Source organism: Paracoccus sp. R12_2 (assembly GCF_017744015.1).
Lineage (GTDB): Bacteria > Pseudomonadota > Alphaproteobacteria > Rhodobacterales > Rhodobacteraceae > Paracoccus.
The window spans coordinates 1-57671 of sequence record NZ_JAGHRA010000018.1; the positions used below are offsets into that span (position 1 = coordinate 1).

Sequence of the window (57671 nt, forward strand, 5' to 3'; positions counted from 1 at the left end):
AACTGAACGGCCAGCCGCGTTCGATCCGGGTGCCGAACCGCAAGGTGGCGGGCAGCGCGGCGGCGCGGCCCAAGGCCGATCCGGCAAACGCAAGCCATGTCGGTGCGCCGATGCCGGGCGTCGTGGCATCGGTCGCGGTCAACGCGGGGCAGGCGGTCAAGCAGGGCGACATGCTGCTGACCATCGAGGCGATGAAGATGGAAACCGGCATCCATGCCGACCGCGACGGCACCATCAAGGCCCTGCACGTCGCCGCGGGTCAGCAGATCGACGCCAAGGATCTGATGGTCGAGTTCGAATAGTGTCAGGATGAGCGCACACGATGACGACGCAGACGGCACAATCCAGACGGAGCCATAGTCGATTTTCGCTCGTCCAACTTGAGTTTCTCGGCGCATGCTTGGGCTTGGCACCAGAAAACGCTACGGTGCCATCATTGCCCGAACAGTTCCCAGCTCTTTGCGATGGGGTCACGGAAACGGGAGAGTGCATATCTTTCTTGTTCGAATTGGGCGAAAGTCCAAAAAGACGCTTGGGCATCTGGCAATAAATGTTGCAAGATAGCGCGAAAAGGAACTTGCACATGATGCCCCACCCGTCCCCTCAAAACTACGAAGAGCTGATCAGGGTAATCCATGATCGCCACGACAACATGAGCAAGACTTATCAGCGAATTTCCGTCTTCTTGACTCAGAACCCGAACGATGTCGCTGTGCAGTCGGTGAACGCGATCGCCGAGCGGTGCGGTATCCACGCCTCAAGCTTTGTGCGGTTCGCCCAGTCCTTGGGATACAAGGGATTCAAGGAGTTGCAGACGCTATTCCAAAAGCGACTGGCAACGGCAGCTCCTGGATTCGAAGCAAGAGTGAAGGCTTTAGAGGAAGAACTACAATCCTCCCCGCAGCGGTCGGAGATGGGCTTTCTGCGTGATCTTGTCGTTCGGGATATCGCTTCGCTTCAATTGCTACTGGATGAGATTGATGACCAAGGCTTGGCATCGGCGGCGGACATCTTGTTCAAGGCCGATGTGATCTATTTGATCGGACAACTCAGAGCTGAGCCGGTCGTCGATCTTTTGCGCTATGTGTTAACGATGCTGGGAAAGCGGTGTGTTCTTCTGGATGCCAGCGGGGGACTTGCAACGCATATGGCGCGCACAATTGGAAAACGAGACGCCCTCGTTTCAGTCTCGTTCCGCTTCTACGCCAATGAAGTTGTGAATATTGTAGAAGAGGCTGGCCAGCGGGACACAACGATCATTGCGATAACTGATAGCACCCTGTCGCCGTTGGCGAAATGGGCGACGGTTTTGTTTCCGGTGCCGGAGCACGACTACACATTTTCCAGATCCTTGGCCGCGCCGATGTGTCTCGCGCAGGCATTGGTGGTGGCCGTCGCGGCGCGCGTGCAGCAGAATGTGGAAGATCCTAGAATTCCAACTGTGACGGGAAGCTAGATCCCTGCAATTCCGTCCCAGATCAACTTTAGCCCCACCAGCGCCACCGATGCATAGGTAAATGGATAGAAAACACTGGCTCTCATATGCCTAACTATCCAGCTTCCGAGATATGTTGCAAATATTGCAAGTGGCAGCATTGTCCCTGCACGAGCGAGGTTGTTGATATCCAGGCCGCCCATTGCGGCGTATGGGATGAGTTTGATGACATTCGTGGCGGCAAAGAACATGACGCACGTGCCAGTAAAGAGTCTGGGATCCAACCTGAGCGGGATCATATAGATCTGTAAGGGAGGGGCCCCCGCGTGTGCCACGAAACTGGCGTAGCCTGCCAGCCCTCCCCAAACGCGTGCAGAGGTTCCAGACCCAGTCGAAATTGGATCTGAGACCGTCCCAGCCACAGCGCGCAGCACGAACGCAAGCGAAACGATACCGACGATAACGCGGACGACTGAATCAGAGACAATCTCGGCTGTCGCCCAGCCAACCGCGATGCCGACCAGCGCTCCAGGAAAGAGAAGTCTAAAGATACTCCAGTTAACCCACCCGCGCCAGCTGCTGACGCTGACAATATCCATGATGATCAGCACCGGTAGCAGGATGGATGCCGCCTTGAAAGGAGGCATGACCAACGCCATCAGAGGCACGCCAAGCAAGCTCATTCCGCCGAGTCCGCCCTTGGAAAGACCCACGAGCGCAACTGCCAAAGAGGTAATTGCGAGTTCAAGCGGCGTTGAGAAAATGTTCCAGACCATCCAATCGACCATTAACCAGAAGATCCGAGGCCGCAGCCCCGGATCAAAGGGATCGCACGATTTATGCTTTTTTGCTTCGCGCTTTCTGGCGATAGACATCTGCGACAACCGCCGCGACGATTATCATGCCCTTCACGATCTCTTGGTAGTAGGCGTCGACCCGCAAGAACGTGAAACCGGACATCATTAGACCGAGAATTAGCGTGCCCACGACAGTGCCGAAAATCTTCCCGCGGCCTCCAGCCAAGGATGTGCCCCCGATCACAGCCGCAGCGATGGCATCAAGCTCATACATCATGCCCATGCCCGCTTGAGCGGTTTCTGCGCGGGCTGCGGTCACGATACCCGCAAGGCCTGCCAGCAATCCTGCGATCGCGTAAACCTTGACCAGATGGCGCTGGACGTTGATCCCGGAGACGCGAGCCGCTTGCGGATTAGCTCCGATCGCATAGGTGAACTTTCCATACCTAGTATACTTTAGCGCGATATGGAAAATCACCGCTACGCCAAGAAAGATGAATACCGGCAGAGCTCCGTTACCGATCGTGGCAAATCCTTCAGTAGGAAAGCTCACAGGTTGACCCTTCGTATACCACTTCGCCACACCTCTAGCAGTAACCATCATCCCGAGAGTTGCGATGAATGGGGGGATGCCTGTGCGGGCAATCAGCAAACCGTTTACGATACCCGCAAATAAGCCCATGCAAAGACCAACTGCTAAAGGAATGATGACAGGCAATCCGGTCAGTGACGGATAAACGGCCCTTTCGTAACCCGATGCTTGGGCGAAGCTCATCGCCACCATTGCGGTCATTGCGACAACTGATCCGGAACTCAGGTCGATGCCACCAGTGATTATGACTTGCGTCACACCAATAGCGATGATCCCGACCACTGAAACCTGGAGAATCATAATTGTCAGGCGTTGGGGATTCATCAAGAAGCTCTGACCTTGAAATATCCAGCCAAGCACCTCGAATACCAAAGCAACACCAATCAATACCATCAGGATGCTGAGATCGCTTGGTAAGCGGCGAATTTCCTTCCTCGCCGTCGGTTCAATCTGCACGTCTTCCATCTTAGCTCCTCCCTGCGCCCAGTAGACGCATGCGGACGTCAGCGCGCCGCCAGTTCCATAATTTTGACCTGATCAGCTTCTTGACGGTCGATAATTCCGGTCATGTGGCCCTCATGCATGACGAGGATCCGGTCTGACATTCCCAAGATTTCCGGCAACTCCGAAGAGATCATGATCACAGCCACGCCCTGCGCGGCCAGGCGAGAAATCAATCGGTGAATCTCGGCCTTTGCACCGACGTCAATTCCCCGGGTGGGTTCATCAAGGATGAGGATCCGGGGTTTAGTCAGTAGCCAGCGTGCGATAAGGACCTTCTGCTGATTGCCGCCCGAAAGGTTCTCTATCCGCTCTTCCATATTCGGGGTCTTTACCCGTAGAGCTTCGCGCATCTCGTCGCATAGCCGGCTAACGGTGCCTTGATCAACAAATCCAATCCTGACATTATTGTCCTGCAGCATGGCGATTTGCATGTTTTCGAGAATGCTTAGTGGCAGGAAACAACCAGTCTCTTTGCGATCCTCCGTTAGAAAAGCCATACCGTGCTTCATCGCGTCGGCGGGGGAACCAATAATGACCTCTTCCCCGTCGATGCGGATTTTGCCGGATGTCGCGGGCGTAACCCCGAAAAGAGCCTCGGCCACATTCGAGCGGCCCGAGCCGACGAGTCCCGCAAGGCCCAGGATCTCGCCCTTGCGAAGGTCGAAGCTTATATCATGAAATACGCCATCCAATGTAAGGTGATCGACGCCCATTACGATATCGGTGATCTGCGCTTCTTCCTTGGGAAACATTTCCGTGATCTCGCGGCCGACCATCATCCTGATTATGTCGTCTCGGTTCACATCCTCGCTTGCGTGGGTGCCGACATAGTGCCCATCGCGAAACACAGAAAACTCGTCCGCAATTTCGAATAGTTCGTTCATCTTGTGGGTGATGTAGACGATCCCAATCCCACGGGCCTTCAGGTCTCGTATGATGCGGAAAAGATGATCCACTTCAGTTTCGGTCAAAGCGGATGTCGGCTCGTCCATGATCAGGACATCGGATTCATAACTGACCGCCTTGGCGATCTCGACCATCTGCCGCTGTGCGACAGTCAGGAAGCGAACCTCCGATAGGGGGTCGATGCGAATATTCAGCCGGTCAAATAGTTCCTGAGTCTGTCGCGCCATCTGTAGATGGTCCACGAGACCAAAGCGGTTCAGCGGCTCTCGCCGGATCCAGATGTTCTCGGCCACTGTCATGAAAGGCATGAGCGCCAGCTCTTGATGGATCATCGCGATTCCACGCTCCAGCGCATCAAGCGGTCCATGTAGCGTCACTTCCTCTCCTCGAAGGCGAATCGTGCCGCGGTCCGGAGAATAAATGCCAGCTATAATCTTCATCAACGTGGATTTTCCGGCACCGTTTTCGCCCATCAACGCATGGACGGTCCCCTTCCGTAGACTGAACCGCACGTCATCCAGCGCGACTACCCCGGGAAACTCCTTGCGAATTCCGTCGATCTCAAGAAGCCTGTCGCCGACCTGCGATTTTACTCGCTCGATCGCCTCTTTGGTGTGTTCCGATATCATTAAGGTCTCCTGATGCGAGTATGGGCGACGCAGCAGCAACTGCGTCACCCACTGGAATCAGTTCTTTGCCTTGTATTCTGCGAGATTTTCGGGGGTGACCAACTCGAACGGCACGGTCACGCGCTGTTCGAATTCCTCGCCGCGCGCGATCTTCAGCACGGTGTCAAGCGCACCCTCACCTTGTCCCTTTGCCGATTGATAGACGGTGACATCAAGATCTCCCGCTTCCATGGCAGCCAGTGCATCTTGAGTTGCATCAACCCCAGAGACGATGACGTTGTCCATCGAGACACCGGCAGATTTGAGTGCTTGGATCGCGCCAAGCGCCATCTCGTCATTGTTTGCAATGACGGCATCTGGCTGCAGCCCAGAGGTCATCCAGTTTGTCATCAGGTCCAGAGCAGGTGTTCGCATCCAGTTCGCAGTCTGTTGATCGAGGATCTCGATCCCTTGGCAATCGTCGCTTGCCAAGACCTCTTCGGTGGCTTTCGTGCGGCCGCGCTGCCCTGTAGTGCCGAGCTGGCCCATCAGGATAACAGCCGTGCCCTCGCCTCCCATCAGCTTGCAGACCTCTGATGCTTCAAGCCGCCCAGCTTGCTCCTCGTCCGATCCTACCCAAGCCTGGTCTGCAGGAAACTCGTCCATATTGGCGGGAAGCATATTCACGAAAACGAGCGGCACGCCGTATTGCTCGGCCATCTTCGACATTGCCTGACCTGAATCGGCGTCTACCAGCATGGTGATAATGCCATCGACGCCCGATGCCGCGAAATTCTCGATCTGAGATTGCTGTCTAGCGATATCGCCCTGCGCATCTTCCATCTGCACCTCAACGCCCAAATCCTTGGCGTGGCTATCGATGTTCTGGCGAAGCACCGTCAGAAAGTTGTCATCAAACAGCGACATTGCTACGCCTATCGTTTCAGCATGCGCTGCGCTGGTCATTAGCGCGCAAACTGCCGAAGCGCTCAAAAGTTTTTTCATCGGTGTTCCTCCAGTTGGCTCATGAAACTTCTCTTACGACGGCAGGCAAAGCTATTCTGTGCGGAAAGCACTGGTGCTTTCCGTAGATCTGTCCGAGCCTTGTTTATCCCCGCTGCCGATCAGGCATACTGTTGGTCTGCTCGTTGCAGAGCCTGCCATCACCTCCCAGACGCAGACGAATCTGCCCCTTCAGTTGCAGCATACGCGCACGCCCCCATCCGTGCAATAAAAATTGCAGAAATCGCATCAAGCAAAATATGCTTCCAACGGATCCAACCTCCAACATTCCTGACGCGAGCCTATCCACAGCCTTTCAGCTACATACTGTGCTGAGGGAAGAGGCCCGCCACCTCGGGTTGCAGTTGGTCAAGCCAACTGACTCTAGCCAGACCTTTTGAAAACAGCTCCTAAAAACAGAGCCTTGGATTCAAAGATCTCTGAATACTCAGATGAGCGTATCTGGTGGCACACATGCTAGATGGGGATCTCGAGCTTTCCACCACCAACCGTTAGAAGATCGGCAATCTGTAAAGCATAGCTGGTAGCAAAGAGACCGTCTCGTGCAGAGGCAATCTCGGAGCATCGGCGGTTGTGCAGGACGGCGCGCACCCACGCTTGATCTTGAGCACGGTAGCTTTCAGCAAAGCGACGTATCCAGTCGCTTGAATACGCAGCGGATGCGGCTCCTTCGCGTCGCAACCGCAAAACCGCTGGCTCGGCCATCGCGATTGTCCCGTCGCGGCCGACGATCTCAGTGTGAACGTGGTAGCCGTAGCTGGCGTTCATGAAGACTTCGATTGAGATAACGATCCCAAGATTGGTCTGGAGCTCGGCAAGGATCATGTCACCAGCCTCGCCTACTGAACTTAACCTGACGTAGGTAAACTCTACACCCAATAACCACCTACATATATCGATCTCGTGGACCATGGCATTGGAGATAATCATGGACCCATCGAACCAACTTGGTGCTACGCGGTTGCGGTGTGCACAACGCACCAGCATAGGCGTTCCAATCGCACCGTGGCACAAGGCTTCTTTCATCTCACGATAACAGGGATCGAAGCGGCGCATGAACCCGACAGAAACCAGGTCTTGTCCTGAATCTGCTTCATAGATCTCGCGACATTGCATCACAGTGGCCGCGAGGGGTTTCTCGCACAAGACAGGCTTTCCCAAGCGCAGTGCCGTCATGACCAACTCATGGTGAGTGGCGTCCGGCGAAGCAAGAATCAAAGCATCCACCGCATCGCAATGGATCAGTGCCATCCCCTTCTGAAAGATCTTACCACCATACGACGCGGCTTGCGCCCTTCCTTCGTCAGGATCCGAGACGGCAACGAGCCGCGCACCCGCAATTTCTTCGGAGAGAAGGCGTGCATGAAGTCCGCCCATCACTCCTGCGCCGATGACGCCAACACCCAAGGTCATGAATATTTCCTAGCTGCACGATATTAATGGGGATCAATTGCCGGAGAAATCGTCGGCGTTTTCTGCTGTCACCAGCTCGAACGGAATGTAGACCGCCCGATTTGCCGGTTCTTCCCCCCTCGCCATCGCCGCAGCAATTTCAAGCCCTTTGCGTCCTTGACCCGCTGCATCCTGAAAGACCGTAAGGTCGATGTCCCCGGCCTCCAGTCCCATCAACGCATCAGGCGTCGCATCGATACCTGCGACCACGACGTCGTGGGGATCGACCCCGGCCGCGTTTAGCGCTTGCGCCGCACCGATCGCCATTTCATCATTATTGGCAAAGATCACATCCAGTTCGAGCCCCGCAGTCAACCAGTTGGAAACCAAATCAGCGGCTTTGCTGCGCGACCAATCTGCAACCTGAGTATCTTCGACCTGAACGAAGTTGCATGCAGGAGTCTTGACGTATTCTTGGACGGTTTCAGTCCGGACGCGACCTGCTTGAATAAAAAGGTCGCCGGCCAAAATAACCCCCTTCGCTACGCCATCGCCTACTTTCTCCTTGACCAATCGGCATGCCTCAGCTGCCTGGATCGTGCCTGCATCAACCTCACGTGAACCCACAAAGGCCTCAAGGGCGCCGAGGTTGTCTACATTCGGCGGCTCACGGTTGATATTGACAATCGGAATACCTGCCTCAGATGCCATCTTATTCATCTGCGTGATGGCATCCGAATCAACTGCTACCACTATGATCGCATCCACACCCAAAGAGATGAAATTCTGGATCTGGCTCAGCTGTCGAGGCACATCGTTTTGGGCATCTTCAAACTGTAGAGTCACTTCCTCGGCTTTGCCCGCTTCTTCTATACCTTCTCGCAGGATGGTCAGAAAGTTATTGTCAAACTGGGCCATTGCGACGCCAATGTCCTGAGCGTGCACGCTGAATGCCGACATCGCAAACGCTGCAGTGATCATCATTCGTTTCATCTTGTTCCTCCTCGTTGAAATATTCTCTACTTGTCGAATGTGCAGGATACCCACTCCCCGCCCTTGGCGTTCGACCGGATAGCGGCCTGCACAAACGCTACGCCTGTCGCTCCCTCCTGTAGTCCGGGATAGCCAAGCAGACCCTTCGGGAGTTCACGTCCATCGCGGCGTGCCTCAACGGCTATCGCAAACTCTTCGTAGAGATTTCCCCAAGCGTCCGAGAGCGCTTCGGGATGGCCGCGAGGCATGTGAACGAAACGAGCGGCATCCGACAAAATGCCAGCACCATGGCCGCGCGAGAAGCGGACATGAGGAGAGTGGAAGGGGCGATGATGCAGGTATTCAGGATTCTCCTGATCCCATTCCAGCGTTCCTTTTGTTCCCGAAATGCGGATGCGCAAAGCACAGCTCGCCCCAGCAGCCGCTTGTGAAATGAGAAGGGTGCCGGGCACACCATTCTCAAAGCGACAGTTCATGAAGGCGGTGTCTTCCAAGGGTTGATCGGCTCCCAGACGGTGGAATTCAGCGCGTAGTTCAGTCATGCGTAGACCCGACACAAATTCGGCCAGATGGTGGGCATGAGTTCCAATATCCGCAGTGGTCGCGGCCCCTCCCACCTTCGCTGGATCCTGTCGCCAAGGAGTTCCAGACCACGCGGCATCAGCCGGCAGTAACGCCATCTCCTGAAAATATTCGACGTGGATCTGCGTGATGTTGCCGATCGCTCCGTCACGCACCATCTGCCGTGCCTGCCGCACCATTGAATGCGCAGCGAAAGAGTAGGTCACACCGAAGATAAGCCCGGTTTGTCGCTGCTTTTCGATCAGTGCCTGCGCTTCGTCCAGCGTGTTGACCAGCGGCTTGTCCGAGATCACGTCGATGCCAGCATCCATGAACTCCATAGCGACAGAAAAATGCAGATGGTTTGGCACGGTAATCGCCACCGCGTCGATGCCGTCAGGTCTCGCAGCCTCCGTTGGCGCCATTTCCCGCCAATCGGTATAACTGCGGTCAGGATCCAACCCCCAGTCACGGCCTGAGGCCTTCGCCACTTCGGCACGCGAAGACAGGGCGCCCGCGACGATCTGCCAGCGATCTGACAGGCGTGCGCCGCGTGCATGCACTTGCCCTATGAAAGCACCCGAGCCACCGCCGACGACACCGAGGCGCAGTTTCCGGCGTGGGACAGGAAAGGCTCCCGCTGGGTTCTGAGTGTCGGACATCTTGTTCCTCCTCGACGTGTTCCGGTCTTGCCGAAGCAAAAGAAACCGCGGTTCGTCTCGGATTGCAACAACTATTGCAATTATTTCTATATCGGTGTTTCTGTTGCGATGGAGGAATTCACCATGCCGCAGAATCAGATGCCGGATGCGCTTCGGCTGGAAGGGATTGCACACGCCTTTGGCCCGAACAGGGTGCTAAATGGCATTGACCTGACACTCGCGGTGGGTGAGGTGCTGGCGCTGGTCGGGGAGAACGGCGCCGGAAAATCGACTTTGATGAAGATCATCGCGGGCTATCTGGCCCCCGGCGAGGGTCGGACGCGCTGGCAGGGCCAGCCGGTGTCCGCCGATCCGCAGGAAGCCGAGACCGCCGGGATCGTGCTGGTGCATCAGGAGTTCGCCCTGATCCCGGACCTTAGCGTTGCCGAGAACATCTTGCTGGGGCACGAGCCGACTCGGTGCGGTCTAATCGACTTTGCCGCCATGAATAAAGCGGCCGGTAACGCTCTCCAGCTTCTTAACTCCGATATTGACCCGCGTGCAGGCATGGCCGGCCTTCCGGTATCGAGTTGGCAAATCGTCGAACTTGCCAAGGCCTTTGCCTCGGGCCCTCGGCTGCTTCTGATGGACGAGCCGACCGCAGTTCTGGGAGCGCGAGAGACCGAGGCGCTTTTCGCGCGCATCCGCGCCTTTGCGGCCGAAGGCGGCTCTGTCATCTTCACCTCGCATCGGCTGGACGAGGTGCGGGCGATCTCGGACCGGGTCGCAGTTCTGCGCGACGGCACGATCACGTTGGACCGGCCCGCCGCCGGGCTGTCGGAACATGACATTGCCTCGGCGATGATCGGGCGAGAGATGGAAGACCTGTTTCCGCCGCTCGCGCCCTATCCCACCGCTGCGCCGATCCTTGCGGTCGAGGGGCTGTCGGTCCCACGCGATTTCGGACCGCCGGTTCAGGATGCATCCTTTGCCGTAGCACCTGGCGAGATCCTGGGCATCGCCGGGCTCGTCGGCTCGGGCCGGACCGAGATGGTCGAGGCGCTTGTCGGATTGCGCTCGGCCAATGCGCGGCGTTTCATCCTGCGCGGGGCCGAGTCTCCCCTGCCCGATGCTGTCGAAGCTTGGCGGCTTGGCATCGCCTATCTGACCGAAGACCGAAAGTCGCGCGGCCTGCTTCTTGCCGAAAACGTCGAACTGAATACCAGCCTGACCATCAGCGCGCTAGCTGGCGGCACGCTCATTGACCGGGATGAGGATTCCCGCCGCTATGCCGATGCGCAAGCGCGTTACTCTATCCGCGCCGCCTCGCCGAAGATCGCGGTTGGTCGGCTTTCCGGCGGCAACCAACAAAAGGTGCTGATCGCCAAGACGCTGGCGCCCGATCCTGACGTGGTGATTCTGGACGAGCCAACGCGCGGCGTCGATATCGGCGCCAAGATGCAGATCTATCAGGTGATCGCGGGACTCGCCCAGAATGGCAAGGCGGTGATTGTGATCTCGTCCGAGCTGCCGGAACTAATTGGCTTGGTACACCGGATCCTGGTGATGGATCGCGGCCGCGTCGCGGGCATCGTCACGCCCCCAGAAAGCACCCGACCGACCGAGCATGAAATCCTCAACCTCGCGCTTGGGCTTCAGAATCATGACGCTTCGACATGATACGCAATTCCTTGAGCCGGATGGGACCCTTGCTGGCACTGATTCTGTTATTTCTGGCCGGCAGCTTGTTGAGCCCAACCTTTCTGACATCTGAGAACCTGCTGAACGTGGTTACGCGATCATCGGTCATCGGCATCATCTCTGTCGGCGCGACCTTCGTCATCACCGCGCGAGGGCTGGATCTGTCGGTGGGCGCGATGGCAGCGCTGGTGGCGGGACTGTCGATACTGTGCATGAATGCGATGCTACCTACGCTCGGAGCCATGGGCGCGTTGTTTGCCGGTCTGGCGCTCGCCCTTGTCTTCGGCGGCGCGGCCGGGATGGCCAATGGCGCGCTAGTGGTCTGGGGCCGCATCGACGCCTTCATCGTCACGCTAGGGACGATGGGGATCATGCGCTCGCTGATCACTTGGATGTCAGACGGTGGCTCAATCTCGCTGGATTTTGCGCTGCGCGGCGTGGGTCGGCCGCTTTACTACGGCACCGTTCTGGGTGTTCCAGTGCCGGTGCTGATTTTCGCCGCGCTGGCGATACTGGGCGAGATCGCCATGACCCGGCTGCGATTCGGCCGCCATGTCATCGCTATCGGTTCGAACGCAGAGGTCGCGCGCCATTCCGCGATCCGCGTAGCCCGGGTGCGTATCGCGACCTACGCCTTTCAGGGGTTATGCGTCGGCCTGGCAACGCTGATCTATATCCCGCGACTCGGCGCCGTGACGCCGTCGACCGGTATGCTGTGGGAACTTGAGGCCATCGCTGCTGTAATCATCGGTGGCACCGCGCTGGCAGGCGGCTATGGGCGCGTCTGGGGCACGGTCGCCGGCGTGCTGATCCTAGGCCTCGTCGCCAATATCCTTAACCTGACCAGCTTCGTCAGCCCCCATCTGAACGGTGCATTCCAGGGTGCGATCATAGTGATCGCCGTCTTTCTGCAACGCCGTAGCACACCTTTTTGAACCAAGAGGAGGAAATACCATGGAACTGACACGCCGCCTGATCCTGGCTGCTGGTGCCGCAGGGCTTGCCCTGTCCACCACCTTGCCCGCGACCGCGCAGGAAAAGACCGCAAAGATCGGCATCGCCATACCCGCCGCCACTCATGGCTGGACCGGCGGGCTGAACTTCCATACCGAGCGCACCATCAAGGCGATGGAAGCGGCATTCCCGCAGCTCGAATTCGTGCTGACCACGGCTGGCGACGTGCAGACCCAGGTGAACAACGTCGAGGATCTAATCGCTCAGCAGATCGACGCGTTGGTGATTCTGCCGATGGAAAGCGACCCGCTGACCGAGCCGGTCAAGGCCGCCAAGGATCGGGGCATCTTTATCACCGCAGTGGATCGCGGCCTGTCCGAAGACGGCGTCGAGGACCTCTATGTCGGCGGCAACAACCCGCAATACGGCGTGGTCGCGGCCGAATACTTCAAGGGCAAATTCCCCGCCGGCGGCAAGGTCGTGGTGATGCGGGGCATTCCGACGGCCATCGACAACATCCGCATCGACGCGTTCCAGGAAACGCTCGAGGGCTCGGGAATCGAGATCCTCGACATGCAATATGCCAACTGGAATCCCGATAAGGCCTTCGAGCTGATGCAGGACTATCTGACCCGCTTTCCGGAAATCGACGGCGTCTGGGCCGGCGACGACGACGCTGCTCTGGGCGCCCGGGCGGCCATCGAACAAGCTGGGCGGCAAGAGGGCATGGTGCTACTGGGCGGTTCGGGCATGAACCGGGTGATCAAGATGATCATGGACGGCGACACGCTGATCGACGCTGATATCTTCTATCCGCCGACCCTGATCGCCCCCGCCATCGAGGTCACAGCGATGCGCTATGCGACACAATCCCCAATCCGTGGGCGCTATGTCTTGGACAGCCCGCTGATTACCAAGGAAAATGCCGAGGAATTCTATTTCCCGGACAGCCCCTATTGATCCAAATGGGCGGGCGCATTGCGCCCGCCCATATCATGCTAGCGAAGATCGACAGGCAGCAGTTCCATAGGCAGGTCCTGATAGCAAACCGGACGCAAGAAGCGGCGGATTGCCATGGTGCCGACTGAGGTCGCCCCGAAGTTTGTCGAGGCCGGATAGGGTCCGCCATGGACCATGGCATCGCAGACCTCGACTCCGGTGGGATAGCCGTTGACCAGAATGCGGCCCGCCTTGCGCTCCAGCACCGGCATCAGGCGCCTAGCGGTCCCGGTATCGCCCGCGTCGATGTGCAGGGTGGCTGTCAATTGACCAGCGAAACCATGCGCCAGTTCCACCATCGCATTGATCGAGGATGCTCGAACGACCAGGCCGAGCGGACCGAACACTTCATCTGACAATTCGTGATCCGACAGGAAAGCGTCCGCCGAGACTTCGTAGAGGTTCGGCCCCACGTCGCGGCCCGTGCGGTCGGTGGTGTGGATGGGGCGCACCGAATTGCTTCCATCTAACCGCGCCTTGCCGGCTCGATAGGCATCCGCAATGCCCGCAGTCAGCATCACCTGCGGCGCGACAGCGGCTAGCGCCTCGGCCGTCGCGGTGACAAGGTCATCACCCGCGGCGCCCTCGGGAACGATGGCGATGCCAGGATTGGTGCAAAGCTGGCCCGCGCTGCCGGTCATGGACGCGGCCCACCCTTGGCCAATCTGCGTGCCACGCGCCTTCAGGGCCTCGGGCAGGATGAACATCGGGTTCACCGAGCCAAGCTCGCCGAAGAAGGGGATCGGCTCAGATCGCGCGGCGCAGAGGTCGAACAGCGCCCTGCCCCCGCCGAGGCTGCCGGTAAAACCTACCGCCTTGATCAGCGGATGCTGGACCAGCGCCGAGCCCACCTCGCGCGTTCCGCCCTGCACGAGCGAGAAGACACCGGGATGGATGCCACATGAGCGGATGGCGGCCAGCGCGGCTTCGGCCACGATCTCGCTGGTGCCGGGATGGGCGGAATGTCCCTTGACTACGACCGGACAGCCGGCCGCCAGAGCGGAGGCCGTGTCGCCGCCCGCAACCGAGAAGGCCAGCGGAAAGTTCGAGGCGCCGAAGACCGCAACCGGCCCCATCGGACGCTGCGCCAGGCGAAGGTCCGGGCGGGGCAGCGGCTGGCGATCTGGCAGCACCGCATCATGCCGTCGGTCCAGGTAGTCGCCAGCGAGGATCGTCTGCGCGAACAGCCGCAACTGCCCGGTTGTCCGCCCGCGCTCACCATTCAACCGCACCTCGGGCAGGCCGGTTTCGCGGCAGCCCATCTCGGTGATGTCGGCGGCACGCGCCTCGATCTCGTCCGCGATGGCGTTCAGGAAAGCGGCGCGATCCGCGCGTGTGCTGTAGCCATAGGACCAGAAGGAATCCTCGGCCGCGCGCGCAGCGCGATCCACCAGATCCACCGTCCCCATCGAAAAGCGATCCGCCGGACCGTAAGCGGGCTCGTTATCGAACGTCCGGGTCGAGCCGACCCATCTACCCGCTATCAGATGCTTGCCATGTGGCGCGAACGTCATTGCGTGCCTTTCTCAGTTGAGTGGATCAGCCGAAATAGCGAACCCGGACGGCGTCGATGGCCACGGCGATGAAGATCATCACGCCGCCGATCATACCAACATAGAAGGAGGGGACGTTGATGATGGCCAGCCCGACCTGAATCACGGTCAGCAGCAGCACGCCGCCCAGCACGCCGCGCACATTGCCGCGCCCGCCGAAGACGCTGACGCCGCCGATGATGGGGGCCGCGATAGCATAGAGCAAGTAGCTGGAGCCTTGGTTCGAGGTGATCGCCATTTGCCACGAGCCCAGCAAGAACCCGGCCAGCGCCGCCAGAAAGCCTGAGATGGTATAGGTGATGACCTTGATGCGTGCGACGCGGATCCCGGCCGAGTTCGAGGCGACGGGATTGCCGCCCACGGCATAGATCGAACGCCCGAGCACCGTGCGGTGCAGCACCACCCCCATCACCGCCAACGCCAACAGGAACACCACCGGCATGATCGGCCAGCCACCCAGCGTCGCCTGCCCGATCCAGACATAGCCGTCGGTAAGATTGGTCAGCGTCTTGCCCTGCGTCAGCGCCAGCAGTGCGCCTTGCAGGATGATCATCATCGACAGGGTCTCGATCAGCGAGACCATCTTCAACCGCGTGATGCAAAGGCCGTTGAAGAAGCCGATGAAGGTGCCCACGGCCAGCCCGACCAGCATGGCGATGAACCACGGCAAACCGAGGTCGGAATATGCCAACGCACCCACCGCCGCTGAAAAGCCGGCATTGGCGGGGATCGACAGATCGATCTCGGCTACCAGCAGCGGCAGGGCGACCGCCAGCCCCAGCATGCCCAGCACAGTGGCCTGCACCATCACGTTCTGCAGGTTGAAGACGGTCAGGAAGTAGTCATTGAAGGCGCCGAAGATTACCACCAGCGAGATTAGCCAGATCCACACCACGTTATGCAGCACCCAGCCCAGCACTGCGTGACCGTTCGCCTTGCCTGCGTCCTGCGATGCATTAGCGGTTGCGTTGCTCATCGCCGGTTCTCCTTTTCCGGATCGCGTCATGTCTGCACCGAGGCGCGTAGACGCTCGACGGAGATATCCTCTCCCGTCAGGGTTTCCTTGATGCTGCCGCGGTCGAAGATGCAGACCCGGTCGGCGGCGCGCACCAGCTCGTCAGTGTCTGTCGAAACGATAATGACCGAAACCCCGGTATCGCTGAGTTCATCGATGATGCGCAGGACGTCCTGTTTCACGCCCACGTCGATGCCGCGCGTGGGTTCGTCCACGATCAGCAGGCGCGGGTTCGTCGCCAACACGCGCCCCAGACAGACCTTCTGCTGGTTGCCACCGCTGAGGGTGTTTACCGCATAGTTCGCGTTCGGCGCCTTGATGCCCATGGCACCGAAGTAATGCGCCACGACGGAGGCTTCTGCCTTGCGGTCGATGAACCCTGCCCGTGCCCGCGACGGCAGCGAGGACAGCGCGATATTGTCTCCGATGGACATCTGCCCCACGGCACCATCCTTGCGGCGATCATCCGAAAGATAGGCGATCCCAACATCGAAGGCCACGCGCGGGTTGCCCGGTAACGGGCCTTCGCGACCGCCGAGCAAGATGGTGCCGCTTGCCGGGTGCAGGCCAATGATCGCACGCGCCAGTTCCTTCGCACCCGCACCTGGCAGGCCGGTAAAGCCCAGGATCTCGCCGGGCGCGATGTCCAACGCGTCGATGCACAGGTTCGTCCCGACTACGGCCCGAAGCCTTACGGCAGGCGCCTCGCCGTCATGGTCGCGGCGGCTGCGCTGGAACAGCTTCAGCCCCCGGCCCAGAACCAGTTCCGTCAGTTGCTCGGAACTGAGGGCTGAGACATCATCGGACTCGCCCGCCAGGTTGCCGTCGCGCAGCACCGACACCGCGTCGCAGATCTCTAGGATCTCGTCGTTGTAATGCGAAATGAAGATGAAGGTGACGCCCTCGGCCTTGAGCCTGCGCATGAAGTCGAACAGCACGCGCCGGTCGGCTACGGTCAGCGCGGCGGTGGGCTCATCCAGGATGATGACCCGGCCGCCCGAGAACATCGCACGCAGGATGTTCAGCTTGCGCCGCGCCACGGCGTCCAGACGCCCGGCCAGCACGCCGGGGTCGATCCCCGATCCTGCCAGCATCCGTGCCGCATCCGCACGCAACTTCCTCCAATCGACAAGGCCACCCTGCGTAGGCCAGATTCCCAGCATCAGGTTCTCGGCCGCAGTCATGCTGTCGATGATCATCGGCTCTTGCGTGACCAGAAAGACGCCCGCCTCTTCCATCGCCCTGACATCGACATGGACGAGCAGCTGGCCATCCATCAGGATCCGGCCCGAGTTGGGCGTGTTCTGCCCCGAGATGATGCCCACCAGCGTAGATTTCCCGGCACCGTTCTCGCCCAGAAGACCGTGAATCGTGCCGCGGCAGATTTCCAGCGAAACCCCGCGCAACGCTTGGACGGGGCCATAGTTCTTGGTGATGTTTTCGATCCGCAGGATCGCGTCGTCGGCCGTATCCATGCCGCGCGTGTCATGAATCGTCATCGGATTCCTCCCCCGACCTTCGCAGGCAGATGTCGGAGCGCGGACCGCTCCGACAATGATCGCGACCGCCGATCAGGAATAGGGGATTCCCCAATCCTTCTCGGCCACGGCCCCCCAGTGGCGCGGATCGGTGGCGTTGTCTTTGTTGATGACAAATGGCGGGATGATAAGTGTTGGGCCGGTCTTGCCCTCGACAATCTCGCCCTTTTCCCAAAAGTATTTCTGGTTCTCGTATGTGCCGATTGGCACTGCCTCGCCCTTGAGGGCATGCTTGACAATCATCTCGACCGCGATCTCGCCATAGGCGATGGGATCCTGCGAGACGCATGCGTCCATATAGCCCTCCTGAATCCATTGCAGGGCAACAGGCTCGCCGTCGATATTGACGAAGATGACATGGCCGTCCTCGTCCACCTTCTTCCAGCGGCCCTTTTGCTGCAACGCCGTGGCGATGCCGCGTGCGGGCGAATCCGAAGGCGCATGCACAGCGTCCAGATCGGGGAACTCCGATAGGGTGGACAGCGTCACCGACAGCATCTGCTCAAGCTGGCCTTCAGTCGGGCGCTCAAGATAGTTGATCTCGGGATATTGCGCGAAGACGGAATCCATTCCCTCCTTGCGCAACCGCCAGGCTACCGAAGCCAGCGCGCCATAGCAGTTCAACACCGTGCCCTTGGGGCTGCCGTGCTTCTTGACAAGGCGGTCCACAATCTCTTGCGCGGCCATCACGCCGCCCTGGAAGTTGTCGAAGCTGACGGTGATAGCGACATCGCCGCCATCGGCGGGCGTGTCGATGATACCGACCGGGATGTTCTGGCGATTATATCGCCGGATCGCCGAAACAATAGCCTGGCTGTCGATCGGATCCGAGATGATGGCCGAGGGCTGGGACAAGAGCAGGCTTTGCCATTGCTCAAGCTGGCGTGTATTGTCGAAATTGGCGTTGGTGGCTTGGAACTGACCCCCGGCGGCCGCGACGGCGCGCTTGACCGCCTCCTCCTGGATCACGAAGAAATAGTAGCCGAGGCTCTTGTTCGAATAGGGAATCGAAAGGGCGTTCTGCGCAAAAGCGCCCGGCCCCATCATTGCCCCAAGCCCCATCGCTGCACTCCCCGCAAGCACATTGCGCCGACTTATTCCGATCTCTTTAGTCATGACATCCTCCCAGGTGGTTCGTGAATATAGTATTACTAGATAATTGACGATTCTGTCAAGCGACGTCACATTGGAATCCACTTCTTCCGGCCGTGATTCCTGGCGTTAACTAACAAAAAATATAGGAAAATAGTAAGTTCCGGTGACGCCCCGCGCGAACTCCGCCCGCGCAGGCGCTTTTTACGGGCATGAAGTTTTACTAGATCAGCGCATCGTCACATAGGACGAGCCGTCGAAGCAGCCGACGACCATCCCAACGGCCTCACGGGTGAAAAGACCGTTCTCAACCACGCCGGGAATACGGTTCAGTTCGATCTCCAAAGGAGCCGGATCGGCGATAACCGGGCCGCAATGACAATCGAGGATGAAATTGCCGCTATCCGTGACCACCGGCTGGCCGTCGCGCATCCGCCGCTCGATCCGGGCGTTTTCGATGCCGTGCCGGGTCAGGGTGCGCGCCACCATGCGCTCGGTCTGTTTCCAGGCAAACTGCACGACCTCGACCGGAAGGGGAAACCTGCCCAGGCTATCCACGATCTTGGTCTCGTCGCACACGCAGATCATCCGCTTCGAGGCGTGGGCAATGATCTTTTCCCACAGCAGGCAGGCGCCGCCGCCCTTTATCATCTTGAAGCTGCGGTCTATCTCGTCCGGGCCGTCCACGGTCAGGTCCAACTCTCCGATGTCGTTCGGGTCGGTGATCTCGATCCCGACCTCGCGCGCCACGTCGATGGTCGAGCGCGAGGTCGTTGTGCAGGCCAGCTTCAACCCTTCAGCCACATGTTTGCCCAGTTCCCGCACGAAGAAATGTGACGTGGTGCCCGAGCCGAGGCCCAGCTTCATCCCGTCATGGATGAAATCCTGGATCACGCGGCGCCCCGCGACTTTCTTGGCTTCGTCCTGCTGACTCATTTTCGCCTCCTCCCGCGCGGACCATGCCGCGCCGCTTCAGGGGTTTCAGATCTTGTCGGTCTGCCAGCTATCCAGCGCGGGAAGCTGGTCAGGGAACTCACTGCCGCTGGCGATCGCGATGCCGGTCACCAGCATGTTAGTGACCAGATGATGATTTAGCCGCGATGCCAGGGGCGTCATCAGTTCGGTCCGGTCATAAGGCAGCACCGCGATGACTGCGTCCGAGACCCGCGCAAGCGGACTGTCGCCAGCCGCAACCGAGACCACGCGGGCGCCGCCGGCCCGGGCGGCGGTGGCGACCTCGACCATCTGCTTGGTATGACCGGACTGCGAAAAAATCAGCGCGACGTCGCCGGGGCGAGCGCTTTCCGCATGCATCCATTGCCGCTGCTTGCCCAACAGCGCCTGGCAGCGCATTCTCAGGCGCTGGAACTTATGCTCGGCATCCAGCGCATTCACCTCGGAAATTCCGGTGGCGTAGATGCCCGTCCAGCTTGCCGCCTGCAAAAGCCGCGCCCCCTCTGCTACCTGCTCGGGGTCCAGATCCTCAGCCAGCCGCTGGACCGCATTCAGAGAATTGCGGCACGTCTTGCGGACGATATTGGCAATGCTGTCCTGCGGGGTGATCTGCTCATAGGCGAAGGGCGCCGAGGGAACGAGGCTTTGCGCCAGATTGAGCTTGAAGTCCTGATAGCCCTCGAAGCCGAAGCGGCGGCAGAAGCGCATGATCGTAGGATCGCTGACCGAACACAGTTCGGACAGCCGTGCCATGCTCATATGAATCACTTCCGACGGGGCAGTGCCCACGTAATCGGCCACCCGCCGCTCGGCCGGGCGCATTTCTTCGCGTTCGTGCAGGATGCGTTGCAACAGGCTAACGGTCACTGTTTTTTTCTCCTTGCCACTATCGTGCGGCGGTAGCTTTGCGCTCGTGCTGCAACAAATCCGCCAAACGGGCCAACCTGTGGTCCGGCTCTACCTCGACCCCGCCGCCGCCGCCCCATGTCACGGCATAGAACGGCACTTCCGCCGCCTTGGCCGTAGCTTGGTCGACAAGTGTATCGCCGACATAGGCCCAGGTGCCGGGCTGAAGCTCCATCGCCTCGGCCACGGCCATCAGGTGGCGGGCATCAGGCTTACAGGCCGGGACCGCATCCGCTCCCACCGCTGCATCAAACAGATGGGCCAGGCCGAGTTGCTCCAAAACCTTACCCGTCACCGCATGGTTCTTGTTCGTGCAGATGCCAAGCCGCAGCCCGGCAGCGCGCAAAGCCGCAAGATCCTCGGGGACGTGATCGAAGAATCGGGTCCGTCCAGCGGGATCGTCCAGATAGGTCTGCAGATAACCCTGAAACGCACGCTCGACCGCCGCGTCGTCGTATGGGATGTCCTGATCGTCTAAAATGTCGGTAATCAGGCGGTGAGGGCCGTTGCCGATGAATCGCTCGACATAGTGGGGGTCTAGCTGGGGCCAGCCGTTGCCCCGGAAGCCCACGTTCAACGCCGCGGCGATATCGGGGGCGCTGTCGATCAGCGTTCCGTCCAAGTCGAAAACGAAAGCGGAATAGGTGGGCATACAAGCGAGCTCCTGCGATTATTGATCGAAGATGGCATCGCCGAGCGCGGCGAAGCTGTCGCTCAGCGCCGGGTAGAGCGAGCAATATATCTCATGCGCACGTGCATGGACGCGAGCAGCGGCGCGATCGGGCGTCTCGCGCGTCAGGTCGCGGCAGCATCGCGCAGCGGTCGCCGCGTCCGGCCAGACCCCCACGGCCAGCCCCGCCACCAGCGCCGCGCCAAAGGCCGCGCCCTCGGCCGCACCTTCGGTGGTCACCACGTCGCAATCGAACATGTCCGCCTGGATCTGACGCCACAGCGCCGAGCGTGCGCCCCCACCCGAAGCCTTGACGATGCGCCCGTCGATCCCCATCGGCCGCATAAGGGCGTGCATATCGGCGAAAGCATGCACCACCCCTTCCATCAGGGCACGGGTCAGGTCCGCGCGGCGATGTCGGGCGGTCAGCCCGATGAAGGCCCCGCGCGCCGAAGGATCGGGATGAGGGCAGCGTTCCCCGTTTAGATAGGGCAGGAACAGAAGGCCCCGCGCGCCGGCAGGGCTTTCGGCCGCCTCAGCCACAAGTTGCTCGAATGGCGGCGCATCGGCGCAATGCGTATCGCGATACCAGCTCATCGCGCCACCCGCGTTCAGCGACACGCCCATGCAATGCCACTTGTCGGCGGCGACATTGCAAAACACCTGCAGCTTGCCGTCGGGATTGTCCTGCGGCGCATCCAGCGCCGCGGCCAGTATCCCTGCCGTGCCCATGGTGGTCTGCAGCTCGCCCGGCGCGATCACGCCCGAGCCGATGGTCTGGATCACGCTGTCGCCGCCGCCGCCCGCGACCGGAACTCCTTCCTGCAAACCGAAAAGCGCGGCGCCCTTGGCGGAGATTTGGCCGGTGATTTCTTGCGATTCAAAGACTGGGGGCAACCGGGCCGGGTCGATGCCCGCCATCTCGATCAGCCCCGTCGCCCATTGCCGGCGGCGCACGTCGAAAAGCCCGGTTCCCGATGCGTCAGAGACCTCGCTGGCCACCTCGCCGGTCAGGCGCAGGCGCAGATAATCCTTGGGGTTCAGCATCAGGGACGTGCGCGCGAACAACGCGGGCTCGTGGTTGCGCATCCACAGGATCTTGCCCCCGGTATAGCCGACCAGCATCCGGTTGTTGGTGGCGGCGAGCAAGCCTTCCAGCCCGCCGGCGGCCTCGGTCAGCGCCGCGCATTCGGTGCCATTGCGCTGGTCGTTCCACAGGATTGCCGGACGCAGCACGCGATGGCCCACATCCAGCGGCGTCAGCCCGTGCATCTGGCCCGACAAACCAATGCACAGGATCTCGACCCCTGGCACTTTGGCCAGCGCCCCGGCCACGGCCTTGCGCGCGCCTTCGATCCACAATTCGGGATCCTGCTCGGTCCAGCCCGGGCGCGGCTGGGACAACGGATAGGTCGCGGTATCGGCCGCGAGCACTGCGCCGTCGGTGCCGATCAGAAGCGCTTTGCACCCCGAGGTGCCGATGTCGATGCCCAGAAGCGTCTGCATGGCTCAGGCCCCGACACCGTGATGCAGCCGAACATGCTTGAAGTTGAAATATTCAAGCAGCCCTTCGCGCCCGTGCTCATAGCCGACGCCGCTTTGCTTTCGGCCGCCATAGGGAGCGTTCATGATCCCGGCGTCGACATTGTTGATCGCCACATTGCCGTAGTCCAGCCCCGCAGACAGGACATGGATCTCGGCCAGATCACGGGCATAAACGTAAGAGGCCAGCCCATAGGGCGTGTCGTTCGCCAATTCGACGGCCTCGGCCAGGTCGTCATAGACCGCGACGCCGACCAGTGGACCGAAGGTTTCCTCGCTCATCACCAACATCTCATGCGTGCAATCGGCGACCACGGTTGGACGGAAGAAGTGTCCCTTGGCATATTCCGAGCCCTCGGGCGCCTTGCCACCCGCAACCAGCCGCGCGCCTTGTGCCACCGCGTCCGCCAGATGGGTTCGCGTCTTGGTCAGTGGCTCAGCCGAAGCCATGGCACCCAGATCTGCCGCCGGATGCGTCAATCCATTATCCACGCTGAGCGCATCCGCCGCCTGCCCCAACCCCGCCAGGAATTCCTCATAGACCGAGCGGTGGACGTAGATCCGGTTGATGGCGATGCAGATCTGGCCGCAATTGCGAAAGCTACGGCGGGCCGCGCCCTTGACCGCCGCCGCGATATCTGCACTGGCGGTCACGATCATCGGACAATTGCCCCCCAATTCCAGCGATAGCCGCTTTACCTGCGGGCAGCTTTGCTGGATGTGCAAGCCGACCGCGCTGGAGCCAGTGAAGGCAATCTTATCCACCTGCGGATGCTCGACCAGCGCTTGCCCGACCTGCGAGCCCTTGCCGGTCAGCACGTTGACGACGCCTGCAGGAATCCCGGCCTCTAGGCATTTTTCGGCAATCGCCAGCGCGGTGAAGGGGGTGATCTCGGCAGGCTTAATGACGATGGTGCAACCCGATGCAAGGCTGGCGCACAGTTTCCAGCCGACCAGTTCTGCCGGATAGTTCCAGGGCGTGATCGCGCCCACGACGCCGATGGGTTCGCGCACCACGAGGCTTTGAAAGCCGGGTTGTTCGTTCGGAACGATCTCGCCATGCACGCGGGTCGCCTCTTCGGCGTAGAAATGGCACGCCTCGGCCAGCTTCAGGATCTCGCCCCTGGCCTCGTTGACCGGCTTTCCCTGCTCGGCGGTCATGATGCGCGCCATGGCCAGCGCATCGGCGACGATCAGGTCACCCAAACGATGCAGCGCAGTGGCGCGCGCCTTGGGTAGTTCCGCGGCCCAAGGGCGGAAGGCGCGGCGGGCGGCCTGCACGGCGGCCTCGATTTCGGCCTCGGTTGCAGCGGCAATGTGGCCGATGGTCTCGCCCGTTGCCGGATCCTCGACCGGCAGGCGATTGCCCGCGCCAGGACGTAGCGCGCCATCGATGAAGAGCATGCAGTCCAGTCGGCCTATCGATTCCAGAATGGATTGATCTGTCATGGTTCTGGCAACTCCCTCGTCCTCATGACGCTAAAATATAGCATAACTAGCTACTAGCAAGGGGGATTGTGAAAGGTCGCCCGTGACGGGTGTATAGCCCGTCCGCAGAATGTTACTCATATATTTGTTTATAATTATTAAATTCGGATCTCTGATGACGATACGAAAATTTCCGTCACCATTCCACACGAACCTTCTTGACGAGAATCTATCATAATATGTAGTTTCACTACAAATCGAGGAGGCGAAACTCATGCTACCCAATTCACCCGAAACCGCAAAGCTTGTCGGCCGTATCTGGCGCCCGGGCAAAGGTCCGTGCGTGGTGGTCCTGCGCGATGGTGCCATGATCGACGTTACCGAATCGGTCGTCTCCATCGCCGATTTCCTGGACGACGATCCGGCAGGCCGTTTCGACGGCCTGACCGGCGAAGCCGTCGGCAGGCCCGAGGAGTTGGTGTTGGACCCGGCGGAAATGGGCTATCACGCCGAACGCCCCTGTCTGCTAACGCCGTGCGATTTCCAGGCGCTGAAAGCCTGTGGCGTGACTTTCGCGCAAAGCATGGTAGAGCGGGTGATCGATGAGCGCACCTCGGGCGATCCGGCCCGCGCAGACCAGTTGCGCCAGCGCATCGGCACGCTGATCGGCGACAGCCTGTCGAGTATCGAGGCAGGTTCCGAAAAGGCCGCCGAGGTCAAGGCGGCGCTGATCGCCGAGGGACTTTGGTCGCAATATCTGGAAGTCGGCATCGGCCCGGATGCAGAGGTCTTCACCAAGTCGCAGCCGATGTCGGCAGTCGGCCATGGCGCACAGGTGGGCGTGAACCGCATTTCGGACTGGAACAATCCTGAGCCCGAAGTGGTGCTGGCGGTGGACAGCCAAGGCAACATTCGCGGCGCGACACTGGGCAACGACGTAAACCTGCGTGATGTCGAGGGACGCTCGGCCCTATTGCTGGGCAAAGCCAAGGACAACAACGCCTCGTGCAGCATCGGTCCGTTCATCCGCCTGTTCGACGATGCCTTCAGCCTTGCCGACATCGAAAACGCCACGCTGACCATGGCCGTCACCGGCACCGATGGTTTCCATATGTCCGGTCGCTCGAACATGGCCGAGATCAGCCGCAAGCCCGCCGACCTCGTCGCGCAGACGATGAATAAGTCGCATCAATATCCCGACGGCTTCATGCTGTTTCTGGGCACCATGTTTGCCCCTACGCAGGACCGCGCCGAGAAGGGATCGGGGTTCACCCACAAACCGGGCGACGTGGTGGAAATCTCGACCCCACTTCTGGGCGCGCTGCGCAACACGGTCGTCCATTCCGACGAGGCTGCGCCATGGATCTTCGGCACCCGTGCCCTGATGCGCAACTTGGCCGGACGGGGGCTGCTGTGAGCGAAGCCGCATTGAAACTAGTCGTCACCGACCAGGCCTTCGGCGATACCCGACACGAACGGGCGGCCGCCACAGCCGCCGGAGCTACTTTCGCCGAATTTCAGTGTCGCAGCGAGGATGAGGTGCTGGAGGTGGTCCGCGGCGTCCATGCCGTCCTGAACAACTTCGCACCGATGACCCGGAAGGTGATGGCGGCGATGGCGCCGGGCGCGGTCGTGGTGCGCTATGGCGTGGGCGTCGACAATGTCGATCTGGCCGCCGCGCGGGATCTGGGCGTGCGCGTTTGCAACGTGCCCGATTACGGCGTGGACGAGGTCGCCGACCATGCCGCCGCGATGACGCTGGCGTTGGCACGCAAGCTGGACAGTTATGACGACGGCATCCGCGCCGGCGAATGGAAGATCGGCGCGATGGTGGACGGGCTGCGCTCGCTGCGCGACACTACTGTGGGCCTGATCGGGCTGGGCCGGATCGCGCGGGCATATGCTGCGCGGATGGCCGTATTCGGCTGCCGCATCACCGGCTTCGATCCCTTCATACCCGAGGACCAGATCCGCACTGCCGGCATCTGCCCCCAGCCCCGCGACGAGGTGGTTGCCAGCGCCAATGTGCTGTCGCTGCATGTCCCGCTGACACCCGAGACGCGACACCTAATCGACGCCGCCGCCATCACCCGGATGCCGACTGGCGCGATTCTGATCAACTGCTCGCGCGGCGGACTGGTCGATGAGGACGCGCTGGCCGCGGCGCTGGTTTCCGGGCATCTGTCCGGCGCCGGCCTCGACGTGTTCGAGAAAGAGCCCCTGCCCGCCGGCTCGCCCTTGCAGCAGGCGCCACATGTGCTCATGTCGCCCCATGCCGCTTTCTACTCGGACGCCTCGGTCGATGCTCTGCAACGGCTGGCGTCGGAGGAGGCGTTGCGTGGTTTGCGCGGCGAACCTTTGCGCTGCGCACTGACCTGAGGGAGGTTCGAATGGATTACAGGGCGAAACAAGACCTGACCGGCAAGCTGGCTCTGGTCACCGGCGCTGGCCAGGGCATCGGCGCCGCCATCGCTGAGGGGTTGGCCGCCACTGGGGCTGAGGTGATCTGCACTGACATTCTGCGCGAGCGCGCCGAAATCACCGCCGGCGATCTGACGGCAAGGGGCTTCAAGGCGCGGGCCGAGGCACTGGACGTGACCGACAGCTCCGGTATCGACGCGCTGGCGGCCGCGCTGCAGCCGCTGGACGTTCTGGTCTGCAATGCCGGCATTGTCACCAACACCCCAGCCGAGGACATGAAGGACGCGGAATGGGATCGGGTTATAGCCGTGAACCTGACCGGCGTCTTCCGCACCTGTCGCGGCTTCGGGCGGCGCATGCTGGAGGCCGGGCGCGGCTCGATCGTCAATATTGGCTCGATGTCTGCCCAGATCGTTAACGTGCCACAGCCGCAATGCCATTACAACGCCTCGAAGGCCGGCGTGCATCACCTGACGAAATCGCTGGCGGTCGAATGGGCCACGCGCGGGATCCGGGTGAACGCCGTTGCGCCGACCTATATCGAGACCCCACTGCTGCACGGGTTGGAGAGCCAGCCCGGACTGGTGTCCCGATGGCTGGAGATGACGCCTGCTGAACGGATGGGGCAACCGGACGAAATCGCATCGGTGGTGCAGTTCCTCGCCTCGGACGCGTCTAGCCTGCTGACCGGCGCGATAATCAACGCCGATGCGGGCTATACTTGCATCTGACCGCCGCGCGACGAAGGATCACCGAACACCTGCAGGTTCTGACGGCCCACCTTGAACAAAAGAAACAGGGATGAGACATATGGCCGTGGTCATCGGCGCGGGATTTGCCGGGCTGCAGGTCGTGCTGGGTCTGAAGGCCGTGGATCGGGCCGTTACTTTGATCGACCAGCGCAACCATCGTCTGTTCCAGCCGCTGCTCTATCACGTGGCGCCCACGTTGCTGGCGACCTCGGACATCACTTAGCCGAATCCGCGCGCTGATGCGCGAGCGAAGGAACGTCACCACGCTGCTGGTCACGGTGCAGGACATCGACCGGGCCGCAAACGAAGTCGTCCAGCGGAATGGCGAGCTCGTGCCCATTGACGCCTTGGTCATCGCCACCTGCGTCCGCCACGCCTTTTTTGGCAACGACTGGTGGGGATCCGATGCGCATGGGCTCAAGACGGCGTTGTTGCGCAAATCAGCGTTCGGGCAGATGGTCCCCTTTCCCGTGGCCCTTCAGGCGATAGCCTCGATTTCGGCCCTGCAGAGGGCCGAGAAGGGGTTCATGATTGCGATGCGGATCTGGCTTTGGCGGTCTGGCAGCTGGGGTGTCGGGTCTTGATCCGCTCACCGAAGAGCCCAATGCGGTTTACCTGCGCCTCGACCCGACTTCGCACACGGTAACCCGCCCATTTCTTCCAGAGTGCCCTACCGAGGTGCCGAGTTGCAAAGTTGCACGCAGGGACTCGATTCGCGCAACTGCTGCGGGACAGTCTTCCTTCCAGGCGCGACCGTTGCGGCGGATAGATATGACAGCATCGCCGCGTGTCGTAGGCACCGTCCCCGGACGCGGCGACAATCTCTTCATCCTCGGGAATTGTGACTCAGCGAGATATCGTCGAAGCGCATCAAGGCATCGTGCGAGAGTCCGATGCTGTCGGCAACATCCTCAACAGTGGGTCGGAGGGTCTTCGCGACCTCTTGTGGGTCCAGCATCATATTATCGGCAGACAGCGGTATGCGCCACGTTCTGATCCGCATCACGTCGAGAAGCATTCTCTTCTGACCTCGAAAATAAACCCTCGTGGACGGTGCCATCCACCAGATGATCGGTGCGGCGGATGAAGTCTTCGAACAGCTCCGACTGATCCCGACGGATCGGATCGTCGCGTCGTTCTCTATGCAGATACAGGGTGGCCGAAGCAGTGACTATGATTGCTGCGACAGCATTGAAGATCTCGAGCGCGCCCATGTCGGGCATCCCTCCCAAAAGACGACAGACATATTGCCGCCGCAGGCGTATCAACGATCAAACCCAGAAGTGAAATCTTGTGTGAGAGGCGCCAAAAAGCAAGAGCGTCGCGTCAGGCTGACCTCTCGCAGACAAATTGCTTCTGAATTGTCAACGACACCAGCGTCGATGTCGGTCAATTTTATCGAAGCTCAGCGGCAGTCAGCGACGGCTTAGGGGCGCGGCACCGGCGGCGTAGACGCGCTCCCCCTATATATGTTCCGACATCTCTATCGAGATGTCGTATAGGGGGAAATTCGAAGTGAGGCAATCTCAGCTCCGAAGAGAAAGATTGCCCGTGTTGCCCGATGCCCACAGCACGTGCGACGAAGACTGTAACCCCCTGCCCCATCCAATTGCTGGCTCTGCTCGGAAACGGCTAGACTTCCCTCACCATGCTGAACAACGTCGCACATATCACCCTTCTCGCCTCCCGGCGAATACGCTGACTCTCGAGGGTCAGCGCCCGGGCGGTCACAGCGATTAACAGCATCGCTCTGACTGTGCGACTATCCTCGCCCTCCACGTTCCCGCTTCCATCGATATCGTCGCTGCGTCGAGATCGGCGAGTTCTCTGGACCAGGATCGCGATGATTCGGCGAAGCCACCCCAACATCGGCGACTGCCATTCCAAGATTCTCGACTGCGGCACATAATCGGCCGAGTTAGCGCGGTTCCCGATTCGAACAGGGCGCGGCTGTGAAAACGCCCTTCGTTCCACGGAAATCGTGGGGAATTGGTGCGCTGACAGGAGATGAAGACGGCAGGCAGTTTGCATTTTCGCAAAGCTGATTGGGGGGAATGCATACCACCGAATGAAACGCAGTCAAGAATTTGACATCAAACAATTTTGTGTCGATCACCCTGCCCGCCGAGACCCTCCGGCATCTGGCTCTTCGCTCAAGGAGAAACGATGGAAGCATAAGAAAACGGCCCCGCGGTTTGCCGACCGCGAAGCCGTTCGAGGCAGACCGAAGCCTACCGCAGGTTAATGCCGGATCGCTATCAGCGAGCATGCTCTGAAGCAAGCTTTCCGGCGCGCTGAGGTCTCCTCCCGCACCTTGAGGCGTCCCTACATACCGAGCTCCGACCCAACTGCCGTCGATTTAAATTCGCTGGCGATTGGCCTCGCATGTCTGCAGGACGCAGACGCCTCATTCGGCCAAACCAAACATGGCCAACGCCGTCCCCAGAGGGCGGCGATCAACCCCCTATGAGGAAAATCCTAATGCGCGAATATCACCGCGAACATCTGGGCGGCTTTGCTCCACCCTTGCCGAGCTCCGCAGACCGGATGGTCGCGACGAGCTCCAGGGCTCATTTCTGTGGCCATGTCGTCATCGGCGATGGGTCAGGTCGCGGCGCGATCTCCGGAGTCACGCCCCGGGTTGTGCACGTCGAGAGCCATCTCGAACTCTGCTGGTGTCTCTGCCTGTCCGTCCGTCCTGACATCATCGACCTGCGCGAGCAGGCGCGGTTCGACTGGTTCGACGAGGATGGCGAGGTCCGTTCCCATTTCTTCGACCTGCTCGTAACCCGAAACGATGGAAGCCGACTGGCCTGTGCCATCCGCCCCGCCATCCGCAGTCGTGGGCGCCTCGGCCGACAGCTGCCCAGGATTGCGACCCAGGTGCGTGCCAGCGGCTTCGCAGATGATGTCCGCCTCCTGACAGATCACGATCTCGACTCGGTGGAACTTCACAACGCCTGGATCCTGCATGGCATTCGTGTCGGCGATCAGCAGGTCGATGCAAGAGCCGTCGACGTGTTCGAGACATTGTCCGGCACGGCAACACTGTCGGAGCTCACTTCACGGATCGGCCTGGGGGTCGTCGGCTTTCGTGCGCTGCTCCGACTTCTGCGCAGCGGCCACCTCCAAATGCTTCGGTCCGAAAAAATCACCCCGTCCGCAACAGTCTACAAAGGGAGCAACCTCTGATGCATATGCCCAACCTGTCCTTCGACGCCGATCGCCATCACTACGCCTTCGGTCACTACGACCGCATCACGCTCGACGGCGTGTCCTACAAGACCGTCACCCATGGCCGGAATGAGGTAGGCTGGGTGCTACAGCGGGACGATGATTCCGGCCTCTGCGCGTCCTTTTCCCATAGCGAGTTGAGCCGCATGGGCTCGACGGGGCGGATCCGGGTCGAGCATAACTATCGTGCCCCAGAGACTGCGAAGGCTCGGCTTCTCGGTGCCGGAATGCGAATTTCCGAGCTGCCTTCCGCCAAAGCTGCCCGGGTCACCCGGAAAAGCGCCTATGTCGAAGCCTTCCGTGAACTTCTGCAGGAAAACCTGATCAAGATCACGGATGAAAGCATCAAGGCCTGCAAGGACCTGCTTCGCAGCCGGGCCATGGACTATGCCCGCAAGCTGACGGGCGGTCTCGGCACGCCCATGTCCGAGGATATCTCCAATATGCCCTCAGCACGCACGCTGCGGCGCTGGATCCAATCGTTCCGCGATCTTGGCATGAGTGGGCTGATCGATGCAATGGACAAACGTGGCAATCGCAACCGAGCGATGAGCGGTGAAGAGCAAGCGCTGATGATGCGGGAAGTCGATGGTTATGCCAGCGAGGAACGGCCGACCATCAGGACCATCCATGTCAACGTCTGTCTCGCCTTCAAGGCGCGAAACGAAGATCGCCGAGACCGCGGCCTGCATCCCTTCAACATTCCGAGCTACGAGACCGTCCGCCGGGCCATCAATCGCCTGGAGCCGTATACAGTCACCCTCAAACGTGAGGGTGCCGAGGCTGCGCGCAAGAAGTTCATGCCGGTGGGTGAAGGACTGCAACTCACCCGTCCGCTCGAGCGGGTAGAGATCGACGAAAACACGATCGACATCATCTCGTTTGCTGAAAGCGCGGGTCTCATGGCGCTTCTGACCGAAGAGGAACGAAACCTCCTCGGATTGGACAAAGGGAAGGCTCGCTGGTTCGTGACGGTCGCCATCTGCGCGACGACGCGCTGCATCCTCGGCATGGCATTCTCACGGTCCGCGAAGGAAGAGGCTTCACTGCAAGTTCTGCAGATGATCCTGCGTGACAAGGGGAAATGGGCCGACGCGACAGGGTCGCTCGGGTTCTGGGACATGCATGGCACCCCGATCCTCATCGTCACCGACAATGGCGCGGCCTTCAAATCGGAACGCTTCAGGATCGCCTGCGCCGATCTCGGCATCACCACCATGCGTGCCCCGCCGCTTTGCCAGAGATGCGCGCCCGGAACGAGCGGTTCTTCGACAGCCTCCGAACCGGTCTGCATCCGCGCCTGCCCGGAAACACCTTCGGCAGCATCCGGGCCAAGGGAAATGCCGATCCCGAGGCCCGTGCCGTGCTCACCTTCGACGACCTGGCCTTCTGCCTGGTGCGCTGGATCGTCGACATCTACCATAATACTCCGCATGCCGGACTGGGCGGCGAGACGCCCCTCGACTGCTGGCGGCGGCTGACTGCCCAATGGGGTGTGCAACCGCCTCCTGATGCAGAAACCCGGCGCGCCGTTTTCGGAGAGCGCATGACGCGCAAACTGACGCGTGAGGGCGTAACTGTTCTGGGTATGCGCTACCATTCCGAGGCGCTGGCCCAGTGGATTCTCCGGCGCGGGGAGCGCGATGTCGAAGTGCGCTGGCATCCCGACGATATCAGCAGGGTCAACGTCTACGCGGGCGGGCAGAACTTTGAGGTCCGCGCGGTCCATGACGGCTTCCAGGGGGTGTCGGCACGGCAGTGGTTGGCCGCAACACGCGAACTGCGGTCTACCCATGCCGCACGCACGACCCGCGATCGAGAGTCTGTGCTGGAAGCGGTCAGCGCGATCAAGGCGCGCAGCACAGCGGCGACGAAGCTGGCCGGACTTCTGGTTGATGAATGGTCTCCTGAACGAATTCGGCGCGAGGAGCAGCGCCTCTTCACCGGCTTCTCGATTTCCGGCGAAAAGCAGGCGCCCGTCCGGGAAACGGATGGCCTCGGCCGCTCGATCCCCGAACAGGAAGGCCCTTCGGCACCCAGCACCGCCCAGCCCTCGGCGCCGAGCGGACTGGCGCGTGACGTTGCGGCGACCGGGCCCACTGAGCAGAAAGCGCCCACCACCTGGACGATCACGGAGTAAGATGATGCCGAACCCTGCCGAAATCGCGCAGATCATGGATAAACTGCGCCGCCGCCGCATCAACACGAACCGCGATACGGACTTCGCGTGCCATCTTGAACGCCTGCTTTGCAGGCACGATAATGGCGATCTTTCGCACGAGCCACGTCGCTTCTCGGATGGCCGCGAAACCCGGGGCGTCATGGTGATCGACGGCGCGGGAGGGGGCAAGACGACGCTGATCGCCCGTGCCCTCGAAAGGCATCCGGTTCTCGTTGGGAAGACCGGCCGGCATTATCTCGACGCCAGCGTCCCCAGCCCGGCAACCTTCAAGAGCATGGGCAATACCTTGCTGCACCGCAGTGGTTATCCGGTCATCGCCGGAAACCGCGAGGGCTGGAGCTTGTGGGAGACGCTGCGAGGGCGTCTCAAGGATCTTGGGATCACCGTTTTGTGGATCGATGAGGCCCATGATCTGTTCTGCGCCGACAAGAACCTGATCCTGCGGGCCATCAAGGCGCTGATGCAGGGGGACGAGGCCATCATCCCCATTCTCTCCGGCACCGAGATGCTGCGCGAGATCGTCCGGTCTGATCCCCAGGTCCAGCGCCGCTTCTCGACCCTGGTTCTGCCGCCTGTGTCTGAGGCAGCAGACGGCAACTGTTTCTGGCACGTTCTCGATGAATATTGCCGAACTGCTGGCCTCCAGCCGCCGACCGACATCGATCTCATGCCGCGTCTCTTCCATGCGGCGAGATACCGCTTTGGCAGATGTGTCGACACCATCATCGGGGCGATCGAGCAGGCACTTGAAGGTAATGCTTCAAGCCTCGACATCGGGCATTTCGCCGAGTTCTGGGGCATACAGGAAGGATGCTTCCTCGATCAGAACGTCTTCACCGCCGTCGACTGGCAGTCGGTCGATCCGGACAGAGACGAGCAGCACGAAATGCCGAGGGCGCGCCGCAGGCGGAGGCGGTAATGAGACCTGCCCTGTTTCCGCTGCTGCCGTTCGCGGCCGATGAAACCACGTGCTCCTGGGCTGCCCGCATGGCAGCATTTCATGCGCGTAGTTCCGTCGGGACGTTCCTGCGCGACCTGAATCTTGATCCGCATCTCATGGCCTTGGGTGATCGGGACGAGATTGGTCGGCTTTGTGAGATTGCCGGACAGGATCCGCGACCGGTTCTCGGCAACACGCTCACCCGCTTGAAAGGAAGCGCTCATGCGCTCGGTCGCGATATGATGCGAACAATCCTGTGTCCCGCGACACGGATCCGTTTCTGTCCGGCCTGCATCGCCCTGGACGATGCAGCTTCAGTGGCAACGAACCAGAATCCTGCAGTTCATCGGCGCGAACGGCTGATCTGGCGTTTCAGACCAGTGCGGACATGCCCTCACCACGGCGTCGATCTCGAGTGCCGCGTCCGGCCTGCCGACAATCACGTTATGGGTGCCTTTGGCGAAATCGGGCCCGGATCAGTCCACTTGCTGACCAGCATTGACTATGAAGGCGAATTGCGTTCCGCATCCAGCCTTCAGCGCTACGTGGCGGAGAGGATCTCGGGCAATGCCACGGATCACTGGCTGGACACGGTTCCGCTGGAACAGGTCGTCCGTTTCAGTGAGCTGCTCGGTGCCATCCTTCTCCATGGTCCTCGCACATTTTTGGAGGACCTGTCGGAACCTGAATTGTGCGCCGCCGGCGCCGTCGGATGGACCAATGTTTCTCACGGAGAGCAGAGTATCACCAGGGCGCTGCATGTCGTGCATGCGCAGCACCACTTTGATGTTGGCAGCAAGGCACGGTCTTTTCGGGATACGTTCTACAATCTCGTTGAGGAGGTCGAGTATTACCCGAGCACATCTCCCTTTCGAGCCTTACTTCGGCGTCATGTCGAACACTCTGCCCTGAACTGACCCTACGGTCGCGGGGCCACCAAACGAACAATCTTGATTCTGATGAAAGGCCGCCCACGGGCGGCCTTTTTTTGGTGCTCATCTGGATATATCGCTGGTCACTAATTGCGGTGAAAGTGGACATGTTGACAAAATTCGTATCCTGACGCCAACCATTTATCCATTTAAAACAACGTATTAAGATAGCCCGATTCTCTGCGAATGGTCAGTATTTATGTGCTCGGACAAGAATTGTCGCGAACTGGCAAAGTTGATTTGTCGCCTCTGCCCTGACGGATGACCCTTGTGCCATCCAGAGACGGGTCATGAGGAACCGCGATATGGGGCTTGTTGTGATGAGCGAGCGATAGATTCAGAAGATCGAGACTCAGTCGCGGGTCAAGGACACCACGCGGCGGATCGCTGCGGCATAACCCTCCAGCCCAAGCCCGGCGATCACGCCGTCGGCGCGCAGCGAAACATAGGAATGATGGCGGAATGCCTCGCGCTTGTGCACCTGGCTGATGTGAACTTCGATCACCGGCCCGTCAAAAGCGTTCAGCGCGTCCAGGATCGCGACCGAGGTGTGGGTCAGGGCGGCCGGGTTGATGACGATGCCGCAGGCCGCCTCGCGCGCCGCGTGGATCCAGTCCACGATCTGGCCCTCCCAATTCGACTGCCGAATCAGGATGTCGTGGCTGTCGCCGGCGGCATCCCGGCACAGCAGCTCGACATCCTCTAGCGACTCTCGGCCATATATTTCGGGCTGGCGGCGCCCAAGCAGGTTCAGGTTCGGGCCATTCAGCACATGGATCGTCTTCATTCGTCAACTTTCTGGGATAAGCTAGGGATGCCGCGATCCTAACCCGTCAAAAGGGTGCCCGTCAGCGGATTTCTTGATGGCAGAGGGCCTTGGGCCGTGCGTCACGCCACCTGCACCTCTGGGTCCACCGCCTCGCTGTCGTCGGGGGCGATCATCTCGGTCACGCATTTCTGCAAGGTGATCACGCCCAGATGCGTCCCGTCCCTGCTGACGATGTTGGCACGGTTCGTCTCGGCATTGGTCATTGCCCGTGCGGCCTCTTCCAGCAGCGTCGTCGCGGTCAGCGTCACCGACGTTTCCGCCCGTTCGCCCTTGCGCATGATGGTGCGGACCGAGATCACATGGCCGCGGTTCACGTCCCGCACGAAGCTGCTGATATAGTCGTCGGCGGGTCGCAGGACGATCTGTTCGCCCGTACCCTGCTGGATGATCCTGCCGTCGCGCAGAATCGCGATCCGGTCGCCAAGGCGCAGCGCCTCGTCCAGATCATGGGTGATGAAGATGATCGTCTTGTGCAGCTCTGCCTGCAGGTCCAGCAGGACCGATTGCATGTCGGTTCGGATCAGCGGGTCCAGCGCCGAGAACGCCTCGTCCATCAGCAGGATCTCGGCGTCGTTGGTCAGCGCACGGGCAAGGCCCACGCGCTGCTGCATGCCGCCGGACAACTGGTTTGGATAGCTTTCCTCGAACCCGTCCAGTCCCACCCTGCTGATCCAGCGCCGGGCACGTTCGCCGGCCTCTTTTTCGCCGACGCCGCGGATGTTCAGCCCATAGGTGGTATTCTCAAGCACTGTGCGATGCGGAAACAGTGCGAATTTCTGAAAGACCATCGCGGTCTTTTCGCGGCGGAACTGGCGCAATTCGGTCTGCGACATCTTCACGATGTCGCGGTCCTCGAAGATCACCTCGCCCGATGTCGGTTCGATCAGGCGGTTGATGTGCCGGATCAGCGTCGATTTTCCGGACCCGGAAAGACCCATCACCACCTGGATCTTGCCTGCGGGTATAGTCAGGGTGATGTCGTCCAGGCCCAGAACGTGGTTATGCTTGGCCTTCAGCTCTTCCTTGGTCATGCCCGCCTCGACATCGGCCACATGGGCCGCGCCGTTCGGACCGAAGATCTTGTAAAGCCTGTTGATCTGAATTTCGTGTGTCGCCTCAGCCATGCACGGCCTCCAGATGCTTCTGCAGACGCTTGCCATAGGCCTGCGTCGCGCGGTCGAAGATGATCGCGATGGCGACGATCGCCAGTCCGTTCATCACGCCAAGGGTGAAATACTGGTTGTTGATCGCCTGCAGGACCGGCTGGCCCAATCCGCGCACACCGATCATCGAGGCCACAACGACCATCGCAAGGCTCATCATGATGGTCTGGTTCACGCCCGCCATGATGGTCGGCAGCGCCAGCGGCAACTGCACGTCCTTCAGTTTCTGGCGCGGGTTCGACCCGAACGCCTCGGCGGCCTCCAGCACGTCGGCGGGAACGTGACGGATGCCCAGATTGGTCAGGCGGATGACCGGCGGCACGGCATAGATCACCACCGCGATCACGCCCGGCACCTTGCCAAGCCCGAAGATCATCACCACGGGGATCAGATAGACGAAACTGGGCATGGTCTGCATCATGTCCAGGACCGGCGTGATCAGCTGGTTGGCGCGGTCCGAGCGCGCCATCAGGATGCCGGCGGGAATGCCGATCACCACGGCGATCATCGTGCAGACCGCGACCATGGCGATGGTCCGCATCGTATCCTCCCACATCCCGAAGAACCCGATCAGGCAAAGGGCGACGATCGTGCCCACGACGATCTGCCAGCTTCGGCTGAGCGCCCAGACCAGACCGGCGATGGCTGCCAGGACAAGAATCCAGGGACTGCCGATCAGCAGATCCTCGATAAACACCAGAAGCACCTGGATCGGGTGAAACATGGCCTCCAGCGTCTCGCCATAGGCGCGGGTAAAATCGCGAAAGGCGCCGTCGATGGCGATGCGCATGTCGCGCAGGTCGCCACGGCCGAGGGATGGGAATTCAATCAGGTCCATTGTTCTTCTTCTTTGTCAGTTCGCCGGTCGTCCGAACGAAAGCGGGGCGTGACCTGCACGCCCCGCCTGTCTGCTTGCTGATCAGAGCGCGTCCTTGACCTTGGCGGCCACATCCTCGCTGACCCATGCGGACCAGACCTCGGGATGGTTCTCAAGGAAGTACCAGGCGCCGTCCTCGTTGGTGGCCTGATTTTCGCCCATCCATGCCAGCAGCCCGTTCACGGTCTCGTTGGTCCAGGCGCGCTTGCCCAGGTAATCCATCGTCACCGCATTATTCTCGGCGAACTCCTCGGTCACGGCGGTGAACACGTCCGAACGCGGCCATTCATTCAACTGCGGCTCGGGGCAGTTGTTGACGACCGTGCAGGTGTCCCACTGCTCGCGGTTATGTTCGACACCCAGTTCCAGCTTGGTCATGTCGTATTTGCCGAGGATCGCGGTCGGCGCCCAGTAATAGCCCAACCAGCCTTCTTCACGGTTGAAGGCGCGCGCGATCGAACCGTCAAGTCCGGCGGCAGACCCGGAATCGACCAGTTCGAACCCCTTATCCTCGCCGTTCAGCGCGCGATACTGGTTCGCTGTGATGATCTGGCAGGCCCATCCCGACGGGCAGTTGAAGAACGCGCCCTTACTGCTGTCCTCGGCGCCGGGGAACAGATCCGGATTGGCCAACGCGTCCTCGATGGTCTTGATGCCATGTTCTTCGGACAGCCAGGTCGGCACCCAGAAGCCTTCGACACCGCCATCGGACAGGATCTCCGACGCGATCACGATGCGCCCTTCCTCGACTGCGGCATCCAGCGGGATCTTGACCGCGTTGACCCAAAGCTCGGGCGCCACATCGGGTTCGCCCTTCTCGTTCATCGAGGTGAAGGTCGGCACGGTATCGCCGGTGACCAGCGCCACATCGCAGCCATAACCTTCTTCCAGGATGATCTTGTCGACCCAGGCGGCCAGTCCGGCCGAGGCCCAGTTCATTTCGGCGATGGTCAGGCTGCCGCAGTCTTCGGCCGCGAAGGCCGCGGGCGCCGCGACCATCAGACCGGCAACAGCCAGTGCGGGTTTCAGGGCTTTCATGAGACGTCCTTTCGTTTCTTGTCACATTCGGGGGCCGAACGGCCCCGCGACTGGCCGCACAGGGCGGCCGCAAGCACGCAAGCTTGGAAAAATCATAGAACACCGATCACCGCTTGTCACACATTCGCGACGCGGAATTCCCAAATTACTGATACTTATTGCTTTTTGTTAACCGCTTTGGCGGATTTTGGGCATTGGCGCGTTCATGCCGAAGATCGTTGCCTGCAGCATCAGGACGGCGTGGGAACGATGCTGCGCCGCGATAGCCACAGCGACAGGGCCAGAAAGGCGATCGTCAGGACATAGATCGTGACGGCAATCGGGCTTTCGACAAGGATCGTGAAATCCCCGCCCGAGATCGACAGCGCCCGACGCAGATTGTTTTCCATGTCCATGCCCAGAAGCAGGCCAAGCACCACCGGCACAAGCGAAAACTCCAGCTTGCGCAGCACGAAGCCAAGGATACCGAACCCGACCATGACCATCAGGTCAAATGCAGCATGCGTGATCGCATAGACGCCCAGATAGCTGATCGCGACGACCAGCGGCATCAAGCCCCAAGCAGGCAGGCCAAGGACGCGGGTGAACATGCCGATCAGCGGCAGGTTCAGGATCAGCAACACCAGGTTCGCCAGATACAGTGCGGCGACCAGGCCCCAGACCAGATCGGGGCTGCGCTGAAACAGCAACGGGCCGGGCTGGATGTTCAGCGAAATCAGCATCGCCAGCATCACCGCAGTGGTCCCCGACCCCGGCACCCCCAGCGTCAGCATCGGAATCAGCGCGCCGCCGCTGGCGGCGTTGTTGCCAGCCTCGGGGGCGGCCACGCCGCGCGGGTCGCCCTGCCCGAACGTGCCCTTGTCGCTGAGCCTTTTCTCGAAGCTGTAGGACATCACCGCCCCCAGCGATGCCCCGGCACCCGGCAGGATGCCCGCAACGAAGCCGATCAGCGATCCACGAAGCGAGGCACCCAACCCTTCGCGCACGCGGCTGAAACGCGGGAAGACACGGCCCGGCGGAACCAAACCGCCGCCATGCGCCCGTTCTTCAAGAAAGAACAGGATCTCGGAAAGCGCGAACAGCCCGACCAGCGCCACGATGGGATCGAAGCCGTCATAAAGATTGAAGCTGCCGAAGGTATAACGGGCCACCCCGGTGGATGGGTCAAGCCCCACCGTGCCAAGCATCAGCCCCAGCATCGCGGCCAGCAGCGTCTTGCGCGGGTCGGTGCCCGTGATCCCGCCGATCGTGGCAAAGGCCATCACATACAGCGCGAAATAATCGGAGGGCCCGAAATGTATCGCGGCCTTGGCCAGCATCGGGGCGAACAATGTCAGCCCGATCGTCGCCAGCGTCGCGCCGATGAAGGACGCCACGCCCGAGATCGCCAGCGCGTCGGCCGCCTGCCCCTTCTTCGCCATCGGATAGCCGTCCAGCGTCGTCATGATCGCCGGCTCGTCGCCCGGAATGTTCAACAGGATCGCGCTGATCCGCCCGCCATACATGCAGCCGTAGTAGACAGCGGACAGCAGGATCATCGACGAGGTCGCGTCCAGTCCGAAGGCGAAGGTCAGCGGGATCAGGATCGCCACGCCATTGACCGGACCCAGCCCCGGCAGCGCGCCGATCAGTGTCCCGGCAAAGCAGCCGCCGAAGATCAGGGCCAGATTGATGGGCAGCGCGGCAACGGCAAAGCCGGACCACAGCGAAGACAGAATTTCCATGTCAGCCAAACCATGTGCCGACCAGGGGCAGCGGCAGCCCCATCAGCCGGTCGAACAGAAGATACAATCCCGGCGCGGCAAGACCCGCGGTCACGACACCGGCCAGCGCGGTCGCGCCCATCAGCAGGCCAAGCCCAAGGATCGACACGAAACTGGTTGCGACGAACCCAAGCGGTTCCAGCATCAGCGCGTAGAAGATCAGCAGCGCCACCGCCGCCGCCTGCCGCGCCAGACCCGCAGGCCCGGCCCAGATGGCGGTGTGGCGCGGCCATATCGCCAGAGACAGTCCCAGAATGATCGCCGGGATGCCGACCACGCGCGGAAAGATCGCAGGTCCCAGCGGATCGCCGAAACCTGCGGTATATCCCGCCGACAACCAGACATAGCCGGTTGCCAGCAGCACGAAAGCCAGTCCGGCAAGCCGGTCTGTCACTGGATGACCCCGATCTGACGCGAGATCTCGGCCATCTGTTCCTCTTGTTCGGCCACATAGGCGCTGAACTCTTCGCCGCCGCGCCAGATCGGCTCCAGCCCACTTGCCTTCGCGGTTTCCTGCCAGCCTTCACTGTCATACAGCGTCTTCAGCTTATCGACCCAGGCAGCATAATCATCGTCGCTAACCTCGCCACCGGTGTAGAAGCCGCGCCAGTTATAGCCGGTCACATCATAACCCTGCGACTTGGCCGTGGGCAGGTCGGGAAAGGCCGAAACCGGCTGATCCGACAGCAGCGCCAGAACCCGGATGTCGCCCGATTCGACGAAACCCCTGATTTCGCCGAGGTCGGTCGAGACCAGATCGACCTGGCCACCCATCATTTGCGTCACTGCGGGGCTGCCGCCATCGAACTGGACCCAGCGGATCTGGTCCAACCCATCGACTTTGCCGGCCTGCGCCAGCAGCAGCAGACGAATGTGATCCCAGCCGCCCGCGCCGGACGATCCGGAGGTGACGACCGAAGTCGGATCTTCTTTCAGCCGAGCCATCAGGTCGTCCAGCGACTGGATATCGCTGTCCTTGGCAACCGCAATCGTGCCGACATCCGCGCCAAGCATCGCCAGCCAGCGCATCGCATCGGTTCCGGCAGGATACTTGCCCTGCGCGATCTGGGTGATGCCCACGGTCGAGGTCGCGACCAGCAGTTCCGCATCATCGGCGCGCTTGCCCGCGACATTGGCATAGGCCACTGCGCCGACGCCGCCGGGCATGTTGGTGACCTGCATGTTCCCGTCGACCAGACCTTGTTCAGAAAGCAGGCGGCCAACTTCGCGGCAAGTAAAGTCCCAGCCACCGCCTGGGTCGGCCGGGGCAATGCACTCGGCCGCAGTCGCGGGCAGCGCGAACAGCATCGTGGCAGCCACCCCGGCGGCTTTCAGCCCGTTCAGTTTCCGGATCATCCTTGTTCCTCCCTTAGATGATGGTTCTTTTATTCTCCGACGATGCCACGGCGACCCATGAAGCGCCTTGCATTTTCGATGGCATCACGAACTTCAAGTCTGACCGAAGCCGAATGGGCCCGCACCGCCCGCGCAGCGCCCTCGGCGTCGCGCGCCTCGATCAGGTTCAGGATCGCGCTATGTTCGCGATGCGTGGTCGCACGCCCTTCCTCGGACGCGAAGCTCAGCCAGCGGGCGCGCAGGGTGCGCAAGGTCACGTCTTGCAGCGCGGTCTCCAGGCAGCGGTTTCGTGACAGCGCGGCGCAGCGGACGTGAAAATCAAGGCCCATCTCCAGCCAGCGTTCGGGTGTGAATTCTTCATGGCTGAAGTTCATGCTGTGCCGGATCGCCGCGATCTGTTCCGGCGTCGCCAGCTTGGCCGCCAGCCTGACGGCCTGAGGCTCGACGATGTCGCGAAAGGCGAACACCTCGTCAATCTCGGCCATATCGAAGGGCGCGATGGCATAACTGCGACCGTCCCGCACCACCAGCCCGTCACGGACCAGATGGAACAGCGCCTCGCGGATCGGTGTGCGCGACACCTGGAACTGCGCCTCCAGCGCGCGTTCGCTGACCGGCTCGCCCGGCACCAGATCCAGCGACAGGATCGCGAAACGCAGCCGAGACAGGATGTCCCGATCATCGGTCTGCTGTTCTGTCGATGCCATCATTGACGCCTCCTCAAAAATTGGTATACCAATCTGGAATTCAATTGCAAGCCGCTTCTATTCAGGGGGATACCGATGGCCAGCCGGATAAATGGCTTTCCCGAACAGGCCGTCATCACCGAGGTCGGTCCGCGTGACGGGCTGCAGTCGGAGCCGGGCTTCGTGCCGACCGACGACAAGATCGCGCTGATCCGCGCGCTGATCGATGCCGGGCTGCGCCGGTTCGAGGTGACGTCGTTCGTCTCACCCCGCGCGGTCCCTCAGATGCGCGACGCGGCCGAGGTGATGGCGGTGTTTCGCGATCGCGACGACCTGCACCTGACCGCGCTGGTGCCCAATGCCCGTGGCGCCGAGGCGGCGATCGAGGCGGGCGTCGATGCGATGGTGCTGTTCGCGTCGGCATCCGAAAGCCACAATCTGAAGAACGTGAACCGCAGCCGCGCCGAGTCGCTGCAGGGTTTCGCCCAGATCGCCCGGCTGGCAGAAGACTCTGGCGTGCGCCTGCAAGGGGCAATCGCCACGGCGTTCGGATGCCCTTTCGAGGGGGATGTGGACGTGCAGGCGGTCGTTGATCAGGCCAAGGCCTATCGCGATCTGGGCATGGACTACATCACCCTGGGCGACACGACCGGGATGGCGACACCCGTATTGGTGGCGGAACGGGTTGGGGCACTGCGGCCGGTTCTGCCCGAAACCGATCTGGCACTGCATTTCCACAACACGCGCGGTGTCGGGCTGGCCTGCGCCTATGCGGGGCTGTCACTGGGTGTCACCCATTACGAATCCAGCATCGGCGGGCTTGGCGGTTGCCCCTTCGTGCCGCGCGCCACAGGCAATGTCGCGACCGAAGATCTGGTCTATCTGTGCCACGAAAGCGGGGTCGAGACCGGCACCGACCTGGGCAGGCTGATCGACGCGGCGCATCTGGCCGAGCGGATCGTGGGGCGCGAACTGCCCGGCCAGATCATGAAGGCGGGGCCGCGCCTGCAAACCGCCAGCATGGACAGCGTGAGGACCGCTAATGGCTGAACCGGTGAAAGGGCCGCTGGACGGCCTGCGCGTGATCGACCTGACCCGCGTCCTGTCGGGCCCCTTCTGCACCATGATCCTTGGCGATCTGGGCGCGGATGTCATCAAGATCGAACCTCCCAAGGGCGATCCGGTTCGTGCGCAGGGGACCATGACCGACGGGCGTTCAGGCTATTTTGCAGGCTTCAACCGCAACAAGCGATCGGTCGTGCTGGATCTTTACAGCGATGCCGGCAAGGCCGTGCTGCGCCGTCTGCTGGCGGATGCCGATGTCCTGGTCGAGAATTTCCGCCCCGGCACGCTGGACAAGCTGGGCCTGGACGAAACGACCCTGAAAGACCTGAACCCGCGCCTGATCGTGGCCAGCGTGAACGGCTATGGCAGCACTGGTCCCTATGTGGATCGCCCGGCCTTCGACTTCATCGCGCAGGCGATGAGCGGCTTCATGGGGGTGAATGGCGAACCGGACGGGCCGCCGATGCGTGCAGCCCCGCCCGTCAGCGATCTGATCGCCGGGATCTATGCGGCGACGGGCATCCTTGCGGCCGTGATCTGCCGCCAGAAAACGGGTCAGGGTCAGACGGTCGAGGTTGCGATGGTCAACGGGCTTCTCAGCCTGATGGCCTATCTGTCATCCGAATATTTCGCGACGGACAAGGTGCCGCAGCGGACCGGTAACGATCATCCGCTGGTGTATCCCTACGGCCTGTTCACCTGCTCGGACGGGCAGATCGCGGTTGCAAACTCGCATGACCAGATCCTGACGCGGTTCTTGGAAACACTGGACCTGGGCTGGATCATGACCGACCCGCGCTATGATACCAACCCCAAGCGGATGGCCGCACGCGAGGAACTGCGCGACCTGATCGACAGCCGGATGGCCGGCAAGCCCCGCGATCACTGGCTGTCGGTTCTGAACGCGGCGGGCGTGCCCTGCGGAATCGTGCAGGACTTGCAGCAGGTCTTCTCGGACCCTCAGATCGCCGCGCAGGACATGGTGATCGAGGCGCCATGGCAGGATGGACCGGCGCTGAAGGTACTGGGATTTCCGATCAAGCTGAACGGCACGCCCTGCGCCGTTCACCGCCCGGTGCCCCGCCTTGGCGGTGGCACCGCCGAGGTTCTGACCGAGGCCGGGTTCGATCAGGCCCAGATCGCGGCACTTGTGCAGGATGGCACGATCGGCACGGACTGATCCGCGTCGCTTTCGTTTGACGGCCCCTGTCCTTGCTGCGATGAGGGCCGCGAACAGCGCGGAAGGACCATGACATGTCTGACATCGAAGCGGTGATCTTCGACCTGGACGGATGTCTGGTGGACAGCGAGGTCCACTCGCTGGAGGTTCTGGCAGCCGAACTGGCCGACGCAGGCATGGGTGAAATGACTGTTCAGCTTCTGCGAGAGCGGTTTCTGGGCGTCTCGATCGCCGCCATCATCGATCATGCCGTCCAGCGCAGCGGGCAGCCCCGCCCCGACGGTTTCGCCGAACGCTTCGAGGATCGATTGTTCCAACGGTTCCGCAGCCGGTTGCGCCTGATCGAGGGTGTACCCGAATTGCTGGAAACGCTGCGCGCCCGCGGCATTGCCACGGCCATCGCCACCGGCAGTTCGGTTCGGCGTCTGGCGGTGACGCTGGATTGCGTCGGATTGACGGACGACTTCAAGGGCACGGGCTTCAGCGCCGATCAGGTCGCACGCGGCAAACCGGCCCCGGACCTGTTCCTGCTGGCTGCAAATGGTCTGGGCGTGGCCCCCTATCGTTGTGCGGTGATGGAGGATTCGCCCCTTGGCGTCGCCGGTGCGATCAGCGCCGGGATGCGTCCGGTCGGCTTCGTCGGCGGCAGCCACCTGGACGGAATGCGCGACACGCATGCGGCTCGACTGCGTGACGCGGGCGCGTTCACCATCCGGGACGATGCCGCGAAGATGGCAGACGCGCTACTTGACGGCGCAATGTAGCCCGCCCTTTGGCTCTGCCCGGAACCGGGTCAGCCGCCAGCCGTTGTGATCGCGAAGGCGTGAACGGTCTCCCGGTGTCATCCGGGCGGCACATGCCGCAGGAATGCAGGACATTGGCAAACAGCGTTGTAAGATGACAGTAACAAGACTTCGGATGACGGGCCTGCTGGTCCTGCTGACCTTCGTATTGAATTTTTTGGCCCCGGCCAGCTTGCTGGCGCAGACCGACGATGGTTCCGCAGAAACGACTGGCAGCACCGAAACCGACGTCGAGGCGCGAAGCAGTCTTGAGATTCTGCTGGAAGTCATCGAGGATGATCAGGCACGGGCCGCGCTGGTCGAGGATCTGCGCGCAGCGCAGCAGCAGGCAGCGCCTCCGGTGGATGATCAGATCGTCGAGACGCTGGCCCCTGCCGACGCGGCCATACCACCCGAGGGGATGTCTTTCGGCCGCCGGATCGCCCTGATCACACAGGATGCGGCGCAGGATATCGCCTCGCGTGCAGGTGCGGTCTGGACGCAGCTTGGACAGGCATCCGATGCGTTTGACGGGCTCAGCGGAAATGAGGCCGGCGTGCTGATCGAGGCGCTGAGGGATCTGGCGTTGGTCATCGTGGTGACCGTGGCTGTCTTCGTGGCGCTGCGGCGGGCGGGCAAGGCGGTCTATGCCAGAATGGGGGCGACGGCGCGCGACAGCGGCGTGGTCAGAACGATTTTTCTGTTCATCGCCTCGGCGCTGATGGACGCGCTGATCGTGATCGTCGCCTGGGGCGTCGGCTACCTGATCGCGACCATGCTGCTTGGCGATGTCGGCAGTATTGGCATCCGACAGACGCTGTATCTGAATGCGTTCCTGCTGGTCGAGATGGCCAAGGTCGTCGTCCGGCTGGTGCTGTCGCCATCCGCGCATAATCTGCGGCCGCTTCCGATCTCGGATATGGCGGCGCGTTATCTGACGCGGCGAGTCAATCTTATGGTCGGGCTTGTCGGCTATGGTCAGTTGCTGGTCGTGCCGATCCTGAATGCCAATGTCTCGATGGAGGCAGGGCGCGCGGTGTCGGCGCTGATCGCGCTGACGGTGGTGGGCATTGCGATCTGGCTGGTGCTGCGCAATCGCCGGCCAGTGGCCGACTGGCTGGAGGGCGGCGGGCAGACCGATGCACGCCGCGCCACGACACCGCACGGCTTCGCCGAACCCGGTCACGATCAGGATCTGCATCCAGACTGCGGCGAGCCGATTTCGGGTCGCAGGAAGCGTGGGCTTTTCCATGCGCTGGTACGGAACTGGCATCTGCCGGTGCTGCTGTATCTGCTGGTCATGCTGGTCTTGGTGTTGATCCAGCCCGGCGACGCGGCATTCCGGTCGCTGCTGAATTCGGGTCAGGTTCTGGTCGCGGCGCTGGTCGGCATGACCCTGTCGGGCATCCTGACGCGCGTGATCGTCGGCGGGGTTCACCTGCCGGAAAACGTGAATGCGCGCCTGCCGTTGCTGGAACGGCGGTTGAACACCTTCGTGCCGAAGGCGCTGTTCGTGCTGCGGCTGGTGATCTTCGCGCTGGTCTTGATCTTCGCGCTGAACGCGATCAACATCATCGATCTGCGCGAATGGATGGCCAGCCGGATCGGCGTCCAGCTGACCGGCACGATCTTCTCGGTCGCGGCCATCCTGATGATGGCATTCCTGGTCTGGGTCGCACTGACCTCGTGGGTGGATTACCGGCTGAATCCGGAATTCGGCTCGGTCGCCACCTCGCGGGAACAGACCCTGCTGTCGCTGCTGCGAAATGCCGCCACAATCGCCCTTCTGGTCGTGACCCTGATGTTCGTGCTGGCCGAGATCGGCCTCGACATCGCGCCCCTCTTGGCATCTGCGGGGGTGCTGGGTCTGGCAATCGGCTTTGGCGCGCAAAAGATGGTGCAGGACATCATCACCGGCATCTTCATCCAGTTCGAGAACGCGATGAATGTCGGCGACGTGGTCACGGTCGGCGGAACGACCGGCACGGTCGAACGCCTGACGATCCGTTCGGTCAGTCTTCGCGATCTGGCGGGCGCGTTCCACGTCATTCCGTTTTCATCGGTGGACATGGTCACGAATTATGTCCGCGAGTTCGGCTATTTCGTCTGCGACATGGGCGTGGCCTATCGCGAGAATATCGCCGAGGTGAAGCAGGCGATGCTGGATGCATTCGAAAGGCTGCGGTCAGATCCCGATCAGTCCGCGCTGATCCTGGGCGATCTGGAATGGTTCGGCATCAATTCGTTCGGCGACAGCGCAGTGGTGGTCCGGGCCCGGATCAAATGCGTTCCCGGATCGCAATGGGGCGTCGGGCGTGCCTATAACGGCCTGCTGAAAGAGATCTTCGACGACCGCGATATCGAGATCCCGTTCCCGCATCAGACCATCTATCTGGGCGAATCCAAGCAAGGCACGACACAACCCATCCGCATCGCGGCAGAGGACGGCTCGACACCCTCGACGGCATGACATCGGTCAGTTCGGCGTGGCAGCCGCGATCAGTCCGCGATATCGATGGGCAGGCTGGCCTGACGGTCATTGCCGATCGCCGGCATGATCGCGCGCGCCAGCGTCGCGGGCGATATGGGCTTGTGCAGGATCTGGATGCTGCGGCTCGCGGCCTCTTGCTGAAGCGCGTCCGAGCGGTTCGCGGTCATCAGGCATTGCACCGACGTCGCCGGAAGCAGACCGGCCAGACCGGTCAAGCATGCAATTCCGTCCATGCCGGAACCAAGCTGGTAATCCACAAGGCAAAGATCCGGCTCGACCCCGGTTTCCTCGATCAAGGCAATCGCGTCTTCGCCGGACGAAACGTCCAGCACGTCGATGCCCCATTGTTCCAGCAGTTGCGACAGCGCCAGCGTCATCTCGGCGTCGTTTTCCACGATCAGAGCGGTCAGGTCGGCCACGCGGTCCTGCGCTGGGGGCTGTGCGGGATGGCCGGCCGCCGCGCAAAGATCGCCCTGTCGGGTCGAAGCCACCTCGACCGAGAAGGTCGAGCCCCGCCCGGCCGCCGACCTCAGGTCCAGCCGGTGACCCAACAAGGCGGCAGCGCGGTCGACGATCGCCAACCCCAGACCAAGCCCTTCGGCGGCGGATGCCTTGGCGTCCAGACGTTTGAACTCGGTGAAGATCACCTGCTGATCCTCGTCCGCGATGCCGCGGCCGCTGTCGCGAACCTGGATCAGCTGGCTGTGGTGCCGGTCTCGGGCCGCGACCAGGATGCGCCCGGTATCGCTGTAGCGGATCGCGTTCGAGATCAGGTTCTGCAGGATGCGCCGCAGATAGATCCGGTCCGAAACCACGGTCGCGCGGGTCGGCCGGAAGACTAGCTGCAGCCCCTTCTGTTCGGCCAGTGGCGTGAAATCCTCGCGCAGTTGATCAAACAGCGGCCCCAGCGAGATGGGCTCGATGGTCAGCGCCGCCTGCCCCGCCTCAAGGCGCGAAATGTCCAGCAGCGCCTCCAGCAGCGCGCCGACCGAATCAAGAGAACGCTGGGTCTTTTCCAGTCTTGCGCGATGGCGCGGGTCGTCGATGTCCTCGATCAGAGACCCCACATACAGCGTGGCTGCGGACAGCGGCTGCATCAGATCATGGCCCACCGCCGCAACGAACCGGACCCGTGATGCATTTGCGCGCTCTGCCCGCGCCAGCGCGTCTTCCAGTTCCAGCGTGCGTTCGGTCACGCGCGCCTCCAGCGTCTCGTTTGCCCGGCGGATCTGCTGCATCGCCTCGCGGTGTTCGGTGATGTCGTCGATCGACATCACGAAGCCACCGTCGGGAATCTCCTGCGCAAAGATGGCAAAGCTGCGGCCGCCGCCTTCGCGCCGCAATTCGACCTGAAAGCTGGTCTTGCGTCGGACAGAACGGACCCAGTCGGCCAGCATGTTCGCCCCGCGATGCGGGGGAAAGGCGAAGTGCGTGCGCAATTGCTTCCACATCTCATCGAAATGCGTGCCGGTGCGCAGCCGGGCCCGCGGCAGGGCCAGCATTTCCGCCAGATTGGCGTTCCAGCCCAACAGCCGCAGGCGGCCATCGAAGATGCACACACCCAAGGGCACATGATCCAGTGTCGCCTGCAGGATCCGGGCCTGATCATCCAGCATTCGGCCACGCTCTTCGCGTTCGGACCGGATCAGCTGTGTCACCTCGGTCTGGATGATCGCGGTGCTGCCATCCGCAGTGCGTTGTTCCGAAACCTGCACCCAACGTCCCTCGGCCATCTGCTGGGTCAGCATGAAATGCCGTTCGCTGTGGCGCTGACGCCGCATCGCGATCCAGTCATCGCGGCTCATCCCCTCGGGCATGACCAGATGCCGCGATCCGGCGGCCAGCCGCAGATAGTCATCAAAGCGCAGCCCCGGCCTCAGCCCGTCCACGATATCCGGCAGCAGCGCGTTGAAGCGCGAATTGCACATGATCAGCACATCCGACGCGTCGAACAGGGCAAATCCCTCTTGCACCGCCTCGATCGCATTGGCCATGTTCTGGCGGGCGATATCCTTGTCGCGCCACGCATCGGCCAGCCGCGCATTCGAGGCATTCAGCAGATCCAGCGCATGTTCCAGTTCGCGCGTGCGGGCGCGCACCTCGTCCTCCAGCACGGCGGCGCGCTGGAACTGGGCATAACCGACGCCGTTGTCATCGGGCAGGTTCTCAACATGGCGGATCAGGGACTGGGTGATGCGCGCCAGCTTCTCATGACGTCTTGCAAGATCGTCGCAGGGCGACATCATCCGGTCGATATCCGCAGGCAGGCGGGGTTCCGTCATCGGCCGTCATCCAGATCGTAGAACGCCACGCCGGTAAAGGTCTGGTTGACATGCATGCTGCCGAACTGTTCGCCATAGGTCGAAAACCCGGCGACCCGATGTTCGCGCAGGATGCGCGAGACCTCGGACACCAGCTGCCGGCTTTCCGCGTCGATGCGCCGAAAGATACAGTCAAAGGCCAGCATCATGCCGGGTTCACGTTCGGCGCGCATCTGCGCCAGCGCGGTGTCGAGATGCGCGGCGATGCTGCTTTCCTCGGACAGGGTCAGGACCATGCCTTCGGCCACGGCGCCGAAAAAGATCAGCGCGTTGTCCGGTCCCACCCCACGGATCGAGCGGACATGATGTCGCCCGCCCGCCCGCACCAGAACGGGGCGGGTCGCAAAGACAACGCTGCCCAGGCTTTCGACCGGCACCGACAGAAGCCTGGCATATTCCAGTGCCGCCGGTTCATCGTTGATGCGCAGGACCGCGCGGCTTTGCGGATCGGCGGCGGTGACAACCATCTGCGTGCGCGAGGGCCGCGTCGAATCCAACGAAAAGGTCTGCAACGGCGCGCGTGCGCGCAACAGGCACAATACCGCCGCACGATCATGTGCGGCGCCGCGCGCAAAGATCTGGGTCTGCTTGAACCGACGCCCGTCCCCGGCCGAACCGCCGATCACGGGAACCGGCCCAAGCCCCCCCGCCAGCGAGGCGATCAGCGATTCCTCGTGCCCTGACACGCCGTCCACCATGAGGATACCCAACTCATGCGGGAAATCCTCGGCCCTGCGATGCAGGTTCTGGCGCGCGGTCTGCAGCTGCGCCACGACGACCCGAGAATCGACTTCATCCAGCGGATCGATCAACACCGTCTCGACCGCAAAGGCTGCGGCTGGAAATGCGACCGCGACGATCCGCCCCTCGGCATAGCCATCCTCGCACAGCTCTCCGGCGGTGGTGCATCCGGAGATCTCGGCCTGAGGGAACAGACTGCCGGCGCGATGCAGTATACCCGAAGGATCGGCCTGCGACGCCGCAAAGATCAGAACCAGAGCGAAGGGGCCTTGGCCAAGATCAGCGGCCAGGCTGCGGACAGGATCTGGATTATCGGCCGGGACGGACGCGCGAACCGGAATCATCGTCCGACGTTCCACGCCGTATCGGGGGTGCTATGAAGTTCCTCCTGCATCGGAAAGCTGTCCCGTCATCGTTGCGTCGCGCGCCAGCAGGACAGCCTGTGTGCGCGACGAGACCCCCAATTTGCGCATGATTGCCGTGACATGCGCCATGACCGTCGTCTCGGCGATCGACAGTTCGTAGGCTATTTGCTTATTCATCATGCCGTCACAGATCAAATCAAGAATCTTCGCCTGCTGCCGGGTCAGTTGGGACAGGCTGCGGATCGCCCTGTCCATGTTGTCGGGCGCCATCGCACCGGGTTCCCGATCACAGGGCAGGTCCGGCGCATAGACCTCGCCCGCCGCCAAGGACTGAAAAGCGGCGCGAAACACCTCGCGCCGGGAATGCTTGGGCACGAATCCGGCCGCCCCCGCCGCCAGCGACGCCCGGATTACCCGCGTCTCGTTCACGGACGTCACCAACAAGATCGGGATCTCGGGCGCGATTCGGCGCAGGGCAACCAGGCCTTCCAAACCATCGACATCGGGCAGGTTCAGATCCAGCAGGATTACGTCGAAGTCACGCCCATCCTCAAGAAACTGAGCAGCCTGCGCCAGACTTTCGGCATGGGTCACACGCTCGATCCCGGACACGGATTGCAGCGTCATCGCAAGTGCGTCACCGAACAGCGGATGATCCTCGACGATCAGCGCGGTACGGAAGACCGGCTTTGTGCCGCTACGGAACAGCCTGTCGGACATGGATACACCTCGCAGCGAAGAACCATCCCCTGCAGCTTAGGTCGTATTTGCGTTCAGGCCGACCTGTAAATTGGTCGCATGGACGGCGACAGACAGCATGGTCCGATCAGTCGCCTGCGGCAGCCGTTGCAAAGCCGCGCAGTGCCTGTTCCATCTTGTCCAGGTAGGGCGCGTCGTCGTCCAGATCCAGATCGTCGAACATGTCCTCGGGTTCCTGCCACAGGATCTGGGTCTGGTCGCCGTCGCGATAGACCAGCATCTTCATCGGCAGATACAGCCCGGCGCGTATGTCCTGCTGCATCGGCTGGCTGCCCAGTTTGGGGTTACCGAAGATCAGCACCTGTGAATCGGCCATCTCCATCCCCGCGTCGCTTGCGCCCTTTGCGTGATCGACGCGGGCAAACACCGTCGCCCCAGCATCCGCGACGGCGGCCTCTAGCCTGTCCATCACTTCGGCGACAGGACGCTGGGTCGCGACACTTTCCGTATCGGCTTGTGCGGGCAGCGCCATAAGGGCGGCTGCGACGGCGGTCGGAAACAGGCGGGACATGTCGATATCTCCTTGCTGATGGCGGGTCGCTGACCAACGATATTGTGGGGAACTGGTTCCCGTCCCGCTGTCACTCTTGATGCGCGGATTGCGGCAGCCGCATCCCCTGGCGCAGCGGGACATGCGGTGCATCGATTCCCAACTCCTCCAGGAACGATACCAGCCCGTTGATCGTCTTGAAGCTTCGCATGTCGGCCAAGTTCCGCGCGGTCACCAGACGGCGCAGCTGGTCGCCATCCGGCGAGATCGCGCAAATGACCCATTGCCCGAAATAGTTGGCGTGACGTTTCTGCGCCGACGCCAGGCAAGTGATCTCGATTCGCCAGCCCTGCCCTACCAGATGGCGAAAACGATCCTCGGTCACCGCGTCAGACTGGTTTTCCGGAAATGTCGATTGCACCAACGAAGATCCTCTGCGACCGAATCCGCTTCGTCCGCAAGCCGTATCATTGATGCAAAACGGAAAAATTCCGTCAAGGCAAAATCGACCGCCACGCCATCGGCGACTGTGCGACGCCCATGACCGACCAGCAATTCGGCAAAACTGCGCCGTCAGATCGCCCTGCGCGAAGGCCTAGTGATGCATGTGCGGCTGCGGCGCAGACGGCTGAGGTCGCCCGACGGGGGCGCGCACGGGACAGGCAAAGGCAAGAAACCGGCCGTCATCATTGCGCACGACATCGCCAAGCGGTTCAGGCGTCCATCCAAGTCGCGATGCCATGCGCAAAAACGCCGGGGGACCCAGAAACAGGCAGTCGGTCGCGCCGATCCGGTGCAGGTAACCGTTGGCAGCTTCCAGAATTTGTTCGGCCAGCCCCGACCGATGGACTGCGGCAAAGCGGGTCAGTTCCCAGCACTTCGGGTCTGTGGGCGGCGCATCGTAGCACAGATGATGCGGCATTCCCGGCAATAAACCCAGATGTGCATCCCTGATCATGTAAGAATAACTGACCTTTCCTTTCCCGAACAGCTTGTCGGTCCGCTTCAGCCGCGCGCCGCCCAGAACCTCACCATCCTCATGGGCGATCACATAGGCGGTGTCGAAGGTATCGTATTGCTCGAACTCGATCCCTTCCGCGTGATGCAGTGGCCAGCACATCTGGTCCACGAAAATTTTCTTGCGGAACTCGAAGAACTTGGCAACCAGGTCGAACCGGTCCATGTCAAATGGCAGGACGAGAACATCGACCCGCAAGGTGGAATTCATCTTTTACCTCAGAAATGTTAGTGCTTGAGAAAATCGGGAAGCTTGGCAAGCCCAAGGAACTGGCGGCCGCCGGTGATGCGGTTGGGCAACCAAAGCCCCCCCTCGCGCACCTCGACAGTCAGGACACCGTCATCGGCGTATGCATCGAAATATTCCAGCATCGTTTCGACCATGTCCCTGCTGAACTCAGCGTTTGCCAGCTTCCGTTCGTTGAACGCTGTTACCATCTGACTCTCCATACTGGTGTAAGGGCACTAAAAACGCGTAAAAGGACGCTGTCGCGGACAAAATTGCAAAAGTGACTTCTGGGCATATCCCATAAGCTACTTTGCCCATCACATGAGCGCGAGGAGGCGGAATTGCTGCATGATCTGATCCCAAATTTCGGCGACGAGATTGCCGAACTGCACCGCTTGGCGCCGTCGGGCTGGATCATGGGATTCAACCTGACCTATCAGGGGCCAGAGCATCTGTATAACGCCTACCCCGAGGAATGGCGCGACATCTATCAGGAACGGAACTACTTCTTCGCGGATCCGATCGCCCGCTGGACGGTCGAGAACGAGGGCTGGATTCGCTGGTCCGACGTTCGCAAGCGGCCAGAGGATATGGCTTTCATGCACGCCGCGCAGCAATTTCGCCTGAATTTCGGCGTGGCGATTTCACGCAAGACCGATCTGAAGCGGTCGTTTCTGACCCTGTCGCATCCACGTCGCGAGTTCACCGACGACGAGATCGTCACCCTGTCCACGAAATTCAACCTGTGGACGGATCTGGTGCTGAACCGCGCCTCATTGACCGGGGCCGAACTGGCGGTCCTGGAATGCCTTCGCGATGGGCTGGCACAGGGTGCCATCGCCGCCAAGCTGGGTATCGCCGAGGCCACGGTAAAGCAACGCGCCCAGAAGGCCTGCGCCAAACTTGGGGCAAAGACCCGCACGCAAGCCGTGGCGATCGCAGTGGCCCGGAACTATCTTTGAACCGCCCGGTGCAGAATTGGCTGCTCGGCGTATCCCAAAAGCTATCGTCGTGGCTGTTTGCCAAGCCTAGAAGAACCTGCGCCTTATCCGATCCATGATTGCCAGCAGATACCAATTCAGGCGCAACCCGACGCGGGTCACCGTCGATCCGTCCGGCTTTGGGTCCGGGTTGAACGACCTGATCCGCTGTCCGATCTGGAAGCTGTCATCGGCACGAACGCAATAGCTGCACAGATACCAGAACAGAAACTTGTGGCGCCAGGACAAGGAGGGCGGATCGGGTCGGGCGATGGCGGCGGCCAGTTCCACATGGCTTCGCACCTGTTGCACCGCCATCCCGAAATCGGACGCAGCAAAGCTGATCACGGGGCGGTCTTGCAGCAGGGCCTCGAAGAGAACGCCGGAATTGGCTCCCACGACCAGTTCCGCATCGGGGATCAGGTCATAGATCGATCGATCCGATAACACGACCTCCGGGCGCTGTCGCAGCTCTTGCAATACGGCGTCGATCCGGCGACTTCGACAGCGGGGATGACGCTTGATGACCGTAGTCAACCCGCGCGCGGATGCGGCATCGACGATCGTTTTCAGAGCCGCGCGACTATCCAGCCACAATCCCTGCGCCACGCTGTCGTTTCGCAGTTGTAGCGGAACGAAAACATACCCGCCCGCGATGTGGCGCGCCTCGGCGGGTGGTTGCGGATATTTCGATCGGTTGCCTTGCCGCAATTCATGCCCGAGACGGCTGACGAAAGACGCAGCGGCGCGATCGTCGCCAGCCCCGATCTGGTCACGGAAGCGTTCTGGAAACCGGGCAAGTTCGGAAAAGCAGGAATAGCCCATCCGATCCATCGTATAGAATGGCGGAACGTAGGATTCCTTGCAGCGCAGGATATTCCCGGCTTCGCCATAGGAATGAAAGCTGATGACCAGATTCCCCGAGGCGGTCGGCCGCGCGGCGCGTTCGGCGCCGCGAGGAAGCCAGACCGGATCGATCAGCACCCGCATTCCGGCCAAGGCGGACAGAAGCGCGCTGTAGAAAAGACGGTGCCGATCGCCGTCTTCGGGGTTCATGAACCAGGCTTCCGGCACCTCCAGCGTGACGGTCTTGCGTAAGGCGCCCATATCCGATGCGGCGGGCGGGAAGTTGCGGTCGATATCGCTCAGATCCGTTCTCCCATCGGAAAGAGCAGCCGGCCCACAAGCTTTGCGGCGGGATTGTTCAGATTGCGGACGAACGCAACGGGATCAGCGTGCAGACGGCGCACCGCATCATCGCCCCCGCGACGCTGGACCAGCGGTTGAAGAAGCCGTATCCAGAAGCGCAGGATCTGCCGCGGCCCCAGCGTGCTGCTGTTTGAGTAGGCAAGCCAGCGCAGCCGCGGATGGCGGCCCACCCAATGCTGATCGGCAAAGGCCTTGGGATTTGCGCGAAGCTGGTTGGCCAGATCGGGTCGGCCGCGCTGACGATAGACCATCGCAAGCAGCGGCACGGACGACCAGAGCCGCCAGCCGAACACGCCGAAATTCACGATGCCGCGCGACCGCGAGCCGCCGGGGCGCGGCTTTCGACGGTTCCCATAGGCAGATTCGACGATCTCGAATTCGGCCAGGTGGACGGGGCAATCGGCGGGCGCGGCCGCGCGCTGTGGGAAAAGCTGTTCCCCGGGAACACCAAAATAGTCCCGCGCAATGCGATCATTGCCAGCGCGCGCCGCGTGCATGATCTGGTCTGCCGTCTCGTCTGTCAGGAACCAGGGGCCCGGCATGTCAAGCTGGTTTGCCTGACGCCAGGCATTCAGGCCAGACACGGCTTCCTCGATGAAAGTCAGATAGGCTTTCATGTCGCGAAATGGACGTTTGTTGAACTGGCGGATCAGTTCGACATGGGCGGCCGACAGCCGCGCATCATTACTTTTGTTCTGGGCCGGGGCAGGCAGCGTCGCGATCTCGGAAAGCCCGGTAATCTCGGCAAAATCACTGGTGATGTTCCACGACCCTCCACGGGTCCGCTGATACCGCCGAAGATGCAGGGCATCGCGGGGCAGAAGCTGTTCCCAGTCGCGCACAAGGCGATCATAGTCCAGCCAGTCCCGGGTCTGCTTCTCGCCAAGCCAGGTCGCGAAGCGCACGGACCTGCTGCTGATTGCACCGCCTGCCACGAACTCGGCATATTGCGAATTTGCCCATTCGTCCTGACGGCGCAAATAGACCACCATCTCGGTCGGAAAATCACTGAAATAGCCGGGCAGCGCCAACGCTTTGGGGTTCAGAAAGAACGCCTCGGAGGACAGGATGATGGTGTGGACATGACCCGGCATCAGCGCCAGACCGTTCAGGATATGCTGGCGCGGGTCGGGATTTCCGCTGGAAGCTGCCTCCATGAACCGGGCATGTCCGGCCTGCTTGTGGGGTCGGTCGGCCTGCCAGAAAAGCCCGATCTCGGGATACCAGATACCCTTGCGCAGAAGTTCCGGCCGGTTGTCTTCCAGCAGGTGTTGCAGAATGGTGCTGCCGGTCTTCGTGGCACCCAGATGCAGGATCAGGCGAGGCCGCTCGTCGGTCTGTGTAGGCGGTGTACTTGGCGCGCTGACACGATCATTCCGCGCATACAGGTTCAGCGCCTGCTGCAGGCCATGATGGGCGGGATCCTGTGGAGTGCGCAGGTATTCGCGATACAGATCGTCCGCAGCGATCGGCGCCATTGCAAGCGCAGCCTCGATCAGGTCGACGCGGCGCATCCGCGTCGCGGCCAGCAGCAACCCATAGGCGTTCGCGCGCAGATGCCGTTCCGACAATTGCGACGGCGCCGAGATAAGATCCTGCGGCTGAAGCCCGGCGCGATCCAGCGTCTGTGCCAGCGCCGCGATGAAGGTTTCGGTCTTCTGTTCGGCCAATGCCGTCTTCCACGCGAAGCCGAAGTAAAGATAGTGCAGGAACTGCGACACCTGGAACCGCGCCAGCCACCAATGCGGCGACGACGGTTCCAAAGCGCCGTGATCCTGCAACTGACTCACGACCAGATCGAAATTCTGCAACTGATCGCGCACATCGGACATGGTCTGGGCACGCCGCACCGCGGAATCCGGCCGAACCCGATAGACCACACCATTGCTGTCGGACAGCGAGATGACCGGATCGGCCATATAGGCCTGCAACAGGAACGCGCGTTCCTCGCGATAGGTGGTGAGGAACCGCACATTGCCGCGGTTCAGGAAGTCGCGCCGATACAGCCAGTTCCAGAAATGGCGCGAATGCGCGATTGCGCGATGCTTTGTCAGCGACGTGCGCC

General features: G+C 61.4%; 53 protein-coding genes and 1 pseudogene (1 of these 54 running past the window's edge). 19 read left to right on the forward strand and 35 right to left on the reverse strand.

Going from position 1 to position 57671, the window contains the following annotated elements:
* Together J7359_RS17105 and J7359_RS17110 are read left to right on the forward strand one after the other, a co-directional pair.
* Positions 1 to 302: biotin/lipoyl-containing protein (locus tag J7359_RS17105; protein WP_209058346.1), on the forward strand; the 302-nt coding region annotated here is incomplete at its 5' end.
* Positions 303 to 583: 281 nt separating this feature from the next.
* Positions 584 to 1456, forward strand: a complete 873-nt coding sequence (locus tag J7359_RS17110) for a MurR/RpiR family transcriptional regulator (RefSeq protein WP_209058348.1) — start codon at positions 584 to 586, stop codon at positions 1454 to 1456.
* Here J7359_RS17110 and J7359_RS17115 read toward each other — a convergent pair.
* The 7 genes from J7359_RS17115 to J7359_RS17145 all read right to left on the reverse strand — a co-directional run bounded on the left by J7359_RS17115 (position 1453) and on the right by J7359_RS17145 (position 9473).
* Positions 1453 to 2310 carry a sulfite exporter TauE/SafE family protein gene (locus J7359_RS17115; protein WP_247740491.1) on the reverse strand — a complete coding sequence of 286 codons (858 nt, stop codon included), beginning with the start codon at positions 2308 to 2310 and terminating at the stop codon, positions 1453 to 1455. The genes J7359_RS17110 and J7359_RS17115 overlap by 4 nt on opposite strands.
* Positions 2273 to 3289, reverse strand: coding sequence for an ABC transporter permease (locus J7359_RS17120; RefSeq protein WP_209058350.1), 1017 nt, complete (start codon positions 3287 to 3289; stop codon positions 2273 to 2275). Before J7359_RS17120 ends, J7359_RS17115 begins: the two co-directional genes overlap by 38 nt.
* Positions 3290 to 3327: 38 nt before the next feature.
* On the reverse strand, positions 3328 to 4911 hold the full coding sequence (locus tag J7359_RS17125) for a sugar ABC transporter ATP-binding protein (RefSeq protein ID WP_348524411.1): 1584 nt from the start codon (positions 4909 to 4911) through the stop codon (positions 3328 to 3330).
* A 9-nt stretch (positions 4912 to 4920) separates the two neighbouring features.
* The gene (locus J7359_RS17130; RefSeq protein WP_209058352.1) at positions 4921 to 5847 is read right to left on the reverse strand and encodes a sugar ABC transporter substrate-binding protein; all 927 of its coding nucleotides are present in this window, start codon (positions 5845 to 5847) and stop codon (positions 4921 to 4923) included.
* Positions 5848 to 6321: 474 nt separating this feature from the next.
* Positions 6322 to 7278, reverse strand: coding sequence for a Gfo/Idh/MocA family oxidoreductase (locus J7359_RS17135; protein WP_209058354.1), 957 nt, complete (start codon positions 7276 to 7278; stop codon positions 6322 to 6324).
* A gap of 33 nt (positions 7279 to 7311) precedes the next feature.
* Positions 7312 to 8250: a substrate-binding domain-containing protein gene (locus J7359_RS17140; protein ID WP_209058359.1), complete on the reverse strand. Its 939-nt coding sequence runs from the start codon at positions 8248 to 8250 to the stop codon at positions 7312 to 7314.
* A 26-nt stretch (positions 8251 to 8276) separates the two neighbouring features.
* The gene (locus J7359_RS17145) at positions 8277 to 9473 is read right to left on the reverse strand and encodes a Gfo/Idh/MocA family oxidoreductase (protein WP_209058363.1); all 1197 of its coding nucleotides are present in this window, start codon (positions 9471 to 9473) and stop codon (positions 8277 to 8279) included.
* A 123-nt stretch (positions 9474 to 9596) separates the two neighbouring features.
* Between J7359_RS17145 and J7359_RS17150 the strand changes: the two genes are divergently transcribed.
* Genes J7359_RS17150 through J7359_RS17160 form a run of 3 tightly spaced genes read left to right on the forward strand, consistent with a single transcriptional unit; the run spans position 9597 to position 13067 of the window.
* Positions 9597 to 11132: a sugar ABC transporter ATP-binding protein gene (locus J7359_RS17150; protein ID WP_247740492.1), complete on the forward strand. Its 1536-nt coding sequence runs from the start codon at positions 9597 to 9599 to the stop codon at positions 11130 to 11132.
* Positions 11129 to 12088 carry an ABC transporter permease gene (locus tag J7359_RS17155; protein ID WP_209058364.1) on the forward strand — a complete coding sequence of 320 codons (960 nt, stop codon included), beginning with the start codon at positions 11129 to 11131 and terminating at the stop codon, positions 12086 to 12088. The genes J7359_RS17150 and J7359_RS17155 overlap by 4 nt, the downstream gene beginning before the upstream one ends.
* A gap of 19 nt (positions 12089 to 12107) precedes the next feature.
* A complete protein-coding gene (locus J7359_RS17160) occupies positions 12108 to 13067 on the forward strand; it encodes a substrate-binding domain-containing protein (protein ID WP_209058366.1) in 960 nt (319 codons plus the stop codon).
* A 38-nt stretch (positions 13068 to 13105) separates the two neighbouring features.
* On the opposite strand, the gene J7359_RS17165 is transcribed toward J7359_RS17160, so the two are convergent.
* The 9 genes from J7359_RS17165 to J7359_RS17205 form a co-directional block, all read right to left on the reverse strand.
* Complete coding sequence (locus J7359_RS17165) at positions 13106 to 14620, reverse strand: aldehyde dehydrogenase (NADP(+)) (protein WP_209058368.1); 1515 nt, start codon at positions 14618 to 14620, stop codon at positions 13106 to 13108.
* A 25-nt stretch (positions 14621 to 14645) separates the two neighbouring features.
* Positions 14646 to 15635, reverse strand: a complete 990-nt coding sequence (locus tag J7359_RS17170; protein ID WP_209058370.1) for an ABC transporter permease — start codon at positions 15633 to 15635, stop codon at positions 14646 to 14648.
* A 26-nt stretch (positions 15636 to 15661) separates the two neighbouring features.
* On the reverse strand, positions 15662 to 17173 hold the full coding sequence (locus J7359_RS17175) for a sugar ABC transporter ATP-binding protein (RefSeq protein ID WP_209058371.1): 1512 nt from the start codon (positions 17171 to 17173) through the stop codon (positions 15662 to 15664).
* A 72-nt stretch (positions 17174 to 17245) separates the two neighbouring features.
* A complete protein-coding gene (locus tag J7359_RS17180; RefSeq protein ID WP_348524412.1) occupies positions 17246 to 18409 on the reverse strand; it encodes a substrate-binding domain-containing protein in 1164 nt (387 codons plus the stop codon).
* Between the two features lie 123 nt (positions 18410 to 18532).
* Positions 18533 to 19240 carry a ribose 5-phosphate isomerase A gene (gene rpiA, locus J7359_RS17185; RefSeq protein WP_209058372.1) on the reverse strand — a complete coding sequence of 236 codons (708 nt, stop codon included), beginning with the start codon at positions 19238 to 19240 and terminating at the stop codon, positions 18533 to 18535.
* Positions 19241 to 19285: 45 nt separating this feature from the next.
* Entirely contained in the window at positions 19286 to 20125 is an 840-nt protein-coding gene (locus J7359_RS17190) for a MurR/RpiR family transcriptional regulator (RefSeq protein ID WP_209058374.1), read from the reverse strand.
* A 19-nt stretch (positions 20126 to 20144) separates the two neighbouring features.
* Positions 20145 to 20816: an HAD-IA family hydrolase gene (locus J7359_RS17195; RefSeq protein WP_209058376.1), complete on the reverse strand. Its 672-nt coding sequence runs from the start codon at positions 20814 to 20816 to the stop codon at positions 20145 to 20147.
* 18 nt (positions 20817 to 20834) lie between these two features.
* On the reverse strand, positions 20835 to 22340 hold the full coding sequence (gene xylB, locus J7359_RS17200) for a xylulokinase (protein ID WP_209058378.1): 1506 nt from the start codon (positions 22338 to 22340) through the stop codon (positions 20835 to 20837).
* A gap of 3 nt (positions 22341 to 22343) precedes the next feature.
* Positions 22344 to 23825 carry an NAD-dependent succinate-semialdehyde dehydrogenase gene (locus tag J7359_RS17205; protein WP_209058380.1) on the reverse strand — a complete coding sequence of 494 codons (1482 nt, stop codon included), beginning with the start codon at positions 23823 to 23825 and terminating at the stop codon, positions 22344 to 22346.
* Between the two features lie 253 nt (positions 23826 to 24078).
* On the opposite strand from J7359_RS17205, the gene J7359_RS17210 reads away from it, so the two are divergent.
* From J7359_RS17210 to J7359_RS20055, 4 genes are all read left to right on the forward strand, one after another.
* On the forward strand, positions 24079 to 25221 hold the full coding sequence (locus J7359_RS17210; RefSeq protein WP_209058382.1) for a fumarylacetoacetate hydrolase family protein: 1143 nt from the start codon (positions 24079 to 24081) through the stop codon (positions 25219 to 25221).
* Positions 25218 to 26183 carry a C-terminal binding protein gene (locus tag J7359_RS17215; protein ID WP_209058384.1) on the forward strand — a complete coding sequence of 322 codons (966 nt, stop codon included), beginning with the start codon at positions 25218 to 25220 and terminating at the stop codon, positions 26181 to 26183. Before J7359_RS17210 ends, J7359_RS17215 begins: the two co-directional genes overlap by 4 nt.
* A gap of 11 nt (positions 26184 to 26194) precedes the next feature.
* The gene (locus J7359_RS17220; RefSeq protein WP_209058386.1) at positions 26195 to 26956 is read left to right on the forward strand and encodes an SDR family NAD(P)-dependent oxidoreductase; all 762 of its coding nucleotides are present in this window, start codon (positions 26195 to 26197) and stop codon (positions 26954 to 26956) included.
* Positions 26957 to 27026: 70 nt separating this feature from the next.
* The gene (locus tag J7359_RS20055) at positions 27027 to 27200 is read left to right on the forward strand and encodes an FAD-dependent oxidoreductase (protein WP_247740495.1); all 174 of its coding nucleotides are present in this window, start codon (positions 27027 to 27029) and stop codon (positions 27198 to 27200) included.
* Between the two features lie 255 nt (positions 27201 to 27455).
* On the opposite strand, the pseudogene J7359_RS17230 reads toward J7359_RS20055, so the two are convergent.
* Positions 27456 to 27817 (reverse strand): annotated as a pseudogene (locus tag J7359_RS17230) (IS5/IS1182 family transposase); the annotation flags it as partial.
* 122 nt (positions 27818 to 27939) lie between these two features.
* On the reverse strand, positions 27940 to 28200 hold the full coding sequence (locus J7359_RS17235) for a hypothetical protein (protein ID WP_209058388.1): 261 nt from the start codon (positions 28198 to 28200) through the stop codon (positions 27940 to 27942).
* 1258 nt (positions 28201 to 29458) lie between these two features.
* On the opposite strand from J7359_RS17235, the gene J7359_RS17240 reads away from it, so the two are divergent.
* The 5 genes from J7359_RS17240 to J7359_RS17260 all read left to right on the forward strand — a co-directional run bounded on the left by J7359_RS17240 (position 29459) and on the right by J7359_RS17260 (position 34250).
* Complete coding sequence (locus tag J7359_RS17240; protein WP_209058390.1) at positions 29459 to 30169, forward strand: hypothetical protein; 711 nt, start codon at positions 29459 to 29461, stop codon at positions 30167 to 30169.
* Positions 30169 to 31692 (forward strand): DDE-type integrase/transposase/recombinase, encoded by a 1524-nt coding sequence (locus tag J7359_RS17245; protein WP_209058392.1) that lies wholly within the window; start codon positions 30169 to 30171, stop codon positions 31690 to 31692. Before J7359_RS17240 ends, J7359_RS17245 begins: the two co-directional genes overlap by 1 nt.
* Before the next feature lie 65 nt (positions 31693 to 31757).
* Positions 31758 to 32351, forward strand: a complete 594-nt coding sequence (locus J7359_RS17250) for a Mu transposase C-terminal domain-containing protein (RefSeq protein ID WP_209058394.1) — start codon at positions 31758 to 31760, stop codon at positions 32349 to 32351.
* Between the two features lie 4 nt (positions 32352 to 32355).
* Positions 32356 to 33312: a TniB family NTP-binding protein gene (locus J7359_RS17255; RefSeq protein ID WP_209058396.1), complete on the forward strand. Its 957-nt coding sequence runs from the start codon at positions 32356 to 32358 to the stop codon at positions 33310 to 33312.
* The gene (locus J7359_RS17260; protein ID WP_209058398.1) at positions 33312 to 34250 is read left to right on the forward strand and encodes a TniQ family protein; all 939 of its coding nucleotides are present in this window, start codon (positions 33312 to 33314) and stop codon (positions 34248 to 34250) included. Before J7359_RS17255 ends, J7359_RS17260 begins: the two co-directional genes overlap by 1 nt.
* A gap of 367 nt (positions 34251 to 34617) precedes the next feature.
* Here the strand turns inward: J7359_RS17260 and aroQ are convergent, their stop codons facing one another.
* The 8 genes from aroQ to J7359_RS17300 form a co-directional block, all read right to left on the reverse strand.
* Positions 34618 to 35052 carry a type II 3-dehydroquinate dehydratase gene (aroQ, locus tag J7359_RS17265; protein WP_209058402.1) on the reverse strand — a complete coding sequence of 145 codons (435 nt, stop codon included), beginning with the start codon at positions 35050 to 35052 and terminating at the stop codon, positions 34618 to 34620.
* Positions 35053 to 35153: 101 nt separating this feature from the next.
* Complete coding sequence (locus J7359_RS17270) at positions 35154 to 36218, reverse strand: glycine betaine/L-proline ABC transporter ATP-binding protein (protein ID WP_209058408.1); 1065 nt, start codon at positions 36216 to 36218, stop codon at positions 35154 to 35156.
* Positions 36211 to 37095 carry a proline/glycine betaine ABC transporter permease gene (locus J7359_RS17275; protein ID WP_209058409.1) on the reverse strand — a complete coding sequence of 295 codons (885 nt, stop codon included), beginning with the start codon at positions 37093 to 37095 and terminating at the stop codon, positions 36211 to 36213. Before J7359_RS17275 ends, J7359_RS17270 begins: the two co-directional genes overlap by 8 nt.
* Before the next feature lie 81 nt (positions 37096 to 37176).
* Positions 37177 to 38172 (reverse strand): ABC transporter substrate-binding protein, encoded by a 996-nt coding sequence (locus J7359_RS17280; protein WP_209058410.1) that lies wholly within the window; start codon positions 38170 to 38172, stop codon positions 37177 to 37179.
* Positions 38173 to 38402: 230 nt separating this feature from the next.
* Entirely contained in the window at positions 38403 to 39896 is a 1494-nt protein-coding gene (locus J7359_RS17285; protein ID WP_209058411.1) for a tripartite tricarboxylate transporter permease, read from the reverse strand.
* A gap of 1 nt (position 39897) precedes the next feature.
* Positions 39898 to 40329 (reverse strand): tripartite tricarboxylate transporter TctB family protein, encoded by a 432-nt coding sequence (locus tag J7359_RS17290; protein WP_209058412.1) that lies wholly within the window; start codon positions 40327 to 40329, stop codon positions 39898 to 39900.
* Complete coding sequence (locus tag J7359_RS17295; RefSeq protein WP_209058413.1) at positions 40326 to 41291, reverse strand: tripartite tricarboxylate transporter substrate-binding protein; 966 nt, start codon at positions 41289 to 41291, stop codon at positions 40326 to 40328. Before J7359_RS17295 ends, J7359_RS17290 begins: the two co-directional genes overlap by 4 nt.
* A 29-nt stretch (positions 41292 to 41320) precedes the next feature.
* Positions 41321 to 42001 carry a GntR family transcriptional regulator gene (locus J7359_RS17300; protein ID WP_209058416.1) on the reverse strand — a complete coding sequence of 227 codons (681 nt, stop codon included), beginning with the start codon at positions 41999 to 42001 and terminating at the stop codon, positions 41321 to 41323.
* Positions 42002 to 42073: 72 nt separating this feature from the next.
* Here J7359_RS17300 and J7359_RS17305 point away from each other — a divergent pair, with 72 nt between their 5' ends.
* The 4 genes from J7359_RS17305 (at position 42074) to J7359_RS17320 (ending at position 47474) form a co-directional block, all read left to right on the forward strand.
* Positions 42074 to 43027, forward strand: a complete 954-nt coding sequence (locus J7359_RS17305) for a hydroxymethylglutaryl-CoA lyase (RefSeq protein WP_209058422.1) — start codon at positions 42074 to 42076, stop codon at positions 43025 to 43027.
* Positions 43020 to 44222: a CoA transferase gene (locus tag J7359_RS17310; protein WP_209058424.1), complete on the forward strand. Its 1203-nt coding sequence runs from the start codon at positions 43020 to 43022 to the stop codon at positions 44220 to 44222. The genes J7359_RS17305 and J7359_RS17310 overlap by 8 nt, the downstream gene beginning before the upstream one ends.
* A 74-nt stretch (positions 44223 to 44296) precedes the next feature.
* On the forward strand, positions 44297 to 44986 hold the full coding sequence (locus J7359_RS17315) for an HAD family phosphatase (RefSeq protein ID WP_209058426.1): 690 nt from the start codon (positions 44297 to 44299) through the stop codon (positions 44984 to 44986).
* A gap of 133 nt (positions 44987 to 45119) precedes the next feature.
* On the forward strand, positions 45120 to 47474 hold the full coding sequence (locus tag J7359_RS17320) for a mechanosensitive ion channel domain-containing protein (RefSeq protein ID WP_209058434.1): 2355 nt from the start codon (positions 45120 to 45122) through the stop codon (positions 47472 to 47474).
* A gap of 29 nt (positions 47475 to 47503) precedes the next feature.
* Here J7359_RS17320 and J7359_RS17325 read toward each other — a convergent pair whose 3' ends face one another.
* The 7 genes from J7359_RS17325 to J7359_RS17355 all read right to left on the reverse strand — a co-directional run bounded on the left by J7359_RS17325 (position 47504) and on the right by J7359_RS17355 (position 53626).
* Positions 47504 to 49777 carry a PAS-domain containing protein gene (locus J7359_RS17325; protein WP_209058436.1) on the reverse strand — a complete coding sequence of 758 codons (2274 nt, stop codon included), beginning with the start codon at positions 49775 to 49777 and terminating at the stop codon, positions 47504 to 47506.
* Positions 49774 to 50916, reverse strand: a complete 1143-nt coding sequence (locus tag J7359_RS17330) for an FIST N-terminal domain-containing protein (protein ID WP_348524413.1) — start codon at positions 50914 to 50916, stop codon at positions 49774 to 49776. Before J7359_RS17330 ends, J7359_RS17325 begins: the two co-directional genes overlap by 4 nt.
* A gap of 15 nt (positions 50917 to 50931) precedes the next feature.
* Entirely contained in the window at positions 50932 to 51642 is a 711-nt protein-coding gene (locus J7359_RS17335) for a response regulator transcription factor (RefSeq protein WP_209058438.1), read from the reverse strand.
* Positions 51643 to 51748: 106 nt separating this feature from the next.
* Positions 51749 to 52192, reverse strand: a complete 444-nt coding sequence (locus J7359_RS17340; protein ID WP_209058441.1) for a DUF302 domain-containing protein — start codon at positions 52190 to 52192, stop codon at positions 51749 to 51751.
* Between the two features lie 70 nt (positions 52193 to 52262).
* Positions 52263 to 52592 carry a hypothetical protein gene (locus tag J7359_RS17345; protein ID WP_209058442.1) on the reverse strand — a complete coding sequence of 110 codons (330 nt, stop codon included), beginning with the start codon at positions 52590 to 52592 and terminating at the stop codon, positions 52263 to 52265.
* Between the two features lie 174 nt (positions 52593 to 52766).
* Positions 52767 to 53399 (reverse strand): acyl-homoserine-lactone synthase, encoded by a 633-nt coding sequence (locus J7359_RS17350; protein WP_209058444.1) that lies wholly within the window; start codon positions 53397 to 53399, stop codon positions 52767 to 52769.
* A gap of 17 nt (positions 53400 to 53416) precedes the next feature.
* Positions 53417 to 53626: a hypothetical protein gene (locus J7359_RS17355; protein ID WP_209058446.1), complete on the reverse strand. Its 210-nt coding sequence runs from the start codon at positions 53624 to 53626 to the stop codon at positions 53417 to 53419.
* Positions 53627 to 53758: 132 nt separating this feature from the next.
* Between J7359_RS17355 and J7359_RS17360 the strand changes: the two genes are divergently transcribed.
* Entirely contained in the window at positions 53759 to 54379 is a 621-nt protein-coding gene (locus J7359_RS17360; RefSeq protein ID WP_209058453.1) for a LuxR family transcriptional regulator, read from the forward strand.
* A 66-nt stretch (positions 54380 to 54445) separates the two neighbouring features.
* On the opposite strand, the gene J7359_RS17365 is transcribed toward J7359_RS17360, so the two are convergent.
* Together J7359_RS17365 and J7359_RS17370 are read right to left on the reverse strand one after the other, a co-directional pair.
* The gene (locus J7359_RS17365) at positions 54446 to 55504 is read right to left on the reverse strand and encodes a hypothetical protein (RefSeq protein ID WP_209058455.1); all 1059 of its coding nucleotides are present in this window, start codon (positions 55502 to 55504) and stop codon (positions 54446 to 54448) included.
* A gap of 38 nt (positions 55505 to 55542) precedes the next feature.
* Positions 55543 to 57671: the 3' portion of a glycosyltransferase gene (locus tag J7359_RS17370; protein ID WP_209058457.1), read on the reverse strand. Its footprint extends 1618 nt past the window's final position; the window shows 2129 of its 3747 coding nt (coding positions 1619-3747); its start codon lies beyond the right edge, outside the window; its stop codon occupies positions 55543 to 55545.

Coding starts and splice junctions, on each gene's coding strand:
- J7359_RS17110 (WP_209058348.1), top strand. CDS start 584: ATGATGCCCCACCCGTCCCCTCAAAACTACGAAGAGCTGATCAGGGTA.
- J7359_RS17115 (WP_247740491.1), bottom strand. CDS start 2,310: ATGTCTATCGCCAGAAAGCGCGAAGCAAAAAAGCATAAATCGTGCGAT.
- J7359_RS17120 (WP_209058350.1), bottom strand. CDS start 3,289: ATGGAAGACGTGCAGATTGAACCGACGGCGAGGAAGGAAATTCGCCGC.
- J7359_RS17130 (WP_209058352.1), bottom strand. CDS start 5,847: ATGAAAAAACTTTTGAGCGCTTCGGCAGTTTGCGCGCTAATGACCAGC.
- J7359_RS17135 (WP_209058354.1), bottom strand. CDS start 7,278: ATGACCTTGGGTGTTGGCGTCATCGGCGCAGGAGTGATGGGCGGACTT.
- J7359_RS17140 (WP_209058359.1), bottom strand. CDS start 8,250: ATGAAACGAATGATGATCACTGCAGCGTTTGCGATGTCGGCATTCAGC.
- J7359_RS17145 (WP_209058363.1), bottom strand. CDS start 9,473: ATGTCCGACACTCAGAACCCAGCGGGAGCCTTTCCTGTCCCACGCCGG.
- J7359_RS17150 (WP_247740492.1), top strand. CDS start 9,597: ATGCCGCAGAATCAGATGCCGGATGCGCTTCGGCTGGAAGGGATTGCA.
- J7359_RS17155 (WP_209058364.1), top strand. CDS start 11,129: ATGATACGCAATTCCTTGAGCCGGATGGGACCCTTGCTGGCACTGATT.
- J7359_RS17160 (WP_209058366.1), top strand. CDS start 12,108: ATGGAACTGACACGCCGCCTGATCCTGGCTGCTGGTGCCGCAGGGCTT.
- J7359_RS17165 (WP_209058368.1), bottom strand. CDS start 14,620: ATGACGTTCGCGCCACATGGCAAGCATCTGATAGCGGGTAGATGGGTC.
- J7359_RS17170 (WP_209058370.1), bottom strand. CDS start 15,635: ATGAGCAACGCAACCGCTAATGCATCGCAGGACGCAGGCAAGGCGAAC.
- J7359_RS17175 (WP_209058371.1), bottom strand. CDS start 17,173: ATGACGATTCATGACACGCGCGGCATGGATACGGCCGACGACGCGATC.
- rpiA (WP_209058372.1), bottom strand. CDS start 19,240: ATGAGTCAGCAGGACGAAGCCAAGAAAGTCGCGGGGCGCCGCGTGATC.
- J7359_RS17195 (WP_209058376.1), bottom strand. CDS start 20,816: ATGCCCACCTATTCCGCTTTCGTTTTCGACTTGGACGGAACGCTGATC.
- xylB (WP_209058378.1), bottom strand. CDS start 22,340: ATGCAGACGCTTCTGGGCATCGACATCGGCACCTCGGGGTGCAAAGCG.
- J7359_RS17205 (WP_209058380.1), bottom strand. CDS start 23,825: ATGACAGATCAATCCATTCTGGAATCGATAGGCCGACTGGACTGCATG.
- J7359_RS17210 (WP_209058382.1), top strand. CDS start 24,079: ATGCTACCCAATTCACCCGAAACCGCAAAGCTTGTCGGCCGTATCTGG.
- J7359_RS17220 (WP_209058386.1), top strand. CDS start 26,195: ATGGATTACAGGGCGAAACAAGACCTGACCGGCAAGCTGGCTCTGGTC.
- J7359_RS20055 (WP_247740495.1), top strand. CDS start 27,027: ATGAGACATATGGCCGTGGTCATCGGCGCGGGATTTGCCGGGCTGCAG.
- J7359_RS17235 (WP_209058388.1), bottom strand. CDS start 28,200: ATGCCCGACATGGGCGCGCTCGAGATCTTCAATGCTGTCGCAGCAATC.
- J7359_RS17240 (WP_209058390.1), top strand. CDS start 29,459: ATGCGCGAATATCACCGCGAACATCTGGGCGGCTTTGCTCCACCCTTG.
- J7359_RS17245 (WP_209058392.1), top strand. CDS start 30,169: ATGCATATGCCCAACCTGTCCTTCGACGCCGATCGCCATCACTACGCC.
- J7359_RS17250 (WP_209058394.1), top strand. CDS start 31,758: ATGACGCGCAAACTGACGCGTGAGGGCGTAACTGTTCTGGGTATGCGC.
- J7359_RS17255 (WP_209058396.1), top strand. CDS start 32,356: ATGCCGAACCCTGCCGAAATCGCGCAGATCATGGATAAACTGCGCCGC.
- J7359_RS17260 (WP_209058398.1), top strand. CDS start 33,312: ATGAGACCTGCCCTGTTTCCGCTGCTGCCGTTCGCGGCCGATGAAACC.
- aroQ (WP_209058402.1), bottom strand. CDS start 35,052: ATGAAGACGATCCATGTGCTGAATGGCCCGAACCTGAACCTGCTTGGG.
- J7359_RS17270 (WP_209058408.1), bottom strand. CDS start 36,218: ATGGCTGAGGCGACACACGAAATTCAGATCAACAGGCTTTACAAGATC.
- J7359_RS17275 (WP_209058409.1), bottom strand. CDS start 37,095: ATGGACCTGATTGAATTCCCATCCCTCGGCCGTGGCGACCTGCGCGAC.
- J7359_RS17280 (WP_209058410.1), bottom strand. CDS start 38,172: ATGAAAGCCCTGAAACCCGCACTGGCTGTTGCCGGTCTGATGGTCGCG.
- J7359_RS17285 (WP_209058411.1), bottom strand. CDS start 39,896: ATGGAAATTCTGTCTTCGCTGTGGTCCGGCTTTGCCGTTGCCGCGCTG.
- J7359_RS17295 (WP_209058413.1), bottom strand. CDS start 41,291: ATGATCCGGAAACTGAACGGGCTGAAAGCCGCCGGGGTGGCTGCCACG.
- J7359_RS17300 (WP_209058416.1), bottom strand. CDS start 42,001: ATGATGGCATCGACAGAACAGCAGACCGATGATCGGGACATCCTGTCT.
- J7359_RS17305 (WP_209058422.1), top strand. CDS start 42,074: ATGGCCAGCCGGATAAATGGCTTTCCCGAACAGGCCGTCATCACCGAG.
- J7359_RS17310 (WP_209058424.1), top strand. CDS start 43,020: ATGGCTGAACCGGTGAAAGGGCCGCTGGACGGCCTGCGCGTGATCGAC.
- J7359_RS17315 (WP_209058426.1), top strand. CDS start 44,297: ATGTCTGACATCGAAGCGGTGATCTTCGACCTGGACGGATGTCTGGTG.
- J7359_RS17320 (WP_209058434.1), top strand. CDS start 45,120: ATGACAGTAACAAGACTTCGGATGACGGGCCTGCTGGTCCTGCTGACC.
- J7359_RS17325 (WP_209058436.1), bottom strand. CDS start 49,777: ATGACGGAACCCCGCCTGCCTGCGGATATCGACCGGATGATGTCGCCC.
- J7359_RS17335 (WP_209058438.1), bottom strand. CDS start 51,642: ATGTCCGACAGGCTGTTCCGTAGCGGCACAAAGCCGGTCTTCCGTACC.
- J7359_RS17340 (WP_209058441.1), bottom strand. CDS start 52,192: ATGTCCCGCCTGTTTCCGACCGCCGTCGCAGCCGCCCTTATGGCGCTG.
- J7359_RS17350 (WP_209058444.1), bottom strand. CDS start 53,399: ATGAATTCCACCTTGCGGGTCGATGTTCTCGTCCTGCCATTTGACATG.
- J7359_RS17355 (WP_209058446.1), bottom strand. CDS start 53,626: ATGGTAACAGCGTTCAACGAACGGAAGCTGGCAAACGCTGAGTTCAGC.
- J7359_RS17365 (WP_209058455.1), bottom strand. CDS start 55,504: ATGGGCGCCTTACGCAAGACCGTCACGCTGGAGGTGCCGGAAGCCTGG.